Here is a 56,971-nt window from a genome sequence, read left to right on the forward strand (position 1 = left end):
ATCTCAGGCAGAAATTCCACTTATCCCCGCTGTGCAGATTTCCCGAGCCATCTCTTGAACTCCGCCTTCTGCGGGGGTGGACTCTGTGAGCATTACGAAGCCCGTTTACGCGAAAGAAAATCTACTCACTGGAAAACCGGCTACGGTGCGGATGCCCTGTTACCCTCAACGCCAGCCTTTCGGATCGCGGATTGGTCATCGCCCTACTCAATTGCTTGACCACCCTCAAAGGATTTGTGGCACAGAAGCGCGGCGGAACAAAGCTAGAACATTTCGGCGAAAACCATTGAAAAGTGCGAAAAATAGAATTATTTTCTATTTTATCGCACAAAGCCCAATTTCACTAACTCGTTGAATCTAACGGCTTTACAATTCCAGGTGGTTTAATTTTCGCATTTTTATGAGAAAAAATGAGCATTTTCAACTTTTTATCATACCGCCTCATCGTTAAGCCGGCGGCAAGTCGAGAATATACAGTTTAGCATATTTTTTCACTCCCTGCTTGACCGCAAGAATCGCGCTGGCTACGAATCGCTTGCCGAAATCAAGAAACCGAATCGTTCTCAGGAATGAACCTATGACTTACCGAACGATCCGCTTCGACCTGTCCAAACCGAAAGACAGAGGGCGGTTCTTAAGGAATGTGATGCTTGACAGAGCGCTAAGCTCAAGTGATCTGGCTGACCACATTCAGGTGAGCAAAGCGACCGTAAGTGCGGTTCTGAATGGAAAGAAACAGTCGCGGCGTGTTGTGCGCGCAATGGCAACATACCTCAAGCTCGATCCGGATATATTTTATCCGGAAACTCCCGACGAAACGTCATCAAGAAAATAGGCTAAGAAGCTGCCGGCCAGGTGAACTTCATTCGGCACGGCGAATGCTAAATTCAAAACACTTTAAGAAATTCGCATTTATCAGGAACTGTGTATGGAAAGAGATATTCTGGAAGAAAACGCGTACAGTCTTCACGCTATATGAGCGAGTTCCCGCTTGGAGGGTAGCGTTCGCGGATTCTCGCTGAACCCCTGCGTCTAAGCTGAAACCAAATTCGGGCGGCCTACCGCTCGCAAATGCTGGACAGGAAAGGAAACGAACACAGGCAAAACATATATGGCCAAGGCCAAAACAGAAAAGGCGTGATTGCTCTAACAATCACGCCCTTCCGAAAAGAAGCAGATGCTCCTTCGTCGAGACCACCTCAATAGCACGCTCGTGCCGGGGTGGGAAGGGTGTCGCTTCTCCTCAAAATCTGAATTGAACAGACCCGAGAAGCCAGGCTTCTCGGGCAAGGAGAACCTATGCCTATTGCACGGCACGTGAATTTCGAAATCCCGTCCGAACACCCTTACGCCAATCAACCCGAGCTCTGGGATTGCACCATCCAGCCGCCGCCGCTTGCCGATCCCGACGATCCGCATCGGCTATCGCGCTCACACCTGCAGAAGATCGAGCTCGGAAAATCCAGTGGCTCCTGCAAAGTTGCCTTTGTCACGCGGCTGCACCGGTCGACCGTCTTGCAGGAGTTCTGGTGCGCTTCATATGAGGAGTCACAGGTTTATCTGAACCTTGCCGCCCATCCCGATACCGTCAACTTCAAGGAACAGTTGACCCGCATCGATTATGTCGATGATGCCGGCAAGGACAGGCATACGCTCATGGATGCGCATCTGCTTCTTCGAAACAGCGAGGAAGTGCTTGTCTCCGTCAAATATGACGAGAAAGCCCGGCGGCCATCCTACCTAGAGGAAATCCGGAAAATCGCAGAGCAGTGCTCGACTGAAACCGCCGATCGTATCGTGGTGGCATCCCGCTACCATTTCCATCCCGTCTATCGAGAATGCGCCCGGCTCATTCACCTGGCCCGACGAGGTTGGGACCCCGAAGCGGATCGTATCGTCCAGGAGGTAGCGGATGATCTTGGGGATCGGTTTCTGCTTCAGGACCTTGTTGACAGGTCCGGGCTTGGGAACCGCGGCCGGCGCGCTGCGATCCGGCTAATTGGCGATGGTGATCTCACGAAGCGCCTGCTTGACCCCATCGCGCCGCAGTCCATCATCTGGAGGGCGGCAGCATGAACTTCTCCAGCGACGTCTTTGGCAAACTAACCGGCCTGGATCGCGTTACCCTTGAGGGAAACGAGGTCGTGGAGAGGCGCTTCATTAAGGGCAATGAATCTCGCGCCCAGAACGCAAATCAAAACAACCCGGGTGAGATCAATCTTTACCGCTTGAGCGTCAAAAGGCCGGATGGCGGCGTCGATCTTCGGGACCTCCGCATCAACGAGATAGCTCACCTCATTGAGACCGAGCATCTGGTAATTGATCGGGGATTTTATAGTCCATCTCGTCAGCAGGACCGAGAGATTTATGGCGGTCATGATCTATACGGCGCGACCAAGGCACAGCGCTATACCGCTGAACTCAAGTGGTTCTGCGCCAATATGATACGTCGAGCTCGGGATAACGGCATGAAGCTGACCCGCGCAGCTGTGGACGCACTTCGGCCCCAGATGCTCGACGAATTCGAACGCTATCAGGCTCGCCTGCGCTATGGCACGGATCGCGTAAACTCCACTCAGAAGTTTCACAAGCTACCTAGCGCTGACTCTCTCTTGAAATATTACAGGAAGATCAAGAAATTTGGCTCCAATCCAAATGTCTTCCTCCGAGCAAAATCAGTTGCGGAGCATGAAGAATCCGAAATTCAGAGGCTCGAAAATTTTGCCCTCGTGATGGCACAACTGGGAAAGTATGCTTCATCGACGTGTCCGAGCAAGAAAAAAGTCATTGGCCACCTCTTCGACGTTTTGAAGGCAGAGAACAAGGCGCGAAAATCACAGGGCCGCAAAGACAAGATTAGAATCCTATCTCAGCGGACTTATGAGCGCTGGATCGACCGATATCTGGATCCATTCGAGGTTTGCATCCAGCGGAATGGGCTGGCGGCAGCCCAAAAGAAGTTTGGCAGCGTCGAGTCGGGCCTGACAGCACGCTTCCCCGGTGAAATGGTTCAGATCGATGCATGGATGTTCCATTTGGTCACTCTCGATATCACCCGCGAACAATGGAACAGGATGACGCCTGAGCAGCGCAGCAAGGTCAAGAAAGTTCGCCGCTGGATCACGGTCATGATTGATGTTGCAACCCGGTGCATCCTGGGCTTTTCCATCAGCAAACATCCAACCGTAGACGCTTCCCTGGAAGCCTTGAGAATGTCCGCTTCCGATAAGACCTATCTGCTCAGAGAAATCGGCATCAAAGAAGGCCACTACAACTATTGCTGCCCCATTCAACAGGTCGCCAATGACAATGGCTCCGAGTTCGGCAAGTTACCTTTTGGGGGAGCAATGTTTGCCCAGGGCGTGCGCACTCTCGGAGCATCCCTGATGAACACGGCAGCAGGCGTTTCCTGGCTGCGTGGGCATATCGAGCGCTTTTTCCGGACGTGTGACCTGCAATTTGCACGTTATCTGCCGGGCTACACCAGCAACAACCCCCAAACGCGTAACGACAGGAAACCTGGCGAGGAAGCCTGCATCACTGACGACGAGCTCCATAAGCTTTTCACCGCATTTATTGCCCGCTACCATAATTCGCCCCATCGCGGTCTGAACGGTAGGACTCCGGCGGCGGTATGGGATGAGCTCATCCAACACGAAGATTACGATCCCTTGATGATGCCACGACCCGGTCAACTGCGCGAAGCATGCGGCTTTGAGGCTGAAGCGAACATCACCGAAAATGGCATCAGCTATGCGGGCTTGACCTATGCAAAAGCGTTCACCCGCGATCAACGCTTAGCCCGACTGGACGATCGCGTTGCCAAGCCCGGTGAAAAGGTCAGGATCAAGGTCGACCCCTTCGACCTCGGTGGTATCTTCGTCGTTGCCAATGAAGAACTGATTGCTGTCCCGTGCCTTAATCCGGATATGCGCGGAAAAACGCTAAGGCAATGGCAGGAGGCAAAAGCGGCGGCACGGCAACGCATCAAAGCGGAAAATCTCTCCCGCGAAGGGGCGCAGACTGAAGCCATCGAAAATGCTGAAAAGCTTGTCAATGACATTCTCAGAACATCAGACATTGGCATCATGGGCTATACCAGCGATGAAATCGACCGTGCCAAACGGGAACTGAGCTTTGGCAAGGGCCAGCACGAAAGACCATTCATCGGTCAGGATGAGTACGTGGATCCGCCGTATGCGGGCACTGAAATCCAGGACAATGAGTTCACTGATGAACATCACGATCAGGAAGAATATCGCGAAGATATACCAACGCCGATGGACCGGTTTCGTTCGGACGCGATCAGACGCAGAAGACACACGGGTGGCGCCCGATGACCGGCACGAATTCTATTGCTGATCAGTTCGACGCCTACGGCAAAATTGCTGCACGCCTGGTCGGGCTGGAGGACTACTTTGTCAAGACTCAAACCTACTGGGACTTCAGGGACCGTATTTTCTCTGTCCTTGAAGCGCGCGAGCAGCGTCTAAAACACGGCAAGACCGAGCTCAAAGGGGCTGCACTTATCGGTGATGCCGGCGCAGGCAAGTCACGGATCGCTCAGGAAATCATCGCGGAGTACCACACGGTCATATCCACAGGAGCAAAACGACAGTTCGGTTCGAGAATTGTCAGCATCGTGGTGCCAGGTCGCGCCACGGTCAAGGACACGCTGAAGGAGATCCTTCGTATTCTCGGATACCCCGTCACGGCCAATCGGGATGAAGATTATCTGACGCAGCGCGTCGTCCATCATATGAAGCATAACGGCGTTGTCGCCCTGCATCTCGATGAGGTTCAGGATAGCGGACGCTACAAGACCAGTGACAGCATCGGCGTATTTATCAAGCGCTTTCGAAACCTGATGCAAAATCAGGAATGGCCGGTTTGCCTGATCCTGACTGCTACACCGGAAGGGAGGGAGTTTGTCACCCAAGACCCCACGCTGACGCGAAGACTTCGCCCCATCGAGATGCGACCACTCGATTTCCGGACTGATGGCAAGGATTTCCGGCATGCTATCAGAACATTGCTCGAACGAGCAGATTTAGCCCCGGCAGACGAGTTGTTGGCCCAGGATGAATTCATCAAGATCTTGTTTCATGCGGCCAACTATCGCTTCGGCGTCGCGATGGAAATCACAATCGAAGCTATCGGAGAATGCCTCGGCGAGAAGCGGCGCGAGATCGACATCGGTGATTTTGCCGAGGCCTATGCTGTTCGCATGGACTGCGATGATGAGATGAATCCGTTCTGGGCGGAGAATTGGAGCGTCATCGATACCAATCTGGCATTACAGCGGCATGAAGCCGATCACTCGAGGAAGCGACGGCGGTCGAAAAAATAGAAGTCCCCAAAATCGGGTGTTTGTTCAGGGCCGTTCCTTCGGGAGTGGCCCTTTTTTAGTGCGTATTTTCAGGCCGGAGGAGTAGCAGTTCAATTCAGGACGGATTTCAGGCGTCGGAAGACGGAATTCGGGTGTCGGAAACGAAAAACCGACTTGTCGCACGGTGATGTAAGCAATTGATTTTATTGATCCTGGAAATCGAATAGAACGGCGTTTCCGTGTCGCACGTCATCTGTTGTTGTCGTCCGTCATGGAAACGCCGATGTAGCGTGACGCGCGGTTCCGGAATTTTGACAGCACGATCCGGAATTTTGGACTTTTGGAGGCGATCAACGCTTCGTTCATTCAGATTGTGGTGTGAGCTCATATTCTATGTTGGGGAAGTGCTTTGGCTCCCGCCCTTTACCTGCTACGCGGCAGGCAGCGCGACTGGCTTTTGAGAGGCAAATATGGAGCAAGCCCCTTGGAGCCGGAAAACATTCGCGTAAGTCATTGACATAGGTCGACCCGATCGCCGGCGGTTTCATGATCATCGCCATGCCTTCTCGTGGCGGAAAATCGGAAACAATGCGAGGGCGATGACGCCAACCATAGCGGCGATGAATGAAAGGCGTCCGGACTTGTGTTCTTCACCCGCACCTGGCACGCGCCGTTCCATGTTCGGTCGAGAAAGGATGGAGATTTGGTGGAGACCGGCGGATGCCATGATCCCACGCAAGCCGGAGGGCAAGCCGCTGACGCAAAACGCAGGCGGGATATTCTCGCCCCAGAACGCAGGATGTGACTTCAATTCAGACCGATTGTGATCGAGGGCCGTTTCTTCATGGAGATCACAGCTGAGGTTCTCATGACCAGGAACTCCTGACGCGCGGTGTGCCGACACTGGCCGGACAATGTGAAGGCGCAGCCCATCTCAGAAAGCCTTCGGCCCGGAGCGTGGATGAAGGAACTCGCCGGGCGAGAGAATGGCAACGATCATCGCCTTTCGTCGCCCAGGTCCACGAGTAGCCGCCCCAACGCGCCAATCAGCATGAAGAAGGAGCCGATGATGAACAGCCAGACTCCCAGCGTTTTGTATTGCTCCAACGAGGGCAGGAAGAAGATGCTTCCGACGAAAAAGCCGATATTGCCGATAAGGCCGAGGGAAAGGTGAATCCATCCATATTCCCTGACCAGCGTGCGAATGGGATTGCTCACTGTGCTCGCTCCCTTCAAGACATCCTTGAGAACCAACGCGCACCTGCCAGGCCGGTTCCTGCGCAAATGATCCGCCCCCAAACCATGAACAGCAAAAGCCTCATGGTCACGCGGTCACCATGCCGCTCCCGGAAGACTATGTCTCGCGTGCAGCGCTTCGCGCCAGAGCGGCAATAAGGTCTGTCCTTGTCACGATGCCGATGATGCGATCATTCTCCAGCACCGGAACCGCATCGACCTCTCCATCGGCCATCATCGGCAGCAAGGCGCTCAACGGGGTCGTTGCCGCCGCGCGCGGACCGCGCACCTGCATGATGTCCCGGGCAATTGCGGGCTTGAGTTGTTCGCGTCCGAGCATTTGCCGGAACGCGGAAATGAAACTGCGATCGTGGTTCAAGGCTTCTCTCGCCGCCTGACTGATGAGGTGAATCTGAAAGATCACGCCCATGAACTCAGCGCCCCGTCCGACCACGGGCAGTGAGGTGAACCTGTGGCGTTCGAACAGATCGGCGACCTCGAGCAGCGGAGTGTCCGGGCCGACCGTAATGAGATTGCGCGACATGATGTCGGAGACGGCCACGGCGCCCGTCTGATGGCTGGCTGCCTGCAGCTCCGCCGCTCCGATGAGCCTTGCCAGATCTTCCACGCCGAGGTTCAGGGACTGCCGATACCGTTGCAGGATATCGACCAGTTCGGCCTCGCTCAGACCGAGGCGCTCGACCGGCGGCTGGTCATTCGTTCCCTGGACATTCTGCTCCTCGAAATGCCGGAATGGGTATCGCCGGCCGGTCGTGCGCGCGTAGATCCAGGCGATGAAGACGAGAAGCGTTGTTCCGGTTGCCACGGGGGTGATGGCGAAACGAAACCCGAGTTCCTGAATGGCATCGGGGCTCATGGCCGCGGTCATGGCGACAGCGCCGGCCGGCGGATGGACGGCGCGGGCGAGACTCATGAGCGCGATCGCAAGCCCCACGGCCAGGGCGATGCGGAGCGTCGGTTCAGAAACGGTGAGGCACACGGCAACGCCGACAACCGCGGCGAGCGTATTGCCGACGATTGCCGACCATGGCTGGGCCAAAGGGCTGTTGGGCACCGCGAAGATCAGAACCGAAGTCGCGCCGAAGGGCGCCACGAGATAGAGCCCGAGCCTGAAATCCACCGTCGGGGCCAGGACGAACAGTCCCACGATGACAAGACCGAGCGTGGCGCCGAGCCCCGCCCTGATGGATTCCCGAAGGGAAATGGGAGCCATCGCGGGCCCGACAGCCCGTATCAGACGCCCTGTGATCGTCATTGTTTTCGTCATGGCAGCCGAGTTTTCATCCTACCGCGGTCCGGGCCAGAGCTGTCCAGCCGTGCGCTCGTTCTCCTCGTTATGTCGATGCAAACGGGTGTGCAACAGACAATGCCGAGAAAATATCCCAACCACTGCACCCGCGCCTCTGGTTCTGGCGCAAATTCCCTGCCGCAGAACGTTTCCACCTTGACCGGAGACGCTCCAGTCTGTCCTGCCACTATGCCTTGGTCTCCACGCATTCCGCCAGTTGCGCCACCACGGTGCCCCAGCCATCGTGAAACCCGAGCTCTTCATGTTTCTCGCGATCCGCACGACTTTCCTGCAGCGCCTGCGCACGATATTTTGGGCCATTTGGGCGATCGGAAAGGGTGATGGTCGCCGTCGCAAAGTCGTTTGCGGCAGGCCGCCAGCCACCGGCCAGCGCATTCGTTTAGAGGATGCGTTTCCCGGGCAGTACATCGAGAAAACAGGCCGAGAGGTGCGGCAAGAACGCCCTGACGATCGAGGTTTCGCTGATGGGTGGCGACGCGTCGTCCACCATCATGGATGCGTCCGTTTCCTGGTGGCCGGATGGGATGAGCGAGCCTTTCTACCTCAGCGAGGATAGTGCCCCCGGGATCGTCTTTGATGCGCTTTCCCTGGACGACGAAATTGCCACTGCTCAAGGCGGCTTCTCGGCTGTCGCTGCGGCGGGGATAGCATGTTTGCGGCCGCTGATACGAACGACTGCCGACAGGGCACCTTCGATACAACCCTGCGCAAGGCCAATTGAGACGGAGAATTTTAGGCGTGCCAGGGTCGGATGGCTGAACCGGCGCGGCCGCATCTGCGCTTGCCGCTGGAACTCAATCTCGAACCATCACAAAGCGGATGTCGTCCTTGGTGCTGCCGTAGACGCGGTCGCGGTAGGAATCGATCGGCAGGTCGAACGAGCCGATATTGGGCGTCGCGATGCCCGACAGGATGATCGTGCGGCCCTTGCGTTCCCAGCCATTGATGCGGCTGACGCCGTTGATGCTGCCGAGGCCCTCGACCTGGTTGCAGGCAAACGTGCTGACGCGGCCCTTGTGCGCGTTGAAGGCGCTCGCCTTGAACTCGATCGAGCAGTTGCGTTTGGTCGGGCCGATTGCCGGGTACATTTTCCATTTCCCCACAACCGGATCCTTCATGTCCTTTTGCGCGGCCGCGGTCGCCTGATAGTTCGGCGCGGTCGAAACCGATGGCATGGAGCCGTCTGAGACTTCGCAGCCGGTCAGGCCTGCAACGACCAGAAGACCTGCCCCGGCCAGCAATGACGACGTGACGTGAGAACGAGCGTGTTTCATGAAACTATATCCCCTGTTTTGGCTTGAACATGGTTCTCTAGAATTTGAGGCCGGCATTGGCGGAAAAGGTCTGGCTGGTGAGATTGTCTCTGAGCTCCGCCTCGTAGCTTGCGCCGAAGGTGAAACGGTCCGACGCGATGGCATTGACGGAAACGTGGCCGACAAAGGCGTTGCGCCCGATATCCGCGCCGGATGCATCGAAGCCGCTGCCGAAGATGGCAAGGCTCGAGGACCGGTCCAGATCGCCGAAGTCATGGCGCCAGCCTGCGCTCAACACCGGCTCCAGCTTCAGCCCGTTGTCGAATGCAAAGCGATGCGAGGCGGACAGGGCCAGCGTGGTCTGCGTTTCGGAGAAGGTTTCATCCGGCAATGACAGCGCGAAAAGACTGCCCGTCTCGGTCATGGCATCGCGATGGAAACCGCGATAGCCCAGCGTGGCGGATGGCGTCAGGGTCAGCACCTCCATCTCGAAATCCTGAAAGGCACTGACTTCGGCAAAGCCGCCCACGCCGTGGCCCGAGGCGTTGGCCATAGCGGCATAATTGCCGAGCGTGGTCAGCCGGCTGGTTGAAAGGTCGCCATAGGAAAGCCCGCCGCGCACGGCCACGGTCGGGCCGGCGGTTTCAAACGTGGCATAGGCCGCGGCCTGGTAGGTGCCGATATTGCCGTCGCCGTTCGTATCTGCCGAGACGTCGGCATATTCATAGGAGCCCGCGACGCCGGCAACGGTCTGCCCGAAATTCCAGTCGATGCCGAACGCGCCATTATTGGCGTTGACGTCATAGCCGGAGATTGCGCCGGATGAGCCCACGTCCGTATGGGCGTGATTGCCGCTGACCCAGACCTCGCCGGCACCATAGGGCGTCCCCGTCTCGGAGAGCCAACCGGAAGCAAGGCCCAGCTGGCGCTCGCCGATGCGGTCGGCAAAGCGGCCGATGGCACGGACGGCGCTGGTGCCCATCTCGGCATGGAGCTGACCGGTCAGCGACGAGAGCCCTCCGGCAAGCGCGTCGATATCGGCTGCATAAAGCGTGTTGAAACTGTCATTATAGACGGGATCGGGGCGCAGGCCCGCCGCGGGCCGGCTTCTGTCGATCGCGGTGCCCAACGCTCTTTCGTTTTGCGTGGCGGAAACGCCGAATGCGGAAAGATCGGCATAGCGCTCCGGCGTGGCGGCCAGCGAAAGCGCATCCGCCGCGTAGAGCACATCGAAGCGCGTGCCCGGCGCAAGACCCGCATCCGGCTGGTCCAGGCCAGAGAAACTGCCCGTGACGCTGCCATCTGCGACCTGAACAAAGGTGAAAAGCTCGCCGGGCATTGGCGTGAAGGTATTGGTGGCGGCGCCGGAAATGCCGCGCAACCTTGGCTGAAGGGTGCCGTTGGCGGCAAAGTCATTGCCCGCGCCGGTCACGAGAATGCGGTCGTAATTGCCGGCGCCGTTCTCTGTCCCCGTGCCATCGACATCGATTTCCGTGGTTGCCGTCGGCGCAAGGCGCACATTGCCGGCAATTGTCATCGTGCCGGGCGACTGGCCGGGCGCAAGCGTGCCGTCGACATTCACATCGGCTACAACGCGCCCGGTACCGCCAAGCGTGCCGTTTCTGCCGACATGCAGGTCCGTCGTCGTCAGGAAGCCATCAACCGCCAGCAATCCGCCTTCGACGCCCGCGCCCTGTCTGAAGGTTGCGGCGTTGAGGATGGAAAGCGTGCCGCCGCCCTGCTTCTCAAGGCTTCCGTCGCTCGTAAACGATACGATCCAGGTCGTGTCGGAACCGTCCGCGCCGACCGTGTAAACGCCTTCGCCGGTCATGCCGACCGGTCCGACCGAAAGCGCGCGGTCAAGCCGCACCAGCCCCCAACCATAGACCGCGTCAATCCCCGCGGCGCCCAGATCCTCGGCGGTCATGAACAGGATTTCGACGATTTCCGCCGGCGTGAAACTCGGATAGGCCTCGGTCAGGACGGCGACGGCGCCCGACACATTCGGCGCGGCCATCGAGGTGCCTGAGTAGGAATCATAGCCACTGGGAACCAGATCTTCAGGGACGGTCGAATAAATACCGCTGTCCGCTCCTGATGGCTGATCCCCACCCGGCGCGGCAATGCACCACTCTTTTGCAACGCCGCATCTGTTGGAATAGCTGGCGATCTGATTATAGGCATCGAGCGCGACGACGACGACGACCCGCCCGCGGGCAATACCATCCTGTTTTTCTGCAGCCGCCAGTGCTTCGGCGGATGTGAAACTGAGGTCAAGCCCGGTGCCATGATCATCATAGACCAGACTGCCCGACGCGTTCGTAGCCGCTTCATTTTTCGGCTGAATGAAGGGGAAAAGGCCATTGCTGAAAGGATTTTCCGCAAGGACTGGAGCCTCAAGGAACTCATTGCCCGCAGACATGACGATCACCTGACCGGCATCAAGGCTTTGCCGCATGGCCTTGGCATCTGCCATGAACTGAGCTTGCTCCTCGACAGGTATATCCCAGGTTTTCTGATCTGGTTCGGCAGTGGAACCGAAGCTGCCATTGATAACCTTCACATCCGAAAACTGCGACAGATATTCAAACCCCACAGTATCGGGAACGCGTGAACCGGTGATGGGCTCGCAGGTTCCATTCAACAGGGATGGCCCGCAATACTGCAAATCATCGATATCGAAATCCTCGCCGTCAACGAAGACTTCGCCATCGCCTCCCGGTATCGCTCCAACGGAGAGAATGGTTGCCTGCGAGGCAACCCCCTCCATGCCGAAACCGTTGCGACCTGCGCCAATAATTCCGGAGACATGGGTTCCGTGGCCATCGATATCATAGGGGTCGTCCGGGCCTTGTTCGAAAGCGGCCTCAAACTGTTCCTCGGTCAAGTCCTCGCCCTCGACACTGGCGTCAAACCAGTAAAGGTAGCTTTTTGAACGAGGATCGACGCGGCCTTCGAATTCAGGGTGAACAGTCCCGTTGGGGCTGATGGCGATTCCTGTGTCAATCACGCCGACGACAACGCCCTTGCCGGTGTAACCCTTTGCCAGCGCGGCATCGGCGTGCATGGCATCGAGCGAATAATTGCGCTGATATTCACTGAGCGCCTCTTTCGGAATGCTGGGATTGCCCCCGGGATACGGCGTGTCGCGCGCGGTCGGGGCGGATACCGAAGGTTTTGTCCGGGCCCCTCCGGACACCGAAGCCTCGGGAAACAGGGTTGCGAGGTGACGGCCGGATGCGGCTGCCCTGGCGATCGATGCGCCAAGATCGGGGCGAAGCCTCCGCGCCTCCGTCTCGATCAGATCGGCGCGTTCTGGCGTCAACCGGGCGTTTTCGACGATACTGGCAAGAAGCGATTTGCGACCGAAGGCGGTTGCCTCCTGCAGCGCGGCCCTCACCGCCTCCGACGATTGATCGGCAACGCCCCCGCTCTCTTCGGCAGGTCGCGTCGGACGATCGTCTGCGCGTGCAAGTGCGCCGGTCGCCAGCAAAGTCGAGGCCAGCATCGCCGAAATGGCGATATTTCCGGACCGGCCGAAGAGAAAGGGGCGAGGAAAAGCTGGGATTATGGGCATATACACGTCCAATCATGACCGGTCACAAACACGTTCCGGCAGCGGCAAGCGGCGCTGGACGGGCCGAAGATCGGCCCCCGCCTGCGCAAAACAGAACGGTCCGGTCATCTCACAGAAATGTTTGCTCAGTATTTGAAACGGCGATTTTCTTGACTTTTCGCAAGTTTCCACCGTCGGTGTCATGGTCGTCACCCGCCCCGCCCAAGCGCCGCAGTCTATCGCGGCCACGCCGGGCTTAGGCCGGATCGGATACGCCGGATCTGATGCTCTCGCTGACGACATCTTCGCCAAAGGCGGCCGAAAACGCCGCGATCGGTGCGTTCATGATATTCCGGCGATGCTCGCGTTTCTTGAAGCGGCGACCGAACACATTGTAGAGCAGTTGAAGCATGTGCGCCGCGATGGCCGATGTCAGCGCGGCGCCCGCGACCGTCCGGCTCATATGGCTTTCGTTCAGTTCGGGCGCGAGCAGCAGACCCAGGCGGGCATGCGCAAGCGGCGCTGTCATGCGCAGACGCTCGGCGAGCGCCTGCAACGCGTCGAGCCTGTTTCCGGCGCGCAGCGCACCGGCCTTCAGCAGCATCAGATAGATGAAAAACTCCGTGCCCGGCTCGGCGAGTTCCAGCGCCTCGTCGTAGAGCTGGCACGCGGCGTCGATGTCTCCCTCGATCGCCGCGATTTCTCCGCGTAGGGCCGCGGCGGTGGCAAAGGCGGAACCATGTCGGAGCGCCTGATCCACCAGACTTTCGGCGAGCGCCGTATGTTCGTTGTTGACGAACAGAAGCAGCTTGGCGACGGCCAGACCCATTTCGGGCATCTTTGGCAGCGCGCCCAGAACGGACAGGCTTGTCTCTTCAATCTCCCGCTCGATCGCCTGCCACTCCTCATGGGAAAGCCATTGATCCGGTTCACTCATGCTCTGCAGCAGGCGGGCATAGAGATTGAGTGCCCACATCACGTCCAGCCGTTGATCATGCGGGCTTTCCGCCATGGCGCGCTCGAGCATGCGCGCATTGTCCCGCCAACTGACCTTGTCGGGATTGCCGCTGAGCGTGAGCGCCGCGTCGTGCTGGCGGATCCATGGCGGCAGGTCATCGGGCAGCCCGCCGCTTTGCGGCGGCAGGGCGAGATGCGACCAGATGGCCTGCATGATGTCCTCTATCCCGACCGCATTGCTGCCTGCGCGATGATCGACCCGTTTCATGCCGATAAACTGGCCGGCATGCCTTAGAAGAAGCGCGGCGTGAAGAACATCGTCGTGACGATGAAAGACCAATTCGATGCTGAAATGCCGTGTTGCGACCCTGCCGGACTCCGCGACAATCACCGTCCTGTCGGAACCGAGGGCCGACTGAAACGCCTGATGGAGCTTGGCGAGATAGCGCCCCGCCTCCGCGCCGCCGCGCGTCAGACCGCGGATGGGTCCGATGATCAGAAACGCATCCGGGTTTTCGGCATTCACCGACGCGTGCGGCGCAATCCAGACATAGCCTTCGCCATATTGCGTGCGGATGAAGCGGGGCGCACGCGGCGCGTCCTGAAGCTTGCGCCGGAGTTGGTTGATCAGGAAATCGACATGACGGTCGCTGATGGTCTCGCTTTGCCCGCCGAGAACAGAGAGCAGGTCATTGCGGCTGAGCAGGCGTCCGTTATTGGCCGTAAAATGTTGCAGCAGGATTCTTTCCTGCCGCGTGAATGTCAGCCGCGCACCGTCCCCGCCACGGTCAGCCGTCAGGAAATCTTCTGAAAATTCAATATCAAGATACCGCATTCACCGACCCTATGGTCTGGTCGGCATATGGTAAAGCAAGCTTTGCGCGAGGCGCGAAATCCTTGATCGCAAACCGTGTTCACCTCCCTCTGCAGATTGGGTCGGGCCCTGCGGGGTACGATCTGTTACCCATGTTTCAGGAATGGACACACCAATGTGCTCGATGCCGCCCGCTCTGTGCTCAGATCTCGCCGAAGGCAGGTTGAGGAACCGGTAAGCGGCGTCATCGGTGGGTCGAACGGGCGCGCATGCCGTTCCCGACGAATCGCAAACCCCTGGCTGTGCTCAGGGGTTTGTCGGCAGTCTGCGCCCGCCATCGCTGGCGGGCCTTGTCTTGAGTACTTATGGAAAGATGGACGGGCGCCCGTTCAGACCTTCGAGGTCAGCTCCGGCACCGCCTCGAAGAGGTCGGCGACCAGGCCATAATCGGCAATTTGAAAGATCGGCGCCTCCTCGTCCTTGTTGATCGCGACGATGACCTTCGAATCCTTCATCCCCGCAAGGTGCTGAATCGCCCCGGAAATCCCGCAAGCGATGTACAGCTCCGGCGCCACGACCTTGCCCGTCTGACCGACCTGCCAGTCGTTCGGCGCGAACCCGCTGTCGACCGCCGCCCGCGATGCACCCACCGCAGCACCCAGCTTGTCCGCAAGCGCCTCGATGATCGCGAAATCCTCTTCCGAGCCCACGCCGCGCCCGCCCGACACCACGATCCTGGCCGAGGTCAGTTCGGGGCGGTCGCTCTCCGCCACCTTGTCCTCGACCCATTCCGAAAGCCCCGGATTCTCGCCCGCCGCCACGTCTTCGAGCGCCGCCGATCCACCCATGGCCGCCGCCTCGAAGGTCGAGGTCCGGAAGGTGATCACCTTCTTTTCATCCTTCGAGCGTACCGTCTGTATGGCATTGCCCGCATAGATCGGCCTCTCGAAGGTTTGCGCATCCACCACGGAGGTGACATCGGTGAGAACCATCACGTCCAGCAGCGCCGCGACCCGCGGCAGGATATTCTTTGCATCCGTCGTCGCCGGCGCGACGATATGGCTGTAGCCAGAGGCCAGCGATACGATCAGCGCCGCGGTAGGCTCCGCCAGGCGGTGCCCGTAAAGCGCATCCTCGGCCACCAAAACCTTGGCCACACCGGCAATGGTCGCGGCCTCGGCCGCGGCCGCCCTGGCCTGCGCGCCCACCGCCAGCACCGTCACCTCGCCCAGAGACTGCGCCGCGGTGACCGTCTTCGCGGTGGCATCCAGCGCCAGCGCCCCGTCGGTGATTTCTGCAAGAAGAAGTACCGCCATCAGATCGTCCCCGCGTCTTTCAGTTTCGCCACAAGCTCATCGACCGAGCCCACCATGATCCCCGCCGCACGCGCCGTGGGCTCGACGGTCTTCACCACCTCCAGCCGCGGGGCGACATCGACGCCGTAGTCGCCGGCCGTCTTCTCGTCGAGCGGTTTCTTCTTCGCCTTCATGATGTTGGGCAGGCTGGCATAGCGCGGCTCGTTGAGCCGCAGGTCGGTGGTGACGATCGCCGACAGCGAGACCCTGATGGTCTGCAGCCCGCCGTCCACCTCACGCGCCACCACGGCGCTCTCGCCCTCGATTGCCAACGTGTTGGCGTTGGTCGCCTGGGCGAAGCCGGTCAGCGCCGCCAGCATCTGGCCGGTGGCGTTTAGGTCGTTGTCGATGGCCTGCTTGCCGCAGATCACCAGGCCGGGCTCCTCGTCCCTGACGATGGCGGCGAGGATCCTGGCCACCGCCAGTGGCTCGATATCGCTGTGCACGTCCTCGGCGGCGACCACCAGGATCGCCCGGTCGGCGCCCATCGCCAGCGCGGTGCGCAGCGTCTCCTGCGCCTGTTTCACCCCTATGGAGACCGCAATCACCTCCGAGGCCTTGCCCGACTCTTTCAGCCGGATCGCCTCTTCCACCGCGATCTCGTCGAACGGATTCATCGACATCTTCACATTCGCAAGATCGACACCGCTCCCGTCGGCCTTAACACGGACCTTCACGTTGTAGTCGATCACGCGTTTTACAGGTACCACGATCTTCATGCCTAAACTCCCTTTCCTGATGCGTCCGGCGGGGTGAGGATCACCTCACTGTTCTTTTCCTGCGCGAAGCTCGCCTCGAATGCCAAGGCCTCGCCCAACGGCAGGGCAAGCCCGCCGTCGATCAAGGCCTTGATATTCCGCGTTCCCGCGCGCGGGTGTTGGGCCACCGCGCGTGCCAGTTCCAGCGCCTCCGGGATCAGCGCGTCATCCGGCACCACGCGGTTGACGAAGCCGATCCGCGCTGCCTCTTCCGCGCTCACCTTGCGCGCGGTGAGCGAGATTTCCTTGGCCAGACAGGCCCCCGCCACCCGGGGCAGCCGCTGCGACAATCCCCAGCCGGGCAGCAGCCCGATCACCGCGTGGCTATCACGGAACCAGGCGCTTTCGGCGGCCACCACCATGTCGCAGCACAGCGTTATCTCGAACCCGCCGGTCACCGCCAGCCCGTTGATCGCCGCGATCACCGGCGTGCCGCAGCGGGTGAACGCGCCGCCGATATCACCATCAGACACGTTTTCGGTGACGTTCCTGCCCGACGCGGCCAGTTCCTTCACGTCGAGCCCGGCACAGAACGCCCGGCCCGTGCCCGTCAGCACGATGGCCCGAACGCTGTCATCGGCGTCGAGCTCGGCCAGCACGCCGACCAGAGCCGCCCGGAGCGCGCCGTTCAGCGCGTTCAGGGCATCGGGGCGGTTGAAGGTGAGCATCGCCACCCCGTCCGCAATGTCGATCAGAAGCGGATCGTTCATAAGGCCTCCTCAAACGGTCAGCGGCGCGGCCAGAAACCGCTCGGCGGCGGCGATGAAGCGCGGCGCCTGTGTGGCGTCGGCGTAGTAGGAATCCCGCGCCTCGCGATGCTGGTAATCGTAAAGCACGGCGAGCTTCCACGCCGCCATCGCCGCGTACCAGCCAATGCGGCTCATGTCTGCGCCGGTCAGCTCCGCATAATGCGCGAGCACCGCGTCGCGCGGCGGGCAGCCGGGCAAAAGGAAGACCGAGGACAGTTCCTGCGTGGGGGTCAGCACTTCGCCCGCGACCGGATAGCAGCAGGCGAAATAACCCAGGTCGAACAGGGGGTCGCCCAGCGTCGCCAGCTCCCAGTCGAGTACGGCAAGCAGCCGTGGCGGAGCCTCCACCGACCAGATCACATTTCCCAGCCGGTAATCGTTGTGGATGATCGCGGCGCCGCTTTCCGGCGGCGCGTCGCTCTCGAGCGCGGTCGCCATATCGGAGAGGAAGCCCGGCACCGGCCCCTTGCGGGCCTCCATCAGAGCCTTCAGGCGCGACAGGTGGCGGGCGTTGAAATTCTCGGGTCGCCCGAAATCCGACAGGCCAACGGCACGCCAGTCCACCGCATGAAGCTGGGCAAGCCCCTCGACCAGCCCGAAGGCCAGCGCCTTGCCGTCGCGCACGGCATCGAAGGCCGGCGGCAGCTCGGTGGTCAGGACATGGCCCGGCACGTGGGACATGATGTAGAAGGGCACGTCCAGCACCTCGCCCGGCTGCGCCACGGCGACGACGGTCGGCGTGGGCACCGGCTGGCCGGCCAGCGCGCTCAGAACCTTCGCCTCGCGCAGCACGTCGTTCGCGCCCTTGGGCAAAGGCGGCGGCGGCGGGCGGCGCAGCACGGCGTTGCCGCCCGCCACGCGGATCAGATAGGTGAGATTCGAGTGCCCGTCGCCGATGGCGCGCGGTTCGGGCGCGCCGCCGTAGAGCCCCTTGGCCTTGAGGAACTCGGACAGCGCCGCGAGGGTGAACTCGTCCCAGGTCCAGCTCATGCGCCCTGTTTCTTCAGCTCGATGAGGTTGTCGAGATAGCCCTGCGGCCACTGGCATTCGAATTGCCCAGCCGCCGGGCGCCCATCGATGCGGGCGCGGCAGGCGGCCTCCATGATGATCGTGGCATAGCGCCCGCCGGTGGGCAGCTTGACGAGACCGAAGCGCTCCATCTCCAGCTCGCAGGCGCCGCCGCGAATGTCGGTGATCGCCACCGCGATGCTGCGCTGGGTCATGTTGTCGTCGAACTGGGCTTTCTGCTCGACGCTGGCGATGGGCACCAGCTCTCCGTCGCGGATGACATAGCCCCCGACGCCCCAGTCCCCGTAGGCCTGCCAGATCCAGGCGTTGACCACGCGGCTGGCGTCGGGCGTGTAGCCCACCAACCATTTCCAGTGCTGCGGCGCCTGCCAGTGCCGCACGCCCCAGGAATGATCGCGGTGGCCGACACGGTCGAACGCGACACGCCTGCCGTCCCATTCGATGAACCCCTTGACCCAGCCCGATTGCTCCAGCCGGTTGTGGGCGAACCACGACGGCAGCCCGTCAGGGTTCGAGCGGTAGCTGAACGGATCGTGGAAGCCTTCGAAGCTGTATTCGAGCTTCACCCTGGCATTTTCGTAGCGTACCAGTGCGGTGCGCTGATCGGCGGGCTGGCGCACCTCGAGCCCCTCGAGCCGGAAATCGTCGAAATCCATGCTCTCGGGCACCTCGCCCTGCACAAGCTCGATCACGTAAGGTTTTCTCTCGCCCCCCCAGAGGATGAGGTTGAAACCCGCCTTGCCTTCGCCTGTGAGGTAAAGATAGCACTGAAAGCCCAGTTCGTGATCGGGCATCATCAGTTGCCAGAAGAGCGAATCCCGGGCCTTGCCGCCCGCTTCGGGGCGGTGGCGCAGATCGTCGCCCGGCAGGTAACCGGGATCCGCCACTTCCGGCGCGGTGCTTATCCAGTCGATCATCTCTCTCCTCCTCCGGGCATCGGCACATTCTGCCACAGGATACATGGGGGTCAAAATATATCAACATACATATAGTAATCTAGTGAATTATTTTCTGGACAGGTGAGCCTCACTCCGCTCTGATAGTGCAGAATGCTTGGGGAAGGAGAGACATGAGCCGACAGGACGCCGCCGATCTGGTGCTGAACGATATTCCCGACGATCCGCCCGACGGGTTCCGGCCGCTGCCCATGGGAGACGGATTCAACCTATATCTCGGGCCGCTTTACGGCAAGATGACCGACGGCAGCCTGCGGCTGGGGATGCGGGTCGGGCGGCGGCATCTGAACCCGCATCAGACCATGCATGGCGGCATTACCGCCTCTTTCGCCGATATGCAGCTTTATGCCTCCCAGCAGCACGATCCGGCGTTGCGTACGCAACTCATGCCGACGATTTCGCTGTCGCTCGACTATATCTCGCCGATCGTGCTGGGCGACTGGCTCGAAGGCCAAACGATGACGCTCAAGGCGACCAGCGCGGTGCTGTTCCAGCAGACGCTGGCCCGGGTGGGCGACCGACTGGTGTTCCGGTCGAGCTGCATCTACCGGCTATCGGGCCGCGTGGCACCCGAAGGCAGCACATTGGGCGCGACATTTTCGGATATTCCACTGGAGTGATGGACAGCGGAGCGGTTTTCGGGAATAAAGGCGTACCACCAAAGTGAGTAAGCCTTAGGACATGGCGCCGACCAATCCCCCCCGCCCCGCCGCCCGCAGGCTGCCCCGCGATCAACGGGTCGCGGCGATTCTGCAAAGCGCACGCGCAGTGTTGCGCGAACGTGGCTCGGAGGCCTTCACCACCGCCGAGGTGGCCGAACGCTGCGGCACCTCCGAGGGCACGATCTACAAGTATTTCCCCACCCGACGCGACCTGCTGGTGCAGGTGGCCGAAAACTGGTTCGAGGAATTCCTCTCCGAGGATTACCCCGCCCGCCGGGACGGGCCGATTTCCGAACGGCTCTATCAGGCGATCTGGTGGTCGTTGTCGATCGTGCGCCGTGAACCGGCGCTGACGCGCTTTGTGCTGATGGAGCTGCGCGCCGATCCGGATTATCGTAAGATGGGCATCTACCGGCAGAACCGCGAGGTGGTGAAGCGGGTGATGGTGGTGGTCTCTGATGGGCAAAAGTCAGGCGACTTTCGCGCCGATCTGAACATAAACCTGGTCCGCGACATGATCTTCGGTGCCATCGAGCACCAGACCTGGGCCTATCTGCGCGGCGAGGGGAATTTCTCGGTCGACGCTTCGGCGGCGGGGATCACCAAGATCGTCATGCGCGGCATCCTCGCGGGGGAATGCGCCGCTGCGGATCCGATGGCCGCAACGGTCGACCGGCTGGAGCGGCTCATCGAAAAGCTGGAAGCGCGGCTCGACGAATAGGGCTCAGGCGCCGGCGATCACCCCGGCGTCGCGGAGAGCGGCGATGCGGCTTTCCGACAGACCCCAATCGGCCAGCGCGGGCGCGGTCGTGGCCATGGGATCGGGCGGCGGCCCCTGAATGGCGCTCGGCGTGCGGCTGAAGCGCGGCGCGGGCGCCGGCTCGCGCACCCCGTCTTTCTCGAAATACGTGGCGCGGGCGCGGGCCGAGGGATGGCCTGGCGCCTCGTCCATGTCGAGCACCGGGGTCACGCAGGCATCGGTGCCGCTGAACACCGCCTCCCACTCGTCGCGCGTCTTTTCGGCGAAACGCGCGGCAAGGATTCCGCGCAGTTCGTCCCAGCGCTTGCGGTCGTTCTGGCCCGGCAGACTGTCCGCGTCGAGGTCCAGCAGCGAAATCATCTCGGCGTAGAAGCGTTTCTCCACCGCGCCCACTGCCATCCACCTGCCGTCCTTCGTCTCGTAGACCGCGTACCAGGGCGCACCGCCATCGACGGCGTTCGTCCCGCGCTCCAGCGACCAGAACTTCGCCTGACGATAGCCTGTATGCATGGCCATCAGGCTCGCCACCCCATCGACCATCGCCGCATCCACCACCTGCCCCTGCCCGGAGGTACGCGCCTCGGTCAGCGCGGCCAGCAGCCCCATGGCAAGATAGAGCGAGCCGCCGCCGAAATCGCCCACGAGGTTCAGCGGTATCACCGGTGCGCCGCCCTTCGGACCGATGGCCGCCAGGGCGCCCGCCATGGCGATATAGTTGATGTCGTGTCCGGCCATATTCGCCATGGGCCCCTCCTGCCCCCAGCCAGTCATGCGGCCATAGACCAGCTTCGGATTGACCCCGAGACAAACCTCCGGCCCCAGCCCCAGTCGCTCCATCACACCGGGACGAAAACCCTCGATTAGCATGTCTGCACCGGCGACCAATTCGGTCACCAGCGCCACGCCGTCGGGCGATTTCAGATCGACTCCCACCGCGCGCTTGGAGCGATTGAGGAAATCGAAGCGCGGGTCGATGGCAAAACCCAGATCTCCGGTCGCCAAGCGCTGCACGCTGATGACCTCGGCCCCCATGTCGGCCAGCAGCATCGCACAGAACGGCGCCGGCCCGATATTCGCCATCTCGACGATACGCACCCCGGTCAGCGGACCCATGTACTTCTCCTTATTGAGTCTTAATTACCATTTCTTTCAGGCACCGAGAGCCTCGCGAAAACCGCAGGCACCGAGCCATTAAGTTAAGTCAATCATGCAGTTGTTTGCCCTGAACGTCAAACAAAAACGCTAGCGTACAATTCCTATTGATCGAAACGAAAGGTGAGCTATACTCATTTACAGCGAGCGGAAGAGGAACCGCGATGCCAAGGGAGGACAAAGTGGACAGATCCGAGATCATCGAACGCCTTGCCGCAGCGGCGCGGGACCCGCTGGGTTATGCAAAGGTCTGGAAGGCAAGGACCGGCAAGCCGGTGATCGGGTCGTTCCCGATGAACTTTCCGGGCGAGCTGGCCCATGCGGCCGACACGTTGCCGATGATCCTGCAGGAAAGCGACGAGGCCATCACCGTGGGTCATGGCGTGCTGTTCCCTTTCTACTGCGGCTACACCCGTTCGATGGTGGATCAGGCCGCGCGAGGCGAATTCGACGTGCTCGACGCGATCATGTTCGGCGACCATTGCGTGCAGCTTCTGGGCATGGCCGACGCGATCCGCATGAAGCTGCCGGAGACTCGGGTGATCTTTTTCCAGCTCATCTCGTCGATGTGCGATCCCTGGACCCAGGGCCGCTCGGAAGAAAGCTTTACCAAGCTGCGCGAGGAGCTTGAGGATTTCGTCGGCCACAAGGTCGCGGACGACAGGCTGCATGCCTCGATCCGGCTATTCAACCGCAACCGCGCGCTGATCCGCAAGCTTTACGAAATGCGCAAGGCGGGCACCGCGCCGCTCAGTTCGGTCGAGATGCAGCATGTGGTGAAAAGCTCCATGGTCATGGACAAGGCCGAGCACACCGGGTTGATCGCTGCGCTGATCGAGACCTTCGGCACCGCCCCCGCGCCTGCCGGGCGTACCGTGCGGATGCACCTTTCCGGCCATTTCTGCCAGGCGCCGAAGCCCGAGCTGCTGGCGATGATCGAGGAATGCGGCGTCACAATCGTGGGCGACGATCTCTACCACGGTTTCCGCTACATCTCGACCGACGTGCCAGAGGCGGGCGACCCGGTCGCGGGGCTCGCACGGTGGTATATGGACCGCAATACCGGCGTGCCCTGCCCCACCCGCGTGCAGAACAACGTCGACTGGGATGCCTATCTGCTCAAGGCCATGCGCGAGGAACGCGCCGACGGGATGATCGTGCTCATGGCCAAGTTCTGCGAGCCGCACATGTATTACTACCCCGAGGTCAAGGAAGCCTTCGAAAAAGCCCGGATGCCGCATCTGCTAATCGAGACCGAGCACGAGGGCATGGCGCTCGAAAGCCTCAAGACCCGGGTCGAAACTTTCGTCGAAATCGTGAAACGCCGCGAAGCCGCCTGAGCCCTTCCGAGAACAGGAGACATGCCATGAACATCGCCGTCCAGCCCACCGAGGGCAAGAAAGCCAACAAGCTGAAATCGACCCGCATCGCGGGCAAGCTCGTCAACGACTATTGGGAAATGGTCTGGCGCGCAAAGGAAGAGGGCAAGCTGATCTGCTGGTACGAAGGTTCGGCGATCAACCCCTTCCTCGAGGCCGCCGACATTTGCTGGGTCCATGGTGAGGCCTATTCCGCCATGCTCGCCGCCCGCCACCAGGAGGTGAAGGCGCAGCAGGTCGCCGAAGAGCGCGGCTATATGCGCGAACTCTGCTCCTACGCCCGCACCCATCTGGGCTGTGCCGTGTCGAACCAGCGGTTGCGTGGCGATGGCACCGGCGCCGCGGTGCCGGACGAGGACGACCTGACCTGGAAACTGCCCGCGCCAGACATGATCATCTCGGCCTATGCCTATTGCTCGACCGGCCAGCAATGGGACGAGATGACCTCGCGCGTTTTCGGCAAGAAGGTCCCGATCTTCAATGTCTCGATCCCGTGGATCTGGGGCTCGAAACCCGATGCCGCCTATCTTCAGGGCGAGGAGTGGGAAGAGACCTCGGATTACGTCACGCGCCAGCTCTTCGACATGATCAAGTTCATCGAGGAGCAGACTGGCAAGCCCTATCCATGGGACAGACTCTACGCGATGATGGCCGACATCAAGCGCGCCTCGGAACTGCGGCTCGAGGCGATGGATCTGTGCACCGCGCAGCCCGCACCCGCCAGCTTCTTCGACTGGGTGGTGTCGATCGCGCCGATCAACAACCTGCCAGTGGCGGGAGTGAAGGACTATTTCGAGACGGTACTCGACGAAGTAAAGGCCCGCGTCGCCAGCGGCGAGGGCTGCGTGCCGGACGAAAAATACCGGCTCTTCTTCGACGGCATCATGAACTGGAACAAGGTCGGCTGGCTGGCCAACAAATTTGCCAATTACGATGCGGCGGTGATCGCCGGGCGCTACACCCATATGGCCTTCTGGCAGGAACCGTCGCTCATCGATCCCAACGCGCCGCTGCGCGGCATGGCGCAGAACTTCCTGATCTGCCCCAACAACCACGCCTCGCCGATCCTGATCAAGCTGATCATGGACCTCTGCCGCAAGTTCCAGGTCGACGGGATGGTGATCCACGCCTCGCGCACCTGCCGCGCCTTCACCAACCCGCAATTCCTGATTGCAGAGACCGCGACGCGCGATCTGGGCATACCCACCTCGATGTTCGAGGGCGATGTGACGGACGAGAGCTTCTACAAGGACGAGGTGCTCAACAGCCGGGTCGAGGCGATGCTCGAAGCCATCGAATCCCGGCGCATGGCAGGGGCGGCCTAGGCCGCCGCGCGCAAGGAAAGGAGCGAGCATATGAAACGCTATGTGATGGGGGTCGATTTCGGCTCCACCACCGCCAAGACGGTCATTCTGGACCTCAAGGGCGACATGATTGCCCAGTCCGTCGCCCATATGGGCGCGGTCTCGGGCGGCGGGGTCACCGCCTCGATGGAACAGGCGCTGGAGGCGGCGGGGCTCACCCGCGACGACATCGGTCGCACGGTCTCCACCGGTTACGGGCGGCGGATGCTGGAGGGCGCTGACAAGAACTATACCGAGATCACCTGCCATGCCCGCGGCGCCGTCTCGATGGTGCGCGACGCCCGGCTGGTGATCGACATCGGCGGGCAGGACAGCAAGGTCATCTCAGTCGATCAGAACGGGCTCGTCGCGCAATTCGCCATGAACGACCGCTGTGCCGCGGGTACGGGAAAATTTCTCGAAGTACTGGCGCGGGCGGTCGAGATCGACCTCGATCAGTTGGGCAAGGTGGCGCTCGGCGCCAAGGAGAAACTCAAAATCTCGTCCATGTGCGCGACCTTCGCGGAAACCGAAGTTATCTCGCTGCTGGCCGAGGGGCACCCCAAGACCGATGTACTGGGCGCGGTGCACGCGGCGATTGCCGCGCGAACGCTGGGCCTTGTGGGCCGGGTCGGCAAGAAGGGCCCGGTGGTGATGACCGGCGGCGTCGCCCGCAACGCTGCGGCGGTGCACTATATCCAGGAGGCGCTGGGGATGCCGCTGATCCTCCCCGACCGGCCGCAGATCGCCGGCGCGCTCGGTGCCGCGCTGATCGGGCTCGACGATTACCGCGCCGAGAACAGGGACCGGATCATTTCCGAAGAGGAAGACATGGCATATGAGGCGCAGATGGCCGAGGACAAGGCCTGCATTCCCGGCTGCCGGGGCGTGCCCGAGTTGGCCGTGGACCCGCGCGAGAAGCAGCCCGCTCCCCGCGAAGGCGGGTTGAAGTCGCTGCTCAGTTCGATCCAGAACCATCTCTGACGGACGCCGAGGCCGCCCATGGACCGCTTCCCCGCCTTGCGGCTGATCCTGAAGCTCGGACGCCTTGGCGCCGGCTTCATGGGTATCGCGGTCACCGGCCTTTTTCTCTGGTTCGCCTGGGGCGGACTTGGCTGGTGGGCGCTTTTGCCCGCCCTTCTGGTGCTGGCGGCAAGTTACTACCTTTTCAAGAGCTATATCGAGATCATCCAGATCATCACCGAGATGGTGCATTGACTGCGGATCGCCACGATGCACGGGCTGCGGAAATGCGCGGGTGCCGCTCCCTCGGGACCGAAGCCCCAAAAGTGAGTTAGACTTACGTTTTTCTTCTCTCGGCGAAAATTTCGGCAGGCATGAACCAAGTAATGCCGTTTTTACCGCAAAACAGAAGATCAAAAAAAGTTGAGTCACCATCACGTATCACCGCAAAATACCTTGTTCGATAAAAAATAGTAATGTACCGTATAAAGTAGCCAGCGTACCGTTCGGGAGGAAGAGCCGGACGCCGCTGCAAACCGTCGCGCAAAGCGCGGGACGGACGCCACAACAGGGAGGAAAACCATGCTGAAATCCAGAAGGACTACGGCGGCGCTGGCCGCTGCTGCATTGACTCTCAGCGCAGGGCTCGCCGCAGCCGAGCCGCTTGACCTCATCGTCTGCGATGTGGACGACCGCTCCGGCGCCGCTGCGGATACCGGGATCGAGAGCCTCAACGGCCTCAACATGCAGCTCGAGTCGCTGAACGCGGCGGGCGGCATCAACGGCCAGAAGGTCGAGTTGATCGCCTATGACAGCAAGACCGACCCGCAGCTCGCCGCGAATTTCGGCACCCGCTGCGCCGAGGACGACAAGGCGCTGATGATTATCGGCGGCAGCCCCTCGGCGGTGGCCAACTCGCTGGTGACCGTCGCCAACCAGAACAAGATCCCGCTCTATATCCTGGCGGCAGCCTCCCCGCAGCTGACCGACGATGCCAAGTACCAGTTCCGTTTCGGCCCCAAGGTCACGCAGGATTCCATCGCCGTTGCCGACGCGCTGACCGAGAAGGGCGTGAAGAAGGTTGCGATCATCAACAACTCGGTGCCCTTCGGGATCACCGGCGCGGCATCGGCCGTCGAGGTACTGACGCCCAGGGGGATAGAGATCACGACGCAGCAGACCTATGACGTTGCGGCCACCGACGTGACGCCGCAGATCATCAACGTGATGCAGTCCGACCCTGATGTCATCCTGATCTACCCGTACCCGGCCGATGGCGCACGGGTGATGCGGACGATTCGTCAGCTCGGCCTGACCCAGCCCGTGATCATGCCGCGCGTGGGGCTGATGAAAGCCTTCCGCGACCTGGCCGCCGAAACCGGAAACGGTGTGCTGGTCCCCTCCTCTGTCGATCCGACCCGTGAGGATGTCGCCAGTTTCATGTCGGACTATGCCGACAAGTTCGGGCCGCTGGCACTCTCGCCGTCTCCCGCGCAGGGGCATGACGCGGGAATACTGATGGCCAGGGTGCTCGGGGATGCCGCCGTGCAGGAGCAGATCCAGGCCGGCAACCTACAGGGCGCGCGCGATGCCATCGTGGAGGCAACGGTGCGGCTGGGCAATTTCGCCGGCCTGCAGGGGCAGAAGGGGGCCACATACGATTTCACCGGCCATCACGGACCGACGGATAGCGGGTTCTTCGTCTTCGTCGAAGTGGCCAAGGATGGCCAGGAGCTGATCGGCGCCGACACGTCGAAGCTCGCCAACTGATTGGGGCCACGGCGGGCGGGGCAAGCTCTCCGCCCGCCTTTCCCAGGACCTTTTCCCAGGACCGGAGCCGCTCATGCTGATGAAACTGAGTTACCTGCTGCTGGCCGGGCTGACCAATGGCAGCGTCTATGGGCTCATTGCCCTGTCGCTGTCGGTCATCTACGGCGCCTCCCGTGTGATCAACTTCGCCCAGGGGGATTTCGTGATGCTCGGCGCCATGAGCGCGGTGCTGTTCCTGGTGACCCTCGCCCTGCCTTGGCCGCTGGCGCTGATCGCCGTGGTGGTTGTGGCCGTCGTAGTCGCGATGGGGCTGGACTACGGTGTCTACCGCCCGCTGGTGCGGCGCCGGGCCGAACCGCTGACCATCATGATCGGCACGCTGGCCGCGGCGATCATGATCTACGGCGCCTCTTTCCTGATCTGGGGGCACGAACAGAAATTCGTCCCGCCCATCCTGTCGCTGCAGCCGATGCGGCTGGGCGTGCTGATCACCAATTCGCAGCAGATTTCGCTGATCGCGCTGTTCTTCGTCTTTCTCGCCGTGACCTGGTTCATCCTCTACCGCACGCGCTTTGGTCTCTCCGTCCGGGCAACCGGGGTCGATCCCAAGGTGGCGCTGCTGATGGGCATCCGCTCGGAACGCATCGTGCAGTTCACCTTCATGTATGCCGCCGCGATCTCGGGCGTGGCCGGCATGATGGTCGGGCCGCTGCTCGGCGCCCATGTGGGCATGGGCCTGCTACTGACGGTCAAGGGCTTCATGGCGGCAATCCTCGGCGGGCTGGGCTCTCCCTTTGCCGCCGCCGCGGGTGGGCTCGCCATCGGCATGATAGAGGCGCAAATGGCCGGCTACGGCACCTCGCTTTACGCCGAACCCGCGATCTTCGTGCTGATCCTCATAGTGCTGATCGTGCGGCCCTACGGCCTTCTGGGCGATTACGAAGCGGAGCGGCGCTGATATGGCACAGAAACACCCCGACGCGCCCCGCGCCCCCACGATCGTTCCGGTGCTGGTCTTTCTCGCCCTCGGCGCGTTGCTGCCGCTGCTGCTGACCAGCGGCTTCCACATCCGGCTCGCCATGCTGGTCTGGATCTACGCGATCCTCTGCATGGGGTTCAATCTGCTCTACGGCTTCACCGGGCAGATCTCGCTGGGCCTGCCCGCCTTCTACGCCATCGGCGCCTATGCCTTCGGAATGCTCCAGACCATGCTGGGCTGGCATCCGGCGGCGGCCTTCGCCGGGTCGCTGGCGCTGGTAGCGGTGCTGTCGCTGCTGATCGCCCTGCCTCTGCTGCGGCTCCGGAGCCACTATCTCGCCATGGCCACGCTGGCCTTCATGCTGATCCAGAACGGGGTCGCGAACCGCTGGATCGAGTTCACCGGCGGGCAGAGTGGAATCGCGGTGCCGCCTCTCACCTTGGAAGGCGAACCCCTGGGCCGGACGGGCATCTATTATGTGGTGCTCGTGCTGGCGGGTGCGACGCTCTTCTTGCACGATTTCCTCATCCGCTCGCATCTGGGCCGCGCCATGCAGGCGATCCGTGACGACGAGACCGCCGCGCAGGCGCTGGGTGTCCGGGTCACCCGTTACAAGCTGCGGGTGCTGGTGCTTTCGGGTGTCCTTGCCGCCGTCGCAGGGGTCTGCTTCGGCCTTACCTCGCTGCGGGTCGATCCATCACTGTCGGAGTTCCATGTGCTGGTATCGCTTCTGACCATCGTCGTGATGGGCGGGCTTGGCACGCGCTTTGGCCCCATCGTGGGCGCGGCGATCGTTGTGGTGCTGCCGCAGGTCCTCACCTCCTTCGGAGAGCTGGAGACCGTGATCTACGGCGCTTTCATCCTGATTTTCCTGCTGTTCCTTCCGCACGGACTTTCGGGTCTCTTCGAACGCCATCACTGGCTGGCCGGGTACAGCACATCGGCACAGGCGCGGGCACAGGACCGCGAGCTGAGAGGGGAGCTGCAGCAATGAAGGACACAGCGAACGCCGGCCCCCTACTGCAGCTCGAAGACGTGGTGCAGCGCTTCGGCGGGCTGGTGGCGGTGAACCAGGTCTCGTTCCGCATCGAGCCCGGCGAGGTGAAGGGGTTGATCGGGCCCAACGGCGCGGGCAAATCCACCACCTTCGATCTGGTGACCGGAGTGCGGCCGCCGACCTCGGGCGAGATCTTCTTCAAGGGCGAACGGGTCACCCGCCAGCCCGCCCATACCCGCAGCCCGATGGGTATGGCGCGCACCTTCCAGGTGGTGCGGCTCTTCCGCGGGCTGACGGTGCTCGAGAACGTCCAGATGGGCATGCACCCGGCCTTTCCCGATGGGATCCTGCCCTCGATCTTCCGCAGCCGCGACCGGCGCAGGCACGAGGCAGAAAGCCGCAAACGCGGCATGAAGCTTCTCGATTTCGTAGGCCTTGCCGACCGGGCGGGATCGCAGATCTCGACGCTGACGCTCGGCCAGCTCCGCCTTGTCGATATCGCCCGGGCGCTGGCCTCGGGGCCGGACCTCCTGATGCTCGACGAGCCTGCCGCCGGACTTAACGATGCCGAGACCCGCAATCTCGCCGAAATGCTGGCGCTTCTGAAGAAACGCGGCATGAGCATGCTGCTGGTCGAGCACGACATCGACTTCATCATGTCCGCCTGCGACACGGTGGTGGTGATGGATCATGGGGCCAAGATCGCCGACGGCACCCCCGCCGAGGTCAGCCGCAACCGCGCGGTGATTGCCGCCTATATCGGAAAGAGGGCCGCCGATGCTACGGTTTGAAAACGTCACCGCCGGATACAATTCCTCGACCGCGCTGGAAGACGTGTCGCTCGAGATTCCCGAGGGCAAGATCGTCTCCATCGTCGGCGCCAACGGCGCGGGCAAATCCACCACGGTCAACACCATCTCGCGCATGGTCTCGACTTATTCGGGACGGATCTTGCTCGAGGATCGCGACATCACGAAGCTGAAGCCCGCCGAGGTGGTCGAGTTGGGTGTGGTGCAGGTGCCCGAGGGGCGCCAGCTTTTCGCGCCGCTGACGGTCGAGGAGAACCTGCGGCTGGGCTTTCACAGGTTGGCGCGTCTGCCCGACGCTGCGGAGCGCTACGAAGAGCGGCTGGCCTATGTGCTCGAGCTGTTCCCAGTAATGAAGGAACGGTTCTCGCAGCGCGCCGGCACGATGTCGGGCGGCGAACAGCAGATGGTCGCGGTGTCGCGTGCGCTGATGGCCGCGCCCAAGCTTCTGATGCTGGACGAGCCGAGCCTCGGCCTTGCACCGCTCGTGGTGGACAGGATCTTCGAGATCCTCGCCCGACTGCGCGAGGACGGGCTGACGATCCTGCTGGTCGAGCAACACGCTGATGCGGCGCTCGCGCTGGCGGACTATGGCTATGTCATGGCGGTCGGCAAGGTCCGGGCCGAAGGGCCCGGGCCGGAGCTGCGCGACGACCCGACGCTGCATCAAAGCTATCTTGGCAATGTGGAGGCCTACCATTGAGCGGGCATTCTCCAGAGCAGCGGGACTGGTTCGAGGATCAGGCCGTGGGTCATCGCGGGCTTTCGCCCACGCGCACCGTGACCGAGGCGGACATCGTCACCTTCGCCGGGCTCACCGGCGATATGGCCGAGCTGCACACCAGCCAGGCCCATGCGGAAGGCACGGAATTCAGGGGGCGCATTGCGCATGGCATGCTGAATCTGGCGCTGATGCATGGGCTCGTGGTGCGGGCGGGACGGCTGGTCTCTTCTGGGATTGCGCTGCTCGGTTGGTCCGAGGTGCGTTTCCTGGCACCGGTCCGGATCGGCGACACGGTGCAGGCCGAATGGGAGACGGTCGCGTTGCGCGAGAGCGCCTCACGCCCCGGCGCCGGGATCGTCACCGACCGCGTGAGTCTGCGCAATACGCGCGACGAGCTTCTGGTAACCGGCGTGGTGGCCGAACTGGTGCGCAAGCGGCCGTGTTGACGCGCGCGCAATAGAATCCTTCAGGCTTAAACGGAAGCGTTCTGCGGCAGCAACACCGCCCGCCCCCGGATCTCGCCGGCCTCTAGCAGATCGAGCGCGTCCAGCGCCTCGTCCAGATCGAAGCGCCGGACAGGCGGCACGATGGCGCCGGAGCGGGCAAGAGCGATTACCTCGACCAGATCGTTATATGTCCCGCTATAGGGGCACATCACCGTGACCCCGCGCGGGAGCGGGTTGTTGGCCGAGCGTGCCAGAAGCGGAAGTGTGCCGCCCGACAGACCGACCACCCGGATCGCGCCCCCGCGCGCCACCATGCGCGCCGCCATCTCCAGCGTGGCATCGGTTCCGACGAAATCCAGCACGATCTCGGCCCCGATGCCCCCGGTCAGCGCCTGAACCGCCTCGATCGTTCCGTCCTCGGATCCGTAAAGCACATCGGCCCAGTCGCGACTGGCCTCCCGCGCCGGCTCGGACCGGTCAATCCCCACGCAGCGCAGCCCAGTCACCGCCCGCAGGATCTGGAGCGCCATGTTGCCCAGACCGCCCAGACCGATGACCACCGCCGTGGCGCCCGGCGCCAGCAGCTCCCCGCAGGAAAGAATGGCCCGGTACGAGGTGAGCGCGGCGTCGGTCAGCGGCGCCGCAAGCGCCGGATCGAGATCGCCGATATCGAAAATCGCCGAAGCCGGCACCACCACATAGTCCGCCATGCCGCCGTGCCGGGTCACCCCCGGCGTCGCGGGCGGGCTGCGCCGCCCGGCGGTCCGGTGGCACTCGTTCTCGCGCCCCGCGCGACAGGCGCGGCACCGGCCGCAGGCCCAGCAGGGATGCACGACCACCCGGTCGCCAGGCTGCCAGCCCGTAACCCCCGGCCCAAGCGCCGCCACCTCTCCGGCGATTTCATGGCCGAGGATGGTACCGTCCGGCGTGCGGCTGTCGGTGGCGCGACGGATATGCACATCGGTCTGGCAAAGCCCCGCCGCCAGAACCTTCAGCAGAACCTCGCCCGGCCCTGGCGCGGGCCGCGCCACCTTCGCCAGCCGCAGATCACCCGGCCCGCAGAGCCGGACCGCACGCATCGTCTCCTCGCACATCGCTCCGCCCTTTCAGAAACTCTTGAAGCGCATTCCGCCGTCCACATGGATGGTCTGGCCGGTGGCATAGCCCAGCACCCCGGAGGCCAGCATCGCCACCGCGCGCCCGACCTCCGATACCTCGCCCCAGCGTCCGGCGGGCACGAAACCGCCGGCGATCAGTGCGTCGTATTTGCCGGTGGTCGTCGCGGTCATGTCGGTCTTCATCATGCCCGGCCGCACCTCGTAGCAGTCAATTCCCTCGGGTTCGAGCCGCACTGCCCAGTGCTGCAGCGCATGGGCCAGCCCGGCTTTCGAAATGGTGTATTCCGCCAGCACCTTGCCAACATGGTGATCCACCGCCACGGTGGTGACGGTCACGATGCTGCGCCGCCGATCCGACGGCGTGGCAATCATCCGCCGCGCCACCTCCTGGATCAGAAAGAACTGCGCGCGCAGATTCAACGCCATGCAGCGGTCAAAGCTTTCGGGCGTCACATCCAGAATGTCGCCCCGGTTCATCACCGAAACGCCCGCGTTGTTCACCAGACAGTCGAGCCGCCCGAAGGCAGCGAAGGCATCCTCGACAAAGCCGGGCCGTGCCGCATCGCAGGCCAGATCGCCGGGCAGCAAATGCACCTTCGCGCGGCGCCCTTCCAGCGCCGCCGCACGCGCCTCGAACGCCGATGTGACGCTCCGCCCGGCAAGGACGAGGTCGAACCCCGCCGCCGCCAGCGCCTCGGCGATGGCGCCCCCGATTCCGCCGGAGGCGCCAGTGACCAGCGCGACGGGCCGGCCCCCCATCATGCGATCTTGGAATCGCGCTGCGGACGGACCCAGCCATGCGGAACGATGCGGCCCTCCTCGACCCAGTCCTTGAGCACGTTCTTCTGGATCTTGCCGGTGGCCGTAATCGGAAAGTGGTCGACAAAGATCCAGTGTTCCGGCGTCTTCTGCGGCGACAGCCGCTCGCGGCAATAGGACCAGAGCGCGCAGCAATCGGGCAGGTTGTCGTGGTCCCTGGGATGGATCACCGCGCAGACCGTCTCGCCCCAAGTGTCGTCATGCAGGCCGATCACCGCCACCTGAACCACCTCGTCATGCTCGAAAAGCACGTTCTCGATCTCGGCGGGATAGAGGTTCATGCCGCCGCGGATGATCATCTCCTTGAGCCGCCCGGTGATGCGGAAATAGCCCTGCTCGTCCATCATGCCCAGATCGCCGGTGCGCAGCCACCCGTCCGGGGTGAGCGTCTCCGCCGTCTCCTCGGGTTTGCCGTAATATTCGGTCATCGTGTTGAAACCGCGCACCCAGTATTCGCCGATGGTGTCCAGTGGCACCGTCTCGCCGGTGGCGGGATCCACAACCTTGACCTCCACATGCGGGATCGGCCTGCCGATGGTCTGCGCCTGCAACTCGTCGCTGTCGGTGGTGAAGGTTTCCAAGAAGGGCCCGTTCGATTCCGTCTGCCCATACATGATGGCGAACTGCACCCCGAACTCGGCCTTGGCGCGCTTTACCAGCGTCTCGGGCACCGCCGATGCCCCCGAGAGGATCGAGTTGAAGCTCCTGATATCCCGGGTTTTGGCATCGGGATGGTTCAGCAGCGCGGTGATCATCGTCGGCACGATGAGCGAGCATTGCACGCCCTCCTCCTCGATGAGTTGAAGGAACAGCGCCGGGTCGAAGCTCTGCATCAGGATGAAAGTCCCTTGACGCGAGAACACGCCGATCTCCGACACGATGGAGCCGCCGATATGGAACATCGGCATGGTGTTGAGCCAGACACCGCCCATCGGGAAATCCGCCCGCTCCACGATGAAATGGGCGGCGTTGATGACCCCCCGGTGATGCAGACAGGCGCCCTTGGGAAACCCCGTGGTCCCCGAGGTATACTGGATCTGGATAATATCGTCGGCCTTTTGAGCGGGCAGCGGGCGGGCGGGATCGGCAGAGGCCTTCAGGGTTTCGACATCCGAGAAGTTGATCGCCGCCTTGACATGATCAAGCCTGGCCATGACCTCCTGTACGATGGCGACAAGGTTCTTGCCGCGCGACACATCCGCATGGATGATACCTGCTGCCCCGGCATTGCTCAGGATGTATTCCACCTCGCGCTCGGTATAGGCGGGGTTGATCGGCACGTTGATCAGCCCGGCAAAGCTCAGCGCGTGCTGGAACAGCACCCATTCCGGCGTTTCCGGCGCCAGAAGGCCGATGCGGTCGCCCGGCTCGAAAGTGTCAAGCAGCGCACGGGCCAGAAGCTGTGCCTCGTCGACAAACTCGCGATAAGTCCAGCGCCGCCGCTTGGCGGGGTCGGCCACCCCCTCGACAAGGGCCATGCGGTCGGGCACCAGTTCGGCATTCTTCAGCATCAGTTCGCCCAAGGTGCCGCCGATTAGCGGGCCGGTTTCGTATTTCGGGAAATGGCTTGTGGTAAAGCGGGATTGCGCAGTCATGTCATCCTCCTCCGTTGGACCCCCGGGGGCTCCTCCTTCCCGGGATATGCACATGCGTCTCGTCTAGCCTTGCTGTCCCCTTTTCAGGATCTCGGGCATCACCGAGCGGTGAAACCCATTAAATTCCGGGATGTTTTTCGCCTCATAGGCGCCTGTCCAGGTCTGGCGCGCATTCGGTGCGCCGCCGTCGACCCGCAGGCAGGAGCCGGTGATATAGGCCGCCGCGGGCGAGAGCAGATAGACGATGGCCGCCGAGATCTCGGCCTCGGTCCCGTAGCGCGGCAGAGGCACCTTGGCGGCATAGTCCAGCAGGCGCTGGGTGATATGCGGCTCATATTTATCAAAGCCCGAAGAGGCGATGCCGCCCGGTGCCACCGAATTCACCCGCACGCCCGAATGCGCCCATTCGCAGGCCGCGGTTTCGGTCAGGGTGAACATGCCGCCGCGCGCCGCGCCGGAATGGGCGAACTCGGGCCAGCCGTGCCAGATATCGGCGATGATGTTGACGATCGACCCGCCGTTCGCCTCCATCCAGCGATTGTAGACCTCGCGCATGAAGATGAAGCCGCCGGTCAGGTTGTTGCGGACCACCGCCTCGAACCCCTTGGTGCTGAGCGTCCTCATCTCGGCGCGGTACTGGCCGCCTGCGTTGTTCACAAGGCCGTGGAGCGCGCCGAAGCGCTTCAGCGTGCCGTCGACCACCGAAATGACCTGGTCCTCGACGCGGATATCGCAGGTCATCGCGGCGCATTTACCGCCGTCCTCGGTGATCTCCGCAACCACTTTGTCGAGCTTTTCGGTATTGCGCCCTACGATGATCACCTGCGCCCCGAGCGCTGCCAGCTCATGTGCGGTGCAGCGCCCGAGCCCCGAGCCGCCACCGGTGACGACGATCACCTGCCCGTTGAAAAGGTTCGGCGCAAAGACAGATTTATATCCCATTCTCTTGCCTCATGCCGCTGAAATGCCGCCGTTGAGGCTGATCGCCTGTCCGGTCAGTTTCGCCGCCGCGGGGCTGGCGAGGAAGGTAATAAGCTCGGCCATCTCCTCGGCATTCACCACGCCGAGCTGGGCCATCTGCTTGGCCTTGGCGAAAAGCTTGCCCGAGAATTCGCCCCCCATCACCGTGTCATGGGTCAGCGTGCCCTCGATGATCGAGGGGGTGACGCAGTTCACCCGGATGCCCGAGCGCTTGGCCTCCATCGCCAGTGTCTTGGTGAACATGATGATCCCCGCCATAACCCCACCGATGATCGACTCGCCCGGAGTCGTGGCCTTGCCCGCGTCCGAGGCGATGTTGATGATCACCCCCCGTTCGCGCGCCCGCATCCCGTCCATGACCACCCGACACATCAGCAGATGCGGCATGATCTGGGTCAGCACCATGCCCTCGATGTCGTGGATGTCGATCTTGTGGAAGAGCGTCGGATAGGGGTAGGCGCTGACCGTGGTATTCACCAGCACGTCAACGCCGCCCATGGCCTCCTCGGCGGCGGCGCCCAGCCCAATGGCCTGATCGGTCTTGCCGCTGTCGGCCGCCAGGAAATGTACCTTGCAACCGGGAAATTCCGCCTGAACCGCATCGCGCGCGGCCTCGCCCCGTTCGGCGGTGCGCCCGTTGATCGTGACCTGCGGCGCGCCCATGGCGGCGAACTTGCGGGCCGTCGCCAGCCCGACCCCGGCAGTGCCGCCGGAAATCAGGATACGTGCCTCGTCGATTTTGAGCGGAATGCGCTGCGGCGCGTCGAACATCGGTTTCTCCTCCCTAACCATGCCTCGAACAATCTAAGTAAGCGTATGGTAGACTACGTTGTGCCTTTCATGCCGCCCTTTTGCGCGCGTCCATCGCCTCGACCATAGCCTCCAGACGAGTGTTCAGGAGTTCGTCCTTGTAAAAGCTCTCGTCGGCGACATCACCTTCGAAGAACATCGCCTGACGCCCGTAGCGCTTGGCGGAACCGGCGATCAGGAACTGCGAGTTGGTCATGCCCCGGCAGGTGCGCGAGGCGTGGCAGACCACACCGTCGATATGGAACTTTTCGCAAAGCTTCTCGATCTCGCCGATCATGATCGGCGCACCGTGATTGTTGGGGCAGATCAGATAGTTCTGCGCCATGCCCAGCACCGGATTGGCCAGGTCGATAAGCTGCGGCTCCTGCCAGAAGGACATATGCGTATAGCGCCCCGCCACCACGCAGGCATTGACGGCGGCGAACTTGTCGGCAAGCCAGCCGACCTTGTTCCAGTTCATCATGCCGTCGAAGAAGAGCCGGTACTTCTCGTCCTTCACGGCCCCCTCGCCACAGGCGATACGCTGTTCGATCTCGGCCTTCACCGCCTCGAAATAGTCGACCAGCCGCTGGTCGCCCGGCAAGAAATTCACCGGCGCGATGGACACGATCCAGTCGAAGAAGCTTGCGGGCGACGGAGTCGCGGTGCAGAGGTCCATCGCCTCCAGTCGCAGCTCGGCGGCCTTCTTCACATATCCCATCGTCTCCGACAGCCGGTCGAAATCGTACTTGCGCCCGGTATGCTCGGCCAGGAAATCGGTCAGCGCCACAAGCTGCTCGGCCACATAGGCCGAGCGCTGTTGCCATTCCTCGCCCTGCAGATAGCCCGCATCCTTGCGCCCGCCCCAGAGCAGCGGGATCTGTATGGTTAACATCGGGACCTTCTTGCCGAACATGCGATAGGTGATGTCGTCCCACTGCTGCCCCGAGGAGCAATAGGGATAGGCGTTCACGATCATGTCCGGCGCCGGCAGCTTCAGCATCGTCTCGATGCGCGGATCGTTGGGATCGAGGTCCGACGTTCCGGTCTTTACCTTGTCGAGTTCGATCAGCATCTGGCCGATATGGGTGCGGGCATAGGAACAGAGCTCGCGGTCGTAGCCGCGCTGGTCGCCGCGCGCCTGCGCTCCGATCTCCTTGTGCCGCGCTGCCAGCATCGCCGCCCAGGCCTCGCCGTGTACCCAGACCAGATCGTGGGCATGGAAGAAGGGCGGGATATAGGTGCCGTTGTACCAGACGACCTTCTTGCCCTCTTCCTTGGCACGGAACACGCTTTCCCAATATTCCGAGACCATGCGGCCGCCCATCCTGGTGGCCTTCAGCTTGTTGGCCCGCTCGCCATTGCCGAAAACTGATTTTGCTATGCTCTTTTCGGTCTGGATGTCCATTTCCGGTCCTCCTCAGGCGGCTCTGGCGGTGGCGCGCCGCTTTGCTATCTCGATAAAGGTCTCCATTCGGGTCTTCAGCGCTTCGAGCGGCATCTCCTCATGCTCGGTCTCGATCAGCAGGTGAGGGATGCCGGCAGCGTCGAAGGCTTCATTGATCTCGGGATAGAAATACATGTGCGGCTCGCAGAACTTGACCATCAGGATCACCAGCCCCTGAGCATCGGCCGCGCGCATCTCGGCCAGCAAATGGCTTTCCCAGTCCATGCCCTTCATCGTTCGGGTCGGACAGGGCAGCCGGCGGTTCTTGTCGAGATACCAGTCGGCCATGGCCTCGACCGGCGGCTTGCCTTCGTCCATATCCGCATGGATGTAGCGCCAGCCGGTGAAGAGATCGTCATTCACCACCCGCCCGCCGCAATCCTCGATCAGATCAAGGATCTCGGCCTTGGGCGCGTGGCAGAGATGCCCCGAAAGATAAAGCCGAATGCCCTCTGCGGTTCCGCGCGGCAGGGCGGCGATCAGCCGGTCCATCAGCGCAATATGGTCCGCCTTGTCCATGACCATCGAGGATTTCACCACGCTCTGCAGGTCACGGGCCGAAAGCGCGATCTCCCCCGCCCTGCGCAGCGCGTAAAGCTCGCGGATCTGGGCGCGGTTGCGGTTATAGGCGGCAATGGAGGCACGGGCGCTGTCTTCGGCGATCCTGCCGCCGGTCAGTTCCTCGAGCTCCCTCCAAAGCTGGGTGAAGGTGCCCAGCGTCTCGCGCCGCGCCCAGGACGCATCGAGCGTGGTGCACAGCTGATTGAACAGGATCGGCAGACCGGGCTTTTCCGCCCGGATAACATCCGCAGTGCCCAGCAGCTGCACGCAGTGATCGCCGAAAAGGATCGCGTCCAGCCCGTCGAATGCCCCGCGCATCACCTGATCCACCAGCGACCGGTTGAAGCCGCAGTAGAAGTTGAAGACGTTCGCCTGCCCCACGGTGATCGGCTCCGGATCGTCCTGCAGCAGCACCGGCAGCACCCCCGTTGCGTGGGCAAGCTCGGCGGGGAAATGCATCGGCAGGATGCCGATCACGCCCCGTCCCGTCCGCGCCTTCCAAGCTGCGGCGTATCCCATCGGGTCCGCAACGGCCTGTCGCATCTCGTTCAATATGTCCTGCAACTGGAATCTCCGTTCGGCCACCTTATAGAACACTAGCGTACTAAGTTTTCATTACCAATCAACACAAATTATTTAATTTAATCTATTCAATATGTTATCGATACTAATTCCTGCATGATCGGAAGCATAACAACATATGGTAAGCATAGCTCACCAATTGAATCCTGTCATATCTGCCGCAGCAGCGGCAGCGTTCCGTCGCCGATCATCTCGACCAGCCGGAACTTCTGCAGCTTCCCCGTCTCGGTAAAGGGCAGCTCGCGCGCGACGTACCAGAGCCGGGGTGCCTTGTAATGCGCAAGCTCTCTCCGACAGAGCGCGAAAAGCGCCTCCACATCCGGCTCGGCACCTGGGTCGCGCATCACCAGCACCGCCCCGACCTGCTCGCCCCATCGCAGGTCGGGCACCCCCACCACCGCGGCGGAGGCCAGCTCCGGCACCTCCGCCAGAAGCAGCTCGATCTCGCGCGGATAGATGTTCTCGCCGCCGCGAATGATCATGTCCTTGATCCGCCCGATGATCCGCACGAAGCCCCGCGCGTCCATCACCCCCAGGTCGCCGGAACGCAGCCAACCGTCGGGCAGGATGGTCTGCGCGGTCTCCTCGGGCATGTCGAAATAGCCAATCATGTTCTGATAGCCACGCGTCTGGATCTCGCCCTGCTCGCCGATGGGCAGCGTCTCACCCGTGACCGGATCGGCGATGCGCAATTCCATGTGCGGCAACGGCTGACCGATGGTCTCGGCCATATCCTCCTCGCTGTCGTCGGGATGGGTGCCGGTGATGCTGCCCTGCATCTCGGTCTGGCCGTAGATGTTGGAGATCGTCGCGCCGAGCTGATCCCAGGTCTCGCGGATCAGCCGGGACTCCACCACCGACGCGCCCGAGCTCAGCCGCGTGAGGCTCGACAGGTCGTATCGCCCGCGCGCCGGATGGGCCAGCACCTGCTCGATCATCACCGGCACCAGCAGCGAGAAGGTGCCGCGATGCCGGTCGACCTGGCGCATATAGGCTTCGGCCTCCCACTCCGGCATCAGCACATGCGTCGCGCCCAGCATGACCGAGCCGATCCCCGCATGGCCCAGCGAGCCGATGTGGAACATCGGCATCGGATTGACGAAGACCCCGCCCTCCCGCAGGCCGGCGCGGGTCTGGGTGAAACGGGTCATATTGGCGACACCGGTGTGGTGAAAGATCACCCCCTTCTGCGCGCCGGTGGTGCCCGAGGTGAACATGATCACCGTCGGGTCGCGGGGAGCGACCTGCGGCAGCGGCGCCGCCGCCGTGCCTTCGGCCAGCATGGCCGCGACCTCGCGCAAGGGGATGATCTCGCGCAGGTCGGGCAGATCGGCGGCGGCCTTGCGCGCTGTCGTCTCGAGGTCGTGACCGCGATAGCTGTCGTTCACGAAAAGCCCGGCGGCCCGGGATTTCGCCAGCACGTAATGCAGCTCGCGCCGACGATATGCGGGATTCACGGTAACCAGCACCAGCCCCGCCAGGGCGCAGCCGTAAAGGACCGGCAGCCACTCCGGCAGGTTATGCGCCCAGAACGCCACACGTTCGCCGGGACGGAACCGTTGCAGCAGCGCACGGGCCATGCGCTCGGCGTCGCGGAGCATCTCTGCATAGCTCCAGCGCCGCCCGCCCTCGTGGAGCCCCTCGATCAGAGCGATCCGGTCAGGCGCCCGCTCCGCCGTGCGGCGCAGCGCTTCGCCCAGCGTGATCTCTTGCAAATCGAGGCCGCCCCAAGCCGGCCAGTGCGATGTCTCCAGGATGCGGGACCGATAGCCCCCTCCGCCGATTGCGTCTTTCATGATACCCTCCCCTCATCACCCCTGGCCCCTCCGCCAAAGCTGAGTCTGACTCATTATTGCGCGTTCGCTTGTCCGATCAAGAAAATATATATAGCGTTTTATACGCTTGCATACGATAATGCTGGCAAAGGGGGAGCAAGATGGATTCCGCACTCACCGAGGCTCAGTCGATGCCGGTGGACAGTCTGAGAAGCTTTGCGCCGAAAGAGCTGTTGCCGTATCACCCCCGCGGGGACCGGAGCGGGGAGCTTCCCGCCGATCTCTGCCCCCGCCTTGGCGAAATGAGTGTTTTCGGCCTGCGCGTGCCGGAAGCGACGGGCGGCACCGGGGCTCGGCTATCTCGATGCAGGGCTTGCCGTCGGGCAGATCGCGCGCGGCGACTGCACGCGCTGTTACGGTATCCCGAACGCCTGTTTCGCGGGCGACATCCTCAGCCGTTTCGCCGCGCCCGATCCTTGCGAAGCCTGACTCACTCCGCTGATGGCGGGCGACGCGGGCATCGTGCCCGCCAATTGCCGGGCCGCGACAAGGTTCGAGCCGCAACCGCCGAAGACGCAGCTCGACCGGGAGGGAACCGATGGGACGATACAATCCGGCAAACAGGGGGGCTCTGCGATGACCGACCGGATCCTGGACGATGTGCCCGGCACGCTGAATTTCCGCGCCGTAGCGCCCTATTCCGCCGCGGGCGGGCAGATCCGGCCCGGGCGTCTCTGGCGCAGCGGCGCCTTCGACGACGTCGGCGCCGAGGGGCTGGAGCGGATGCGCGCGCTGGGTGTGACGCGGGTCTTCGACCTGCGCAGCGATGGCGAAAAGGCGCGCCGCCCCTCGCCGCTGCTGGATCGGACCGGTTTCGACGTGCTGACCGAGGCGCATGACATTCGCTCCGGTGATCTGGCCGCCGTGCTTGCCACACCCGGCACGTGCGCCGAGGATTGCGCCGATGTGATGCGCGCGGTCTATGCCCGGATTCCGCTGGAATTCGCCGGGGTTTACCGGCGCTATCTCCGCACGCTTCTCGAGAACGAGACGCCGGTCGCAGTGCATTGCACCGCCGGCAAGGACCGCACCGGCGTCGTCATCGCGCTGCTGCTCGATCTGCTGGGCGTTGCGCGGGACGATATCTACGAGGATTACCTCAAGACCAACGCCGTGCGCGACACGCTGCGCACGCGGCTGCAAAGCCGCAATCAGGGTGTGGACTTCGGGGAGGTCCGCTACGATCTACTGGAGCCGGTCATCGCTGCGGACGAGACCTATCTCGCCGCCATGTTCGCGGCCCTCGCCGACAGCCATGGCGGCACGAGGCGCTATGCCACCGAGTCGCTCGGCCTGAGCGATGCGGAGATCGGCGCGCTACGGGCACACCTCGTCGGGTGACGCCGCGCGGGGGAGGACCGCGCGGCGTCCGGGAGGCGATCAGTCGAGCTCTGAAGCTCCCTGATCGAGCACGATACGGTCGCCCACACGCGCCTCGAACAGCGCACGGCCCTCCTCTTTCCAGCACCGGAAATCGAGCGTGTCGCCGGGCATGACCACCCCCGCGAAACGCAGATCCAGCGAGCGCATCCGCGCCGGGTCGCCATCGCAGAAGGCGCGCAGGATCACCGCGCAGGCGGTGCCGTAACTGGCCAGCCCGTGCAGGATCGGTGCCTTGAACCCGGCCCGCCGCGCCACGTCGTAATCGGCGTGCAGCGGGTTGTAATCGCCCGAAAGCCGATAGATCAGCGCCGCGCGCGGCGATGTCTGGATCCGCTCCACATGATCGGGCGCGCGGTCGGGCATTGCGGGGCGCGGCTTGCGCGGCAACGGATCGCCGCCAAAGCCGCCATTGCCGCGCATTGCCACGGTCTGGTCGATGGTGGCGTAAAGCGTGCCGCTGCCCGCGTCGCGCACCTCACGCCGCAGGATGCAGACCGAACCCTTGTCGGCGCCGCGGTCGTAAAGCCCGGTGATCTCGGCACGGCTCTCGACCTTGGCGGCGGGCGGCAGCGGCGTGTGGAACCGGCAGGCATGGGCCATGTGCAGCACCTTTTCCCAGGCAATCTCCAGCGCCGGGTTCTTGGGCCACATGCCGGGCGTCGCCAGCACCACCGCGAAAGAGGGCAGCACCCGCAGCCTGTCCTCAAGCAGAAAGTCCAGGTCGGGACTTTCCCCCGGCGTCATCGGCAGGCCCACGCCAAGCGCGTAGAGGATTGCGTCGCGCGCGCTGTAGCTCTGCGACTTGCAGCCGAAATCCCAAGCCCTCAGGCGTTCCGCATCGAAGGGCATCAGACCGGGTCCCAGGTGAAGACGTCGCCCGATTTGTGCAGCGGGTAGAAGTCGTTCTCGAACTGCGGGAACACCCGCTCGACGATGGCCTCGGGCGTCCATCCCTCTGCCGTGTGCGCGGTACGAAGCGGGCGCGGCTGGGAAAAAAGGTAGATCTCGTTGTTGCGCGACCCGAAGACCTGTCCCGTCACGCCCGAGGCGCCTTCTGAACAGAGCGCCACGCAAAGCGCCGCGACCTTTTCAGGGACCAGCTTCTTGAGCCCGTCGACGCGCTTTTGCTGCTCGGGCGTATCGGTCGGGATGGACGAGACCATCCGCGTCCAGGCAAAGGGCGCCACGGCGTTCGAGCGCACGCCGAACCTCGCCATGTCGATGGCGATCAACTTCGACATGGCGACGATGCCAAGCTTGGCCGCGCCGTAGTTCACCTGCCCCAGATTGCCGATGAGTCCCGAGGTCGAGGCCATATGCACGTAGGCGCCCGAGCCCTGCGCCTTGAAATGCGGGGCGGCGGCGCGGGAGACGTTGAAGCTGCCTTTCAGATGCACCGCAATGACCGCATCGAATTCCTCTTCGGTCATCTTGTGGAACAGCACGTCGCGCAGATTGCCCGCGTTGTTCACCACCGCGTCGATGCGCCCGAATGTGTCGAGCGCCGCCTGCACCATGGCATGGGCGTCGTCCCAGCTTGCCACCGATCCGAAATTGGCGACCGCCCGGCCGCCCATCGCCTCGATCTCCTGCACCACCTCCTGCGCGGGCTGCGTGTCGGAGCTGTCGTCGCCTTTCAGCGACACGCCCAGATCGTTCACCACCACACCCGCGCCGGCCCTGGCCATTTCGATCGCGACGGCCCTGCCGACCCCGCGCGCGGCGCCGGTGACCACCACCGCCTTGCCATCCATCAATCCCATGTCGTCCTCCCTGTCCTTATTCGTTGGCTGCGCACGGGCAGGCCCGCGCGGCTCTAGTAGCTCTTGGGCAGATCGAGAACCTTTTCGGCGATGAAGCTCTGGATCAGTTGCTCGGTCACCGGCGCGATGCGGGTCACCGTGACCTCGCGGAGCAGGCGCTCCACATGGTACTCCTTGGCATAGCCGAAGCCGCCATGGGTCAGCACCGATTGCAGGCAGGCGTCGTAACCCGCCCGCGCGCCCAGAAACTTGCCCGCGTTCGCCTCGGCGCCGCAGGGCTTGCCGCTGTCGTAAAGCTCGGCCGCCTTCAACAGCATCAGCCAGGCGCTTTCGAGATACATCCACTTCTCGGCCAGCGGATGCTGGATGCCCTGGTTCATGCCGATCGGCCGGTCGAAGACCACGCGTTCGCGCGCGTATTGCGTCGCCCGCGCCAGCGCGTCGCGCCCGATCGCCACCGCCTCGGTGCCCACGAGAATGCGCTCGGGGTTCAGCGAGTGCAGGATATAGGAAAACCCCTTCCCCTCCTCGCCGACCCTGTGCTCGTCGGGGATGAACAGATCCTCGATGAAGACCGTGTTCGAATCCACCGCCTTGCGGCCCATCTTGGGAATGCGCTGCACCTCGATATGGGTGCGGTCGAGATCGGTGTAGAAGATGGTGATGCCGTCGGTGGGCTTCTTGCAGTCCTCGAACCTCTTGGTCCGGGTCAGCAGCATGATCTTGTTGGCCACCTGCCCTGTCGAGGTCCAGACCTTCTGCCCGTTCACCCGGTAGCCGCCGGGCACCTTCTCGGCGAATGTCTTGATCCGAGTGGTGTTGAGTCCCGCGTCGGGTTCTGTGAAGCCGAAGGCCACCTTGTCCTGCCCCGAAACCAGCCGGGGGATCCATTCCGATTTCTGCTCAGGCGAGCCGAACACCACCACGGGATGCGGGCCGAAGAGATTGATATGCACCGTCGAGGCCGCCGCCATGCCGCCGCCGTGGCTCGCAACCTCGTGCATCATGATCGCCGCCTCGGTCACGCCCAGGCCCGAGCCGCCGTATTCCTCGGGCATCGTGATGCCCAGCCAGCCGCCCTCGGCCATGGCCTTGTGGAACTCGTGCGGGAACCTGCCGTCCTCGTCGCGTTCCAGCCAGTAATCGGGGTCGAACTGGCTCACCACGCCGCGCACGCCGTCGCGGATCGCGTTCAGGGTCTCTTCATGTGCTTCTGCGTTGTCATTCATGGGTGGTCCTCCCTCAGGCCCCGTCCACCGAGGCGAGCGTCCGTCGCGCCGCCTTGAGATGGGGGATGTCATACATTTTGCCGTCGATCCCGATGGTGCCGAGACCGGGGTTTTCGTCAAAAGCGGCGACGATGCGGCGGGCGAGGTCCACGTCTTCGTCGCTGGGCGCAAAGGTCTTCCGGATGCCCGCGACCTGCGCGGGATGTATTGCGAGCCGCCCGAAAAAGCCGTCCCGCCGCGAGATCCGGCAGGAGGCCTCCAGCCCCTCGGGGTCGCGGAAATTCGCATAAAGCGTATCGAGCGCGGGCACGCCCGCATTGGCCGCCGCCATCAGGCAGAGCGAGCGGGCGAGTTGATAGGGCGCGGTCCAGTCGCCGTCCGGTTCCTTGTTGGCGGTGGCGCCGATTACGGCGGACAGATCCTCCGCCCCCCAGGTCAGTGCCGCCAGACGCGGATGCGCGGGCGCGTAGGAGCCCAGGTTGAACATCGCCGCCGCCGTCTCGGTGGCCACGACGATCACCCTTACCGTGCCCGGCGCCATGCCCGCCGCCATCTCCAGCGGGTCGAGAAGATCAGACAGATGTGCCACATCCTGTCCGCCATCGGCCTTGGGCAGGATGATGCCCGCGAGCCCGGGACGCACGATGGCTTTCAGATCGTCTGCGGTCAGACCGGTATCGAACGGATTCACCCGCACCCATAAATCGAATGACCCGCCGTGCGCGTCGATCCAGGTGCCCAGCCCCTCCCGGGCGGCGGGCTTGTTCGGCGGCGCCACGCTGTCCTCGAGATCGAGGATCAGCCCGTCGGCGCCGCAGTCCTGCGCCTTGAGGAATTTCTTCTCGCTGTCGGCGGGAACGAAGAGAAGTGCGGTCAGGTTCATACCGGTTCCCGCATCATCAGGGCGAGCCGCTTGCATTCGCACACCACTTCGTCGCGCTGGTTCAGTCCGCGATGCAGGAAGGTCACGATGCCCTGCGTGGGCCGCGACTTGCTGACCCGCATGTCGAGCACCTGGGTCTCGGCGCGAATCGTGTCGCCGATGAAGACCGGCTTCGGAAACTTCACCTCTTCCCAGCCGAGGTTGCCCACCGTTGTGCCCAGCGTCGTGTCGCCGACGCTCAGCCCCACCACGAGGCCCAGCGTGAAGACCGAGTTCATCAGCGGTTTGCCGAATTCCGTCTTGGCGCTGTAATCGTAGTCGATATGGATCGCCGCCGGGTTCATGGTGAGCGTGGTGAACAGAATATTGTCCGTTTCAGTCACCGTCCTTCGGGTGTCGTGGCGGATCACCTCGCCGCGCTCGAACCCTTCGTAATAGCGTCCTCCCATGGCCTTCCCTCCCTTAGAGCCGTCCGAAAATCGAAACCGAGGAGACCGAGTTCGACGGCTGTCCCCCGAGATTGTGGGTGAGCCCGAAGCTCACGTCGCGGAGCTGCCGCTGCCCGGCACGGCCCAGAAGCTGGGCGTGCACCTCATAGGCCATGCGCAGCCCGCTGGCGCCGACCGGGTGGCCGAAGCATTTGAGTCCCCCGTCCACCTGCGCCGGGATCGCCCCGTCGCGGTCGTAGCGCCCGTCGAGATAGTCGAAAGCGCCGCGACCGGGGTCCGAAAGCCCCAGATCCTCCATGGTCACCAGTTCGGTGACCGAGAAACAATCATGCACCTCGGTGAGGCTGATCTCGGCCTTGGGGTCGGAGATTCCCGCCTCGGCATAGGCCTTTTTCGCCGCCATCTGCGTGCCCGGCACATAGGACCCGTCCCAGGCGCCAAACTGGCTTTCCCAACCGTGACTGGTGCAGACCTGCAGCGCCTTCACGGCGACCAGATCCTCTTTCGCCTTCCCCAGCGCCTTGGCGATCTCGGGCGTGGCGACGATGGCGCAGGCCGCGCCGTCCGACACACCGCAGCAATCGTAAAGGCCCAGCGGATCGGCGATCAGCGGCGCGTTCAGGATCGTGTCCATGTCCACCGGTCGGCGCAGATGCGCCTTGGGGCTCAGCGCGCCGTTCTGGTGGCTCTTCCAGCTCACATGCGCCATCCCGCGTTTCAGATCCTCGGCGGCGACCCCGTGTCTCGCCCGATAGGCACCCGCAAGCTGAGCGAATGTGCCCGGCGAAGACCCATAGGGCATCCACAGGTCGTTGACCGAGCCCTTCGTGCGGATCGGCAACCCGCCAAAGCCAGTGTCCTTCAGCTTCTCGACCCCCAGCGCAAGCGCGATGTCCGCGGCACCGCTCGCCACCGCATAGACCGCGCCGCGCAGCGCCTCGGTGCCGGTGGCGCACATGTTCTCGACCCGCGTCACGGGGATGCCCTGCAGTCGCAGCGCGGTGGCCAGCGGGATCGCCGAATTGCCGATATTCACATCGTCCAGCGCCGAGCCCAGCCAGGCCGCCTCGATCCGCGTCTTCTCGATGCCCGCATCCGCCAGCGCCTCGGTGAAGGCTTCCACCATCAGATCGTCCGAGGACATGTCCCAGCGCTCGCCGAATTCCGAGCATCCCATGCCGAGGATGACGACCTTGTCCTTGATGCCGCTTGCCATGGGCTCAGCCCTCCTGCGCCAGCTTGGGGCGCGCAATGGGCGCCGCTTTCCAGAAATAGCTGCGGAACTGCCGCTGCCGGTCGATCGCCTTGATGCGGAACCGCATCCGCACCGGGTCGCCCACTTCGGGGCTTGGCCCCTCGACGTCGCAATGCTCCATCACCAGCCGCGCGCCGTTCTCGAACTGCACCAGGCCGAAGCGGAACGGCGGGTCGGGGGTGAAATTCAGCCGGTCGGCGGTGATTGAGGCCACCTTCGCCGGCACGTCCCGCAGGATCACGTCCTCATACTCCTCGGGCCCCGTCGCATCGGGGCGCACCGGAATGGGCGTCTTGGGAAACTGCACGTTGCCGCCCTGATCGCGCCCGCCGACAAAGCCGTGCATGTCGCGCCCGTGGCGCAGCAGGGTTGAGGCCGAGACCTTCTGGTTCACCTCCGCACGTGGTCCCCAGTCGAGCGCCAGCATGCCGGTGAGGTTCAGAAACCGCGTGTAGCTGTCCAGCACCGCGCCCTGCGCCAACGCCTCAGAGGCGCTACCATTGCCCGCGCCGGTCGCCTCCAGCACCAGCACATCGGCGCCGTTGCCAAACCCCGCCAGCAGGATATTGTCCCCGACAGCCGCCCGGTCCAGCGCCAGCGCCAGACCGAAAAGCGGCATCGCCACGCCCAGCTCGCCTGCCTGCGCGGCGATCTCCTCACAGAGGTTCGGCGCCTTCAGCCCGCAGCTTTTCGCCACCGCCTTATAGGTGCCGGAGACCGGCTCGGGCACCACCGTCAGCGCAATCTCGTCCGCCGTGATCCCCGCATCGGCCAGCGCCGCCCGGATCGCGGGGACATAGACCTCGGACACCGCCTCCTCGCGCGAGAACCGGTCCTCGGCCGCATAGGGCACGCCGCGTTCCGCGCTCGTGTTGATGTCGAGCAGATCGGCATGAACCGAAGCCGCGCCCAGCATCCGCGCAACGCCGGTGCCCGGGCCGGTCAGCGCCGCCGCCGCCCCGTCGCCCCAGTTTAGATGCGGCGCGGTCCCCGGCGCTGCCTTGCGCTTTTCTCCGGCCACGATCAGCTCGGGCGCGCCGCCCTTCAGCGCGCGCAGCAAGGCGGTCACCGCCGCGCGGCGCGTATTGGCCACGTCCTGAGTCATGAGGGTAGAAGGCAATTGCAGCGCATCGACCACAATGCCCGCCTGCGAGCGATCAGTGAAGGGCGCCGAGGTAGAGGCGAAACTCACCGCTTCCGGCGCGCCCGCGTCCAGCACCTTGCGCGCCGCCTCGACCGCCATCGTCACCGGGTCCTCGTCCCAGCACGCCACCGCGCGCATGCCCCGCCCCGAGCCGCCAAGCCCCGACCAGCGCAGCTCTTTGCGGGCAACCATCCGGTCGAACCGCAACAGCGGCAGATAGCCCGCCACGGATTTCAGACTCGTCTCTGCCATGTCATCTTGTCTCCTTCCGGTGGCCGCAAGAAATACCTTGAAAGCGTATCGTACGCAAGTATACTAATTACACAAGAGCTGTTTTCAATACCGGGCGCCATGGCGTCCGAAGCCAGGACAGAGGGAGGCAACGTGCTAGATTTAAAGGGAAAAATGGCCATCGTCACCGGCGGAGGCCAAGGAATCGGTAAGGCGATCACGCTGCGTCTGGCCGCGGAAGGCTGCAAGGTTGCAGTCTTCGATCTGAAGCCTGACACGGCAGAGGAAACCGCAAAAGAGGCCATCGCCGCGGGCGGCGCGGTCAAGATCTACGGCGTCGATGTGTCGGACAAAGCGGCCGTCGAGGCGGCGGTGGCTCAGGCCGAATCCGATCTCGGCCCGACCTGGCTTTTGGTGAACAACGCGGGCTGGGACAGGCCCGCGCCGTTTCTCGATACTGACAAGGACCTCTGGGATAAAATCATTTCGATCAACCTTAACGGCCCGCTCAACACCCACAAGGCCGTGCTGCCCGGCATGGTCGAGCGTGGCGGCGGGCGGGTGGTCAACATCGCCTCTGATGCCGCGCGCGTCGGCACCGCAACCGAGGCGGTCTACTCCGCCTGCAAGGGCGGCATGATCTCCTTCACCAAATCCATCGCGCGCGAGCTGGCGCGCTCTGGCGTGCTGCTCAACGCGGTCTGCCCCGGCCCCACCAACACGCCGATGATGCAGCAGGTCCTGGGCGAGGGCGAACAGGCGGTGAAGTGGAAAGACGCCATGGTCCGCGGCATCCCGCTGCGCCGCATGGGCGAGCCCGAGGATTACGCCGGCATCGTTGCCTTCCTCGCCTCCTCCGACGCCTCCTACATCACCGGCCAGGCCATCTCGGTCTCGGGCGGCATGAACATGGTATGATGCAGACCGACGATCAGGCCGATGTCGTGCCCAAGGGCTTTGTCCTGCTAGACAACGGCACCGAGGCCGAGCGCTTCAACGGCCCCTTCTATATCGCGAAGGGACCGGCGGGCGCAGTACTCGGCTTCCGCTGCAAGGCGCGGCATCTGAACGCGGCGGGCACCTGCCATGGCGGGCTGCTCGCGGTCTTCGCCGACATGCTGGGCTATGGCATAGAGGTCGGCACCTTCTCGGGTGCCGCCCCCACCGTTACGCTGTCGATCGATTTCCTCGCGCCCGTGCGCGAGGGCGACTGGGTCGAGGCCCGCCCCGAAATCACCCGAGACACCCGCTCGCTGACCTTTTTCCAGGCGCTGATGCGCGTCGAAGGCCAGCCGGTGGCACGCTGCAACGGTATCTACAAAAAGCGAAACGCCGGCCCGAGCGCCGGTCAGTGAGGAGAAAAACCAATGGCCATCATCCCCGAATTCACCGACATCCTCTATGAAATGAAGGGCCGTGCCGCCTGGATCACCATCAACCGCCCCAAGGTCTACAACGCCTTTCGCGGCCGGACGCTGGAAGAGCTGATCACCGCCTTCAATCTCGCCGCCAACGACAAGGGCGTTTCCTCCGTCGTGCTGACCGGCGCGGGCGACAAGGCCTTCTGCACCGGCGGCGACCAGTCCGCACATGAGGGCAATTACGACGGGCGCGGCGTGGTCGGCCTGCCCATCGACGAGATCCAGGGCCTGATCCGCGACATCCCCAAGCCAGTCATCGCCCGCGTTAACGGCTTCGCCATCGGCGGCGGCAACGTGCTGGTGACGCTCTGCGATCTGGCCATCGCCGCGACCTCGGCGAAGTTCGGCCAAGTGGGTCCCAAGGTGGGCTCCTTCGACGCGGGCTGGGGCACCGCGCTGCTCGCCCGCGTGGTGGGCGAGAAGAAGGCCCGCGAGATCTGGTATCTCAACGAGATGTATTCCGCCGAGGAGGCCGTCGCCATGGGACTGGTCAACAAGGCCGTGCCGATGGAGGAGCTGGACGCGGCCGTCACCAAATGGACCGACACCATCGCCGAGCGCTCGCCCACCGCGCTCGCCTTCCTCAAACGCTCGTTCAACGCCGACAGCGACAGCATTCGCGGCATCTCGAACCTCGCGCTGCACGCGGTCAAGCTCTACTACGCGAGCGACGAGTCCAAGGAAGGCGTCAACGCCTTCAACGAAAAACGCAAACCCGACTTCCACAAGTTCGTCGACTGATGCCCGCGCACATTTCGCCCGACGCGCTCGGCCGCTACCTGCCCGACAGCGGGTTGTGCTGGATCGGGGCCTGCTCGGGCGAATCCGATGCGTTCCGGGAGGGGCTGTCGCGCCTCTCCCGTCCCGGCCTGCGCTTCACGTCGATCTTCGTGCCGGGGCTTAACCGTCCCTCCTATCTGCTGGAGACGGGCGCAACGGTCGTCAGTTTCTTCATGCTGCCCGAACTGATGGGGCAGGCGCGGGTGGACTTCCTCCCCCTGCCCTATCGCGAAATTCTCCACTGGCTCGACCGCAATCCGCCCTCGACGATGCTGGTCATGGTTGCGCCGCCCGATGCCGAGGGCAATTGCAGCTTCGGCGCGGTCACGGATTTCGCCGCCGATCTCTGGCAGGGATGCGAGACGATCATCGCGCATGTGAACCCCCTGATGCCCGCGACGCGGGGCACGCGGGGCATCCCCTATGACCGGCTGAGTGCCGTCATCGAGGCGCCGCAGACACCTGGCACCCAGGATCCGGGCAGCGATGCGGTGGCCGAGGCCATCGCCCGGCACGCCGCGACCGTCATCCCCGATGGCGCAACGCTTCAGGCCGGGATCGGGCGCGTGCCCGAGACGGTGCTGCGCGGGCTGACCGGCAAGCGGGGCCTCGCCATCCACTCCGGCCTCATCGGCGATTCGACCCTGCACCTTCTGCAATCGGGCGCCCTGCGGGCTGAAAATCCGATCACCGCGGGTGTCGCCATCGGTACGCGCGCGCTCTACGGCGCGCTTCCGGGGCCGGAGTTCAACTTCCGGCCGCCCTCCCACACCCACGATCTGCGGGTGATCGCGGGCATCGACAACTTCATAACGATCAATTCCGCGATCGAGGTCGATCTCGAGGGGCAGGTCCATGCGGAAGCCACACCCAAGGGGCCAATCTCGGGCCCCGGCGGCGCCTCGGATTTCGCGGCAGGCGCGCGGGGGTCCGGCGGGCTGCGCCTCGTCGCCCTGCCCTCCACCGCCGGAGGCGGTAGGGTCTCGCGCATCGTCAAGTCGCAAGACGCCACCGGCCCGGCTTCGCTGGGGCGGTTCGACACCGATATCGTCATCACCGAGCACGGGCTCGCCGACCTGCGCGGCCTCTCGCCCGACGCCCGCCGCGCCGCCCTCATCGCCCTCGCGGCGCCGGAACACCGCATCGCCCTCAATTCGTGACGCACATTATTGTCCGAATCCAAACTGTAAGGTAGATTACGAAAGGCTCCAATGATAAAGTACACTAGATTACTAAGAGAGGGTCGGACATGATCGAGAGGACTCTGTTCCGCGAAGAACACGAAATGTTTCGGGGCTCCGTCCGAAAATTCGTAGAAAAAGAGATCGTGCCTTATCACGCGCAATGGGAGAAGGACGGCATCGTCCCGCGCGAGCTGTGGCTCAAGGCGGGCGAGCAGGGCATGCTCTGCTGCACCGTTCCCGAGGAATACGGCGGACTGGGGCTCGACTATCTCTTCGACGTCGTGGTCTTCGAGGAGCTGTGGCGCGCGGGCGCCTCGGGCCCCGGGTTCCTGATCCACACCGATCTGGTGGCGACCTATATCGCCAGCTTCGGCACCGAGGCGCAGAAGAAGAAATTCCTGCCCAAGATGGTGACCGGCGAATGGATCGGCTCGCTCGGCATGACTGAGCCGCATGCAGGCTCGGACCTCAAGGCGATCAAGACCCGCGCGGTGCGTGACGGCAACGAGTTCGTCATCAACGGGCAGAAGGTGTTCATCTCCAATGGCCAGCTTTGCGACGTGCTGGTGCTGGCCACCAAGACCGACAGCGAAGCGGGCGCCAAGGGCGTGACCCTGTTTCTGGTCGAGGGCGACCGGCCCGGCTTCCAGCGTGGCAAGAACCTCGACAAGCTGGGGATGAAGGCGCAGGACACTTCGGAGCTGTTCTTTGACAATATGCGCCTGCCGCCCGAGAACATGCTCGGTGCCGAGGGCGAAGGTTTCAAGCTGATGATGACCAAGCTCAGCCAGGAGAGGCTGGCGCAGGCGGTGCGCTCGACCACGGTGGCCGAGACCGTGATCGATCAGACGGTCGATTACACCATGGGCCGCAATGCCTTTGGCATGTCGATATTCGACCAGCAGAACACCCAGTTCAAGCTGGCTCAACTCAAGGCCGAAACCGTTTCGGCCCGCGTCTTCACCGACAAATGCATCGCGCTTTTCATGGAAGGAAAGCTCGACGCGGTGGATGCGGCGATGCTCAAGATGATTTCGACCGATCTGCACTGCAAGGTGGTGGACGAGTGTTTGCAACTGCACGGAGGCTGGGGCTACATGTGGGAATATCCCATTGCCCGCGCCTATGCCGATGCGCGAATCACTCGCATCGCCGGAGGGTCCGCCGAGATCATGAAACTCATCATCGCTCGTCAGATGGCGCAGGACGCGAAGGCGCGTGCCTGAGCCCCACGCATGAGCGTGCAACACGCCACCGGGCTGCGCTTGCCCACCGCGGCCGAGACGCTGCAAGGCATCCTGTTCATGGCGGGCGGCTTTCTGTTCTACGCCACCTCGGACATGATGGCGAAGCTGCTCACTGCTTACATGCATCCGTTGCAAGTCTCGTGGACCCGGCAGCTCGGGTTGTTTGCGGGAGTGGTTTGGCTGCTCATGCGGCACGGCACGCCGATCCTGCGCAGCCGGCACTGGCGCTTGCAGGTGGCGCGCGGGCTGACGGCGGTGGTGACCTCGACCAGCTTCATCTTTGCCGTAGCCTTTGTCCCGCTGGCCGACGCGCTGGCGGTGACCTTCGTCGCGCCCTTCATGGTGACGGTGCTTTCCGCGCTGTTTTTAGGCGAAAAGGTGGTCCCGCACCGCTGGATCGCGGTGGGGCTGGGGTTCCTAGGCACGCTGGTCGTGATTCGGCCCGGCCTTGGCGTGTTCCACCCGGCGATCGTCCTGATCCTTGTGACCGCCGCCGCCTTTGCCCTGCGCCAGATTCTGTCGCGGGTGCTCAGCGGCGACGAACCGCTGCACACGACCGTCGCCTATACCGGCCTGATCGCGAGCCTGTCGCTGACCGCGCCCCTGCCCTTCATCTGGACCACCCCGCTCAGCTGGCAGGTCGTCGCGATCATGTTCGGCACGGCGGTGACGGCAGGGCTGGCCGAATTCAGCATCATCAAGGCGCTTGACTTGGCGCAAGCCGTGGTGCTGGCGCCAGTTCAGTACACGCTGATGATCTGGGGCACGATCTGGGGCTTTCTGGTCTTCTCGCAACTGCCCGACACCTGGACGCTGATCGGCGCGGCGATCATCATCGGATCGGGCGCCTGCAGCTTCTGGCGGGACTACCGGCAGGGGCGCTGATCGCCCCCAAAGCCGGATTATTCATAAGGCAGACCCTTCAGGCTTAGAACGCGACGTTGTCGGCTCCCTTCAATTCCAGCATCGCTCGTGCTTCGTCGGGCGTTGCGACCTCGATCGACAGTTCGTCGAGGATGTGGATGATCTTGGCCACCTGATCTGCGTTCGACTCTGCCAGCTTGCCTTTCGAGATGTAGATGGAATCCTCCAGCCCCACGCGCACATGCCCGCCATTCAGCGCGTTCATCGTGGCGAAGGGCATCTGGTGCCGCCCCGCTCCGAGGCAAGAGAAGAAATAGTCGTCCCCGAAAAGCCGCTCGGCGGTCTCGCGCATATGTGCCAGATGCACCGTCTCGGCGGCTATGCCGCCGAGGATGCCGAACACGCCCTGAATGAAGAACGGCGGCTTCACCAGCCCCCGGTCGACGAAATGCGCGAGGTTGTAGAGATGGCCGATTTCGTAGCACTCGAATTCGAACTTCGACCCGTTGGCCGACAGCTCGGTGATGCCGCGCTCGATCTGGGCGAAGGTGTTCGACAGGATGAAGTCCTTCGTCATCTCCAGATAGGGCTTTTCCCAGGGTTGCTCGAATACGGAAATTTTTCCCGCAGCAGCCGAGATGTTGAAATTCAGGCTGCCCATGTTCATCGAGGCGATTTCGGGTTGCGCCCACATCGCCGCCGCCAGCCGCTGATCCAGCGTCATCCCGAGGCCGCCGCCGGTGGTGATGTTTACCACCGCGTCGCAGCTTTCCTTCACTTGCGGAAGAAACAACTTGTAATGCTCCGGGTCCTGGCTCGGGGAGCCGTCCTCGGGCTTTCGGGCGTGCAGATGCAGGATCGCCGCGCCGGCCTTGGCGGCGGCGATGGCCTCGGCGCCGATTCGCTCGGGCGCGACGGGCAGGAAGGGCGACATGGTGGGCGTATGAATCGACCCCGTGATCGCACAACTGACGATGACTTTCTTGGATTTCCGCATCGGCTCCTCCCAGATCGGATAAAAGTAACTATACTAGCGTACAGTATGCTTTAGCATTTAACCTGTAAAGCGGGAAAGCCCCAAGAGCGAAGGCCTGTTGGCGACGATCAACCGCAAGCGCCGCCGCGCCAGGAAATTCGAAGCCGCCATCGCCTCGGTTGAGACCTTCCTCTATGCCGCGTCTGTTATGCAGCTCACGCGCCGGTTCGCGCGCTCAGCTTGAGTTTCGGGAGGGACTCAAATATGTGACCACGATGCGTCGAATCGACCGGACGCAACCACATCAAACGAAGGCACATATTGCATTGCTATGACAGTATGATAGCGAATATAGTCGAAATCATACGGTTTTCTGCGGCGCGGCAGGTATGGAGATTGCGATGAAAGATACAAGATCTTGGGATCTGAGGCTCGGCTACCTCATACATGATGTCTCGCGCTTGCGGCGTGTCTGTTTCGACCGCGAGCTTGCGCCGCTTGGGATCACACGGTCGCAATGGTGGGTTCTTGCCTTCATTTCGCGCAATGACGGGCTTCAGCAGACCCGTCTCGCGAACGAACTGGACGTGGGAAAAGTGGCGCTCGGATCGCTCATCGACCGGCTGCAAAGCGGCGGGTTCGTTGAGAGGCGTCCCGACGACAAGGACCGCCGCGTCAAGCGGGTCTTCCTGACCGAAAAGGCGCGCGGGCTGATGTCCAAGATCGGCAAGATCAGCGACGAATTCAACGCGCGCATTCTCAAAGGTATCCCGCGCGATGATCTCGAACTGACCTCGCGCACGCTTTACGGGATGAAGCAGAACCTCATTGCCCTGTCGAACGATGAGGATCTCGAGGCCGACGACGGCGATGAGTTGGACAGAAAGAGTGACGGGCCGCGGATTTCGGACTTGTGAGATATGTAAACTAGCATATGGTAACCTGACGCAACAAATGCGCCGCAGGGGTGGCGTCTTTGCCGTCGGGAGGAGACCATATGCTGATGAACCGTGCCATCTACCAGGACGACCACGCGCAGCTGCGCGATAGCCTGCGCCGCTTTGCCGCTGAGGAGATCGCGCCGCATTTCGAGCGCTGGGAAGAGACCGGCATGGTCAACCGGTCGCTTTGG

At 63.0% G+C, this 56,971-nt stretch carries 55 protein-coding genes and 1 pseudogene (1 of these 56 cut by a window edge); 28 read left to right on the forward strand and 28 right to left on the reverse strand.

All coding sequences use genetic code 11. The features are described 5' to 3' along the window. Positions 1-577: 577 nt before the first annotated feature. The 4 genes from V6766_RS14150 to V6766_RS14165 all read left to right on the forward strand — a co-directional run bounded on the left by V6766_RS14150 (position 578) and on the right by V6766_RS14165 (position 5,350). Positions 578-835 (forward strand): helix-turn-helix domain-containing protein, encoded by a 258-nt coding sequence (locus V6766_RS14150; protein ID WP_448467436.1) that lies wholly within the window; start codon positions 578-580, stop codon positions 833-835. A 482-nt stretch (positions 836-1,317) separates the two neighbouring features. Next, entirely contained in the window at positions 1,318-2,076 is a 759-nt protein-coding gene (locus V6766_RS14155) for a hypothetical protein (protein ID WP_448467438.1), read from the forward strand. Continuing rightward, positions 2,073-4,340 (forward strand): hypothetical protein, encoded by a 2,268-nt coding sequence (locus V6766_RS14160; protein ID WP_448467440.1) that lies wholly within the window; start codon positions 2,073-2,075, stop codon positions 4,338-4,340. Before V6766_RS14155 ends, V6766_RS14160 begins: the two co-directional genes overlap by 4 nt. Continuing rightward, positions 4,337-5,350 carry a TniB family NTP-binding protein gene (locus V6766_RS14165; RefSeq protein ID WP_448467442.1) on the forward strand — a complete coding sequence of 338 codons (1,014 nt, stop codon included), beginning with the start codon at positions 4,337-4,339 and terminating at the stop codon, positions 5,348-5,350. The genes V6766_RS14160 and V6766_RS14165 overlap by 4 nt, the downstream gene beginning before the upstream one ends. Before the next feature lie 975 nt (positions 5,351-6,325). On the opposite strand, the gene V6766_RS14170 is transcribed toward V6766_RS14165, so the two are convergent. The 11 genes from V6766_RS14170 to V6766_RS14220 all read right to left on the reverse strand — a co-directional run bounded on the left by V6766_RS14170 (position 6,326) and on the right by V6766_RS14220 (position 19,283). After that, positions 6,326-6,547: a YrhK family protein gene (locus V6766_RS14170; protein WP_448467444.1), complete on the reverse strand. Its 222-nt coding sequence runs from the start codon at positions 6,545-6,547 to the stop codon at positions 6,326-6,328. Positions 6,548-6,683: 136 nt separating this feature from the next. Beyond that, positions 6,684-7,799 carry an HPP family protein gene (locus V6766_RS14175; protein ID WP_448467446.1) on the reverse strand — a complete coding sequence of 372 codons (1,116 nt, stop codon included), beginning with the start codon at positions 7,797-7,799 and terminating at the stop codon, positions 6,684-6,686. A gap of 262 nt (positions 7,800-8,061) precedes the next feature. Then, positions 8,062-8,265, reverse strand: a complete 204-nt coding sequence (locus V6766_RS14180; protein ID WP_448467669.1) for an SRPBCC domain-containing protein — start codon at positions 8,263-8,265, stop codon at positions 8,062-8,064. Between the two features lie 424 nt (positions 8,266-8,689). After that, positions 8,690-9,169: a hypothetical protein gene (locus V6766_RS14185; protein ID WP_448467448.1), complete on the reverse strand. Its 480-nt coding sequence runs from the start codon at positions 9,167-9,169 to the stop codon at positions 8,690-8,692. Between the two features lie 37 nt (positions 9,170-9,206). Further along, a complete protein-coding gene (locus tag V6766_RS14190; RefSeq protein WP_448467450.1) occupies positions 9,207-12,725 on the reverse strand; it encodes a S8 family serine peptidase in 3,519 nt (1,172 codons plus the stop codon). A 235-nt stretch (positions 12,726-12,960) separates the two neighbouring features. Further along, positions 12,961-14,496: a winged helix-turn-helix domain-containing protein gene (locus V6766_RS14195; protein WP_448467452.1), complete on the reverse strand. Its 1,536-nt coding sequence runs from the start codon at positions 14,494-14,496 to the stop codon at positions 12,961-12,963. A gap of 368 nt (positions 14,497-14,864) precedes the next feature. Continuing rightward, positions 14,865-15,791: an electron transfer flavoprotein subunit alpha/FixB family protein gene (locus V6766_RS14200; protein WP_448467454.1), complete on the reverse strand. Its 927-nt coding sequence runs from the start codon at positions 15,789-15,791 to the stop codon at positions 14,865-14,867. Further along, positions 15,791-16,549, reverse strand: coding sequence for an electron transfer flavoprotein subunit beta/FixA family protein (locus V6766_RS14205; protein WP_448467456.1), 759 nt, complete (start codon positions 16,547-16,549; stop codon positions 15,791-15,793). Before V6766_RS14205 ends, V6766_RS14200 begins: the two co-directional genes overlap by 1 nt. A gap of 2 nt (positions 16,550-16,551) precedes the next feature. Beyond that, on the reverse strand, positions 16,552-17,298 hold the full coding sequence (locus V6766_RS14210; protein ID WP_448467458.1) for an enoyl-CoA hydratase: 747 nt from the start codon (positions 17,296-17,298) through the stop codon (positions 16,552-16,554). Between the two features lie 9 nt (positions 17,299-17,307). Next, positions 17,308-18,327, reverse strand: coding sequence for a phosphotransferase family protein (locus V6766_RS14215; protein WP_448467460.1), 1,020 nt, complete (start codon positions 18,325-18,327; stop codon positions 17,308-17,310). After that, positions 18,324-19,283, reverse strand: a complete 960-nt coding sequence (locus tag V6766_RS14220) for a DUF7064 domain-containing protein (RefSeq protein ID WP_448467462.1) — start codon at positions 19,281-19,283, stop codon at positions 18,324-18,326. Before V6766_RS14220 ends, V6766_RS14215 begins: the two co-directional genes overlap by 4 nt. Positions 19,284-19,435: 152 nt before the next feature. Here V6766_RS14220 and V6766_RS14225 point away from each other — a divergent pair, with 152 nt between their 5' ends. Together V6766_RS14225 and V6766_RS14230 are read left to right on the forward strand one after the other, a co-directional pair. Then, positions 19,436-19,942 (forward strand): PaaI family thioesterase, encoded by a 507-nt coding sequence (locus V6766_RS14225; protein WP_448467464.1) that lies wholly within the window; start codon positions 19,436-19,438, stop codon positions 19,940-19,942. Positions 19,943-20,003: 61 nt separating this feature from the next. Next, positions 20,004-20,705, forward strand: coding sequence for a TetR/AcrR family transcriptional regulator (locus tag V6766_RS14230; RefSeq protein ID WP_448467466.1), 702 nt, complete (start codon positions 20,004-20,006; stop codon positions 20,703-20,705). A 3-nt stretch (positions 20,706-20,708) separates the two neighbouring features. Here the strand turns inward: V6766_RS14230 and V6766_RS14235 are convergent, their stop codons facing one another. Beyond that, on the reverse strand, positions 20,709-21,857 hold the full coding sequence (locus tag V6766_RS14235; protein ID WP_448467468.1) for a CaiB/BaiF CoA transferase family protein: 1,149 nt from the start codon (positions 21,855-21,857) through the stop codon (positions 20,709-20,711). Positions 21,858-22,078: 221 nt separating this feature from the next. Here V6766_RS14235 and V6766_RS14240 point away from each other — a divergent pair, with 221 nt between their 5' ends. The 10 genes from V6766_RS14240 (at position 22,079) to V6766_RS14285 (ending at position 31,303) form a co-directional block, all read left to right on the forward strand. Then, a complete protein-coding gene (locus tag V6766_RS14240; RefSeq protein WP_448467470.1) occupies positions 22,079-23,236 on the forward strand; it encodes a 2-hydroxyacyl-CoA dehydratase subunit D in 1,158 nt (385 codons plus the stop codon). A gap of 26 nt (positions 23,237-23,262) precedes the next feature. Beyond that, a complete protein-coding gene (locus tag V6766_RS14245) occupies positions 23,263-24,600 on the forward strand; it encodes a 2-hydroxyacyl-CoA dehydratase subunit D (protein WP_448467472.1) in 1,338 nt (445 codons plus the stop codon). Positions 24,601-24,630: 30 nt separating this feature from the next. Then, positions 24,631-25,602, forward strand: a complete 972-nt coding sequence (locus V6766_RS14250) for an acyl-CoA dehydratase activase (RefSeq protein WP_448467474.1) — start codon at positions 24,631-24,633, stop codon at positions 25,600-25,602. An 18-nt stretch (positions 25,603-25,620) separates the two neighbouring features. Next, positions 25,621-25,836, forward strand: a complete 216-nt coding sequence (locus V6766_RS14255; RefSeq protein WP_448467476.1) for a hypothetical protein — start codon at positions 25,621-25,623, stop codon at positions 25,834-25,836. A gap of 327 nt (positions 25,837-26,163) precedes the next feature. Beyond that, a complete protein-coding gene (locus V6766_RS14260; RefSeq protein WP_448467478.1) occupies positions 26,164-27,351 on the forward strand; it encodes an ABC transporter substrate-binding protein in 1,188 nt (395 codons plus the stop codon). A 73-nt stretch (positions 27,352-27,424) separates the two neighbouring features. Further along, positions 27,425-28,309 (forward strand): branched-chain amino acid ABC transporter permease, encoded by an 885-nt coding sequence (locus V6766_RS14265; protein WP_448467480.1) that lies wholly within the window; start codon positions 27,425-27,427, stop codon positions 28,307-28,309. A gap of 1 nt (position 28,310) precedes the next feature. Continuing rightward, entirely contained in the window at positions 28,311-29,324 is a 1,014-nt protein-coding gene (locus V6766_RS14270) for a branched-chain amino acid ABC transporter permease (RefSeq protein WP_448467482.1), read from the forward strand. Continuing rightward, entirely contained in the window at positions 29,321-30,118 is a 798-nt protein-coding gene (locus V6766_RS14275; RefSeq protein ID WP_448467484.1) for an ABC transporter ATP-binding protein, read from the forward strand. The genes V6766_RS14270 and V6766_RS14275 overlap by 4 nt, the downstream gene beginning before the upstream one ends. Then, positions 30,105-30,836: an ABC transporter ATP-binding protein gene (locus V6766_RS14280; protein ID WP_448467486.1), complete on the forward strand. Its 732-nt coding sequence runs from the start codon at positions 30,105-30,107 to the stop codon at positions 30,834-30,836. Before V6766_RS14275 ends, V6766_RS14280 begins: the two co-directional genes overlap by 14 nt. Next, on the forward strand, positions 30,833-31,303 hold the full coding sequence (locus tag V6766_RS14285; RefSeq protein WP_448467488.1) for a MaoC/PaaZ C-terminal domain-containing protein: 471 nt from the start codon (positions 30,833-30,835) through the stop codon (positions 31,301-31,303). Before V6766_RS14280 ends, V6766_RS14285 begins: the two co-directional genes overlap by 4 nt. Positions 31,304-31,329: 26 nt before the next feature. Here the strand turns inward: V6766_RS14285 and V6766_RS14290 are convergent, their stop codons facing one another. The 8 genes from V6766_RS14290 to V6766_RS14325 all read right to left on the reverse strand — a co-directional run bounded on the left by V6766_RS14290 (position 31,330) and on the right by V6766_RS14325 (position 40,991). Beyond that, on the reverse strand, positions 31,330-32,382 hold the full coding sequence (locus tag V6766_RS14290; protein WP_448467490.1) for an NAD(P)-dependent alcohol dehydrogenase: 1,053 nt from the start codon (positions 32,380-32,382) through the stop codon (positions 31,330-31,332). A 27-nt stretch (positions 32,383-32,409) separates the two neighbouring features. Next, the gene (locus V6766_RS14295; protein ID WP_448467492.1) at positions 32,410-33,180 is read right to left on the reverse strand and encodes a 3-ketoacyl-ACP reductase; all 771 of its coding nucleotides are present in this window, start codon (positions 33,178-33,180) and stop codon (positions 32,410-32,412) included. Further along, entirely contained in the window at positions 33,180-34,835 is a 1,656-nt protein-coding gene (locus tag V6766_RS14300; RefSeq protein WP_448467494.1) for a class I adenylate-forming enzyme family protein, read from the reverse strand. Before V6766_RS14300 ends, V6766_RS14295 begins: the two co-directional genes overlap by 1 nt. A gap of 63 nt (positions 34,836-34,898) precedes the next feature. After that, on the reverse strand, positions 34,899-35,777 hold the full coding sequence (locus tag V6766_RS14305) for an SDR family oxidoreductase (RefSeq protein ID WP_448467496.1): 879 nt from the start codon (positions 35,775-35,777) through the stop codon (positions 34,899-34,901). A gap of 9 nt (positions 35,778-35,786) precedes the next feature. After that, positions 35,787-36,587 (reverse strand): SDR family NAD(P)-dependent oxidoreductase, encoded by an 801-nt coding sequence (locus V6766_RS14310; protein WP_448467498.1) that lies wholly within the window; start codon positions 36,585-36,587, stop codon positions 35,787-35,789. A gap of 67 nt (positions 36,588-36,654) precedes the next feature. Continuing rightward, positions 36,655-38,013 (reverse strand): 2-hydroxyacyl-CoA dehydratase subunit D, encoded by a 1,359-nt coding sequence (locus V6766_RS14315; RefSeq protein ID WP_448467500.1) that lies wholly within the window; start codon positions 38,011-38,013, stop codon positions 36,655-36,657. Between the two features lie 12 nt (positions 38,014-38,025). Then, positions 38,026-39,177, reverse strand: a complete 1,152-nt coding sequence (locus V6766_RS14320; RefSeq protein WP_448467502.1) for a 2-hydroxyacyl-CoA dehydratase subunit D — start codon at positions 39,175-39,177, stop codon at positions 38,026-38,028. Between the two features lie 167 nt (positions 39,178-39,344). Then, complete coding sequence (locus tag V6766_RS14325) at positions 39,345-40,991, reverse strand: class I adenylate-forming enzyme family protein (RefSeq protein ID WP_448467504.1); 1,647 nt, start codon at positions 40,989-40,991, stop codon at positions 39,345-39,347. Positions 40,992-41,161: 170 nt separating this feature from the next. On the opposite strand from V6766_RS14325, the pseudogene V6766_RS14330 reads away from it, so the two are divergent. The 3 genes and pseudogenes from V6766_RS14330 to V6766_RS14340 all read left to right on the forward strand — a co-directional run. Then, positions 41,162-41,296: pseudogene (locus tag V6766_RS14330) on the forward strand (hypothetical protein); the annotation flags it as partial. Beyond that, on the forward strand, positions 41,277-41,459 hold the full coding sequence (locus tag V6766_RS14335; protein WP_448467671.1) for a hypothetical protein: 183 nt from the start codon (positions 41,277-41,279) through the stop codon (positions 41,457-41,459). The pseudogene V6766_RS14330 and the gene V6766_RS14335, both read left to right, overlap by 20 nt. Positions 41,460-41,606: 147 nt before the next feature. Beyond that, complete coding sequence (locus V6766_RS14340; RefSeq protein ID WP_448467506.1) at positions 41,607-42,371, forward strand: tyrosine-protein phosphatase; 765 nt, start codon at positions 41,607-41,609, stop codon at positions 42,369-42,371. A 39-nt stretch (positions 42,372-42,410) separates the two neighbouring features. Here V6766_RS14340 and V6766_RS14345 read toward each other — a convergent pair whose 3' ends face one another. The 7 genes from V6766_RS14345 to V6766_RS14375 are packed head-to-tail and all read right to left on the reverse strand — an operon-like array spanning position 42,411 to position 49,388. Beyond that, a complete protein-coding gene (locus V6766_RS14345; RefSeq protein ID WP_448467508.1) occupies positions 42,411-43,262 on the reverse strand; it encodes a MaoC/PaaZ C-terminal domain-containing protein in 852 nt (283 codons plus the stop codon). Beyond that, the gene (locus V6766_RS14350) at positions 43,262-44,176 is read right to left on the reverse strand and encodes an SDR family oxidoreductase (RefSeq protein WP_448467510.1); all 915 of its coding nucleotides are present in this window, start codon (positions 44,174-44,176) and stop codon (positions 43,262-43,264) included. Before V6766_RS14350 ends, V6766_RS14345 begins: the two co-directional genes overlap by 1 nt. A 53-nt stretch (positions 44,177-44,229) precedes the next feature. Next, positions 44,230-45,405 (reverse strand): acyl-CoA dehydrogenase family protein, encoded by a 1,176-nt coding sequence (locus V6766_RS14355; protein WP_448467512.1) that lies wholly within the window; start codon positions 45,403-45,405, stop codon positions 44,230-44,232. 13 nt (positions 45,406-45,418) lie between these two features. After that, positions 45,419-46,288 carry an HpcH/HpaI aldolase/citrate lyase family protein gene (locus V6766_RS14360; protein WP_448467514.1) on the reverse strand — a complete coding sequence of 290 codons (870 nt, stop codon included), beginning with the start codon at positions 46,286-46,288 and terminating at the stop codon, positions 45,419-45,421. Next, the gene (locus V6766_RS14365; protein WP_448467516.1) at positions 46,285-46,737 is read right to left on the reverse strand and encodes a MaoC family dehydratase; all 453 of its coding nucleotides are present in this window, start codon (positions 46,735-46,737) and stop codon (positions 46,285-46,287) included. The genes V6766_RS14360 and V6766_RS14365 overlap by 4 nt, the downstream gene beginning before the upstream one ends. 13 nt (positions 46,738-46,750) lie before the next feature. Continuing rightward, complete coding sequence (locus V6766_RS14370; RefSeq protein WP_448467518.1) at positions 46,751-47,953, reverse strand: acetyl-CoA acetyltransferase; 1,203 nt, start codon at positions 47,951-47,953, stop codon at positions 46,751-46,753. Between the two features lie 4 nt (positions 47,954-47,957). Then, the gene (locus tag V6766_RS14375) at positions 47,958-49,388 is read right to left on the reverse strand and encodes a hypothetical protein (RefSeq protein WP_448467520.1); all 1,431 of its coding nucleotides are present in this window, start codon (positions 49,386-49,388) and stop codon (positions 47,958-47,960) included. A gap of 99 nt (positions 49,389-49,487) precedes the next feature. On the opposite strand from V6766_RS14375, the gene V6766_RS14380 reads away from it, so the two are divergent. The 6 genes from V6766_RS14380 to V6766_RS14405 all read left to right on the forward strand — a co-directional run bounded on the left by V6766_RS14380 (position 49,488) and on the right by V6766_RS14405 (position 54,884). Then, positions 49,488-50,285 carry a glucose 1-dehydrogenase gene (locus V6766_RS14380; RefSeq protein ID WP_448467522.1) on the forward strand — a complete coding sequence of 266 codons (798 nt, stop codon included), beginning with the start codon at positions 49,488-49,490 and terminating at the stop codon, positions 50,283-50,285. Further along, the gene (locus tag V6766_RS14385; RefSeq protein WP_448467524.1) at positions 50,282-50,722 is read left to right on the forward strand and encodes a PaaI family thioesterase; all 441 of its coding nucleotides are present in this window, start codon (positions 50,282-50,284) and stop codon (positions 50,720-50,722) included. Before V6766_RS14380 ends, V6766_RS14385 begins: the two co-directional genes overlap by 4 nt. Before the next feature lie 12 nt (positions 50,723-50,734). Next, a complete protein-coding gene (locus V6766_RS14390; RefSeq protein WP_448467526.1) occupies positions 50,735-51,529 on the forward strand; it encodes an enoyl-CoA hydratase-related protein in 795 nt (264 codons plus the stop codon). Further along, positions 51,529-52,728: an acetyl-CoA hydrolase/transferase C-terminal domain-containing protein gene (locus V6766_RS14395; protein WP_448467528.1), complete on the forward strand. Its 1,200-nt coding sequence runs from the start codon at positions 51,529-51,531 to the stop codon at positions 52,726-52,728. Before V6766_RS14390 ends, V6766_RS14395 begins: the two co-directional genes overlap by 1 nt. 89 nt (positions 52,729-52,817) lie before the next feature. Then, positions 52,818-53,978, forward strand: coding sequence for an acyl-CoA dehydrogenase family protein (locus tag V6766_RS14400; RefSeq protein ID WP_448467530.1), 1,161 nt, complete (start codon positions 52,818-52,820; stop codon positions 53,976-53,978). A 9-nt stretch (positions 53,979-53,987) separates the two neighbouring features. Continuing rightward, positions 53,988-54,884, forward strand: a complete 897-nt coding sequence (locus V6766_RS14405) for a DMT family transporter (RefSeq protein ID WP_448467532.1) — start codon at positions 53,988-53,990, stop codon at positions 54,882-54,884. 43 nt (positions 54,885-54,927) lie between these two features. Here V6766_RS14405 and V6766_RS14410 read toward each other — a convergent pair whose 3' ends face one another. Then, positions 54,928-55,860: a 3-keto-5-aminohexanoate cleavage protein gene (locus V6766_RS14410; protein ID WP_448467534.1), complete on the reverse strand. Its 933-nt coding sequence runs from the start codon at positions 55,858-55,860 to the stop codon at positions 54,928-54,930. Between the two features lie 97 nt (positions 55,861-55,957). Between V6766_RS14410 and V6766_RS14415 the strand changes: the two genes are divergently transcribed. From V6766_RS14415 to V6766_RS14425, 3 genes are all read left to right on the forward strand, one after another. After that, positions 55,958-56,083, forward strand: a complete 126-nt coding sequence (locus V6766_RS14415) for a hypothetical protein (protein ID WP_448467536.1) — start codon at positions 55,958-55,960, stop codon at positions 56,081-56,083. A 157-nt stretch (positions 56,084-56,240) separates the two neighbouring features. Continuing rightward, complete coding sequence (locus V6766_RS14420; RefSeq protein WP_448467538.1) at positions 56,241-56,756, forward strand: MarR family winged helix-turn-helix transcriptional regulator; 516 nt, start codon at positions 56,241-56,243, stop codon at positions 56,754-56,756. An 80-nt stretch (positions 56,757-56,836) separates the two neighbouring features. Beyond that, on the forward strand, positions 56,837-56,971 hold the start of the coding sequence (locus V6766_RS14425; RefSeq protein ID WP_448467540.1) for an acyl-CoA dehydrogenase family protein. The gene runs 1,011 nt beyond the window's last position; the window shows 135 of its 1,146 coding nt (coding positions 1-135); it begins with the start codon at positions 56,837-56,839; its stop codon lies beyond the right edge, outside the window.

Source organism: Martelella sp. AMO21009 (assembly GCF_053484295.1).

Coding starts and splice junctions, on each gene's coding strand:
- V6766_RS14250 (WP_448467474.1), top strand. CDS start 24,631: ATGAAACGCTATGTGATGGGGGTCGATTTCGGCTCCACCACCGCCAAG.
- V6766_RS14405 (WP_448467532.1), top strand. CDS start 53,988: ATGAGCGTGCAACACGCCACCGGGCTGCGCTTGCCCACCGCGGCCGAG.
- V6766_RS14210 (WP_448467458.1), bottom strand. CDS start 17,298: ATGAACGATCCGCTTCTGATCGACATTGCGGACGGGGTGGCGATGCTC.
- V6766_RS14360 (WP_448467514.1), bottom strand. CDS start 46,288: ATGAACCTGACCGCACTTCTCTTCGTTCCCGCCGACAGCGAGAAGAAA.
- V6766_RS14205 (WP_448467456.1), bottom strand. CDS start 16,549: ATGAAGATCGTGGTACCTGTAAAACGCGTGATCGACTACAACGTGAAG.
- V6766_RS14290 (WP_448467490.1), bottom strand. CDS start 32,382: ATGCGTGCGGTCCGGCTCTGCGGGCCGGGTGATCTGCGGCTGGCGAAG.
- V6766_RS14325 (WP_448467504.1), bottom strand. CDS start 40,991: ATGAAAGACGCAATCGGCGGAGGGGGCTATCGGTCCCGCATCCTGGAG.
- V6766_RS14265 (WP_448467480.1), top strand. CDS start 27,425: ATGCTGATGAAACTGAGTTACCTGCTGCTGGCCGGGCTGACCAATGGC.
- V6766_RS14385 (WP_448467524.1), top strand. CDS start 50,282: ATGATGCAGACCGACGATCAGGCCGATGTCGTGCCCAAGGGCTTTGTC.
- V6766_RS14165 (WP_448467442.1), top strand. CDS start 4,337: ATGACCGGCACGAATTCTATTGCTGATCAGTTCGACGCCTACGGCAAA.
- V6766_RS14160 (WP_448467440.1), top strand. CDS start 2,073: ATGAACTTCTCCAGCGACGTCTTTGGCAAACTAACCGGCCTGGATCGC.
- V6766_RS14275 (WP_448467484.1), top strand. CDS start 29,321: ATGAAGGACACAGCGAACGCCGGCCCCCTACTGCAGCTCGAAGACGTG.
- V6766_RS14235 (WP_448467468.1), bottom strand. CDS start 21,857: ATGGGTCCGCTGACCGGGGTGCGTATCGTCGAGATGGCGAATATCGGG.
- V6766_RS14230 (WP_448467466.1), top strand. CDS start 20,004: ATGGCGCCGACCAATCCCCCCCGCCCCGCCGCCCGCAGGCTGCCCCGC.
- V6766_RS14255 (WP_448467476.1), top strand. CDS start 25,621: ATGGACCGCTTCCCCGCCTTGCGGCTGATCCTGAAGCTCGGACGCCTT.
- V6766_RS14295 (WP_448467492.1), bottom strand. CDS start 33,180: ATGGGGGGCCGGCCCGTCGCGCTGGTCACTGGCGCCTCCGGCGGAATC.
- V6766_RS14300 (WP_448467494.1), bottom strand. CDS start 34,835: ATGACTGCGCAATCCCGCTTTACCACAAGCCATTTCCCGAAATACGAA.
- V6766_RS14410 (WP_448467534.1), bottom strand. CDS start 55,860: ATGCGGAAATCCAAGAAAGTCATCGTCAGTTGTGCGATCACGGGGTCG.
- V6766_RS14350 (WP_448467510.1), bottom strand. CDS start 44,176: ATGGGATTGATGGATGGCAAGGCGGTGGTGGTCACCGGCGCCGCGCGC.
- V6766_RS14175 (WP_448467446.1), bottom strand. CDS start 7,799: ATGGCTCCCATTTCCCTTCGGGAATCCATCAGGGCGGGGCTCGGCGCC.
- V6766_RS14340 (WP_448467506.1), top strand. CDS start 41,607: ATGACCGACCGGATCCTGGACGATGTGCCCGGCACGCTGAATTTCCGC.
- V6766_RS14260 (WP_448467478.1), top strand. CDS start 26,164: ATGCTGAAATCCAGAAGGACTACGGCGGCGCTGGCCGCTGCTGCATTG.
- V6766_RS14310 (WP_448467498.1), bottom strand. CDS start 36,587: ATGTTCGACGCGCCGCAGCGCATTCCGCTCAAAATCGACGAGGCACGT.
- V6766_RS14185 (WP_448467448.1), bottom strand. CDS start 9,169: ATGAAACACGCTCGTTCTCACGTCACGTCGTCATTGCTGGCCGGGGCA.
- V6766_RS14355 (WP_448467512.1), bottom strand. CDS start 45,405: ATGAATGACAACGCAGAAGCACATGAAGAGACCCTGAACGCGATCCGC.
- V6766_RS14195 (WP_448467452.1), bottom strand. CDS start 14,496: ATGCGGTATCTTGATATTGAATTTTCAGAAGATTTCCTGACGGCTGAC.
- V6766_RS14245 (WP_448467472.1), top strand. CDS start 23,263: ATGAACATCGCCGTCCAGCCCACCGAGGGCAAGAAAGCCAACAAGCTG.
- V6766_RS14315 (WP_448467500.1), bottom strand. CDS start 38,013: ATGGACATCCAGACCGAAAAGAGCATAGCAAAATCAGTTTTCGGCAAT.
- V6766_RS14375 (WP_448467520.1), bottom strand. CDS start 49,388: ATGGCAGAGACGAGTCTGAAATCCGTGGCGGGCTATCTGCCGCTGTTG.
- V6766_RS14395 (WP_448467528.1), top strand. CDS start 51,529: ATGCCCGCGCACATTTCGCCCGACGCGCTCGGCCGCTACCTGCCCGAC.
- V6766_RS14280 (WP_448467486.1), top strand. CDS start 30,105: ATGCTACGGTTTGAAAACGTCACCGCCGGATACAATTCCTCGACCGCG.
- V6766_RS14420 (WP_448467538.1), top strand. CDS start 56,241: ATGAAAGATACAAGATCTTGGGATCTGAGGCTCGGCTACCTCATACAT.
- V6766_RS14220 (WP_448467462.1), bottom strand. CDS start 19,283: ATGATCGACTGGATAAGCACCGCGCCGGAAGTGGCGGATCCCGGTTAC.
- V6766_RS14305 (WP_448467496.1), bottom strand. CDS start 35,777: ATGGGATATAAATCTGTCTTTGCGCCGAACCTTTTCAACGGGCAGGTG.
- V6766_RS14200 (WP_448467454.1), bottom strand. CDS start 15,791: ATGGCGGTACTTCTTCTTGCAGAAATCACCGACGGGGCGCTGGCGCTG.
- V6766_RS14365 (WP_448467516.1), bottom strand. CDS start 46,737: ATGGGAGGACGCTATTACGAAGGGTTCGAGCGCGGCGAGGTGATCCGC.
- V6766_RS14400 (WP_448467530.1), top strand. CDS start 52,818: ATGATCGAGAGGACTCTGTTCCGCGAAGAACACGAAATGTTTCGGGGC.
- V6766_RS14190 (WP_448467450.1), bottom strand. CDS start 12,725: ATGCCCATAATCCCAGCTTTTCCTCGCCCCTTTCTCTTCGGCCGGTCC.
- V6766_RS14390 (WP_448467526.1), top strand. CDS start 50,735: ATGGCCATCATCCCCGAATTCACCGACATCCTCTATGAAATGAAGGGC.
- V6766_RS14225 (WP_448467464.1), top strand. CDS start 19,436: ATGAGCCGACAGGACGCCGCCGATCTGGTGCTGAACGATATTCCCGAC.
- V6766_RS14345 (WP_448467508.1), bottom strand. CDS start 43,262: ATGCCCTTCGATGCGGAACGCCTGAGGGCTTGGGATTTCGGCTGCAAG.
- V6766_RS14150 (WP_448467436.1), top strand. CDS start 578: ATGACTTACCGAACGATCCGCTTCGACCTGTCCAAACCGAAAGACAGA.
- V6766_RS14380 (WP_448467522.1), top strand. CDS start 49,488: ATGGCGTCCGAAGCCAGGACAGAGGGAGGCAACGTGCTAGATTTAAAG.
- V6766_RS14270 (WP_448467482.1), top strand. CDS start 28,311: ATGGCACAGAAACACCCCGACGCGCCCCGCGCCCCCACGATCGTTCCG.
- V6766_RS14370 (WP_448467518.1), bottom strand. CDS start 47,953: ATGGCAAGCGGCATCAAGGACAAGGTCGTCATCCTCGGCATGGGATGC.
- V6766_RS14215 (WP_448467460.1), bottom strand. CDS start 18,327: ATGAGCTGGACCTGGGACGAGTTCACCCTCGCGGCGCTGTCCGAGTTC.